The following is a 54399-nucleotide window of genomic DNA, read 5'->3' as shown; positions in this document are numbered from 1 at the left end:
TGGCCTTGCTGACGGGGGCCGTGTACAGGAGCGGGTGCATGCGCGTCTGCACGTCGCGCGCCGCCGCGTCGCCGCTGATAGCCCCGGCCATCAGCAGCCAGAGCACCCCGGCGCCTACCGTGAAAAAGGCAATGGAGGACGGAGCGTTGTGGTAGGTGCCATCGGCGGGGGTGCTGGTTTTGGTCAGCACCACGGGCAGCAGCAGCAGAACGGCCAGAAACAGCCAGGTGGAAGCATGCCTTAGCTGATAGCGAAACTCGTAGCGAAAGATCTTGCCGAGCTTCATGGCTACGCTGGCTGGCTGGGTTGCGCCGCAGCCTGCCCGAAGTGCCCGGCCATGGTGCTGAAATAAACGTCTTCCAGATCGGCCTGCACCAACTCAAATCCGGGGCCGGGAGCTTCCGGACTGTAGACGTGCACCAGAGTGCGGCCGCTGAGCAGTTTGGTGGAGATAACGCGGTGCTCCTGCTCCAGCCGGGGCAGCTCGCTTTTTTCCACCATCCGGCGCCAGATTCGGCCGTTGAGGGCAGCCACGGCTTCCAGCGGCTGAGCTTCGAGCAGAATCCGGCCTTGGTGGATAATGGCCATGTGGGTGCACAGCTCCGCCACATCGGCCACGATGTGGGTAGAGAGGATGACCACGCTGTTCTCGCCCAGCTCGCTCAAGAGGTTCAGAAAGCGCACCCGCTCGGCCGGGTCCAGGCCCGCCGTGGGCTCGTCCACAATCAGCAGCCGGGGGTTGCCCAGCAACGCCACGGCCACGCCAAAGCGCTGCTTCATGCCCCCGGAAAAGCCGCCCAGCTGCTGCCGGCGCACGTCCCAGAGGTTGGTTTGCCGCAGCAGGGCCTCGGTGGTTTCGCGGCGCAGGGCCCGGTTGGTAATACCTTTGAGTACGGCGAAGTAGTCGAGCAGGTCCTCGGCACGGGCTTTCGGATACACCCCAAACTCCTGCGGCAGGTAGCCCAGGGTCTGGCGCACCTCATTTTTCTGGCGCAGTACATCAACAGAACCCAAGTGCACACTACCTTCATCAGGCTCCTGCAGCGTGGCCAGAATACGCATGAGCGTGGATTTGCCCGCCCCGTTTGGGCCCAGCAAGCCGTACATACCGGCCGGAACGCTCAGGCTGATGTTCTGTAGTGCCTGCACGCCGTTGGCGTAGCTCTTGGAAACCTGGCGAATCTGTAATTCCATGAGAGCTAAATAAAAAGTGAAAAGCCGGTGAGCTGCTGCACAAGAACACCGGGCCAAGCTAGGGAATGGGCAAGCCTATCTTGGAGCAAGTCAGGAGGCCTCCAGTCCGATTAGACCCTATTCCCCCTCACAGCCCTAATCTTATCACCAGGCCCTGCAAGGATACCTGTGGGGACTATGAGGGAGGATAACCGTGGGCCAGCCCGATAAAAAGAACTTTGTACTGCAAAGTAACAAGTTGTTTGTTTGCCCTGCAATACCAGGGACCGGGATTTGGTCGATATTTTTAGCTTGCGTTTTCCAGTGCGTCTCCAGGCCTTCCCCAATGAGGCCGGGCAGTTGACTTCCTCCCCTGCTTTAGCGGCGGTGCTTTCCACGGCCGGCCTCATCATCAGCCCAATTATGGCCGTGTAGCAGGCCACTAGAAATGCCGCCCGCACCGTCGCCGAAGGGTTGCGCCAGGAAACCGGGGCCGTGCTTCCTGGCGCACCCCTTGCCGGCTCTATGCGCCGTCCGGGCCAAGGAAAGCTCTTTCTATCCTGCCGGGCACTATCGACCCGCACATTCACGCCAAGGACGGCCGGTTATTCCGCTACGTTGAATGGGATGCCCGTCAGCTCTTCGGTTAGTGCCCACAGCCGGTGGGCGGCAGCGGCATCAACGGAATAGGGCTTTACCACGGCCGACATTCCCGCCTCCAGCGCCAGGGAAGCAATATCCGCATCCTCGCAATACACGCCGCCGATGTGGTTTAACAACGGACTCGTCGCGCACCAAATGGTAGCAGCCGCACCCTGCGGAATGGTTTTCAGCGAGGCAATTACTTCCGGCACCACCTGGCCCTGAGCATCGTAGAAGCCAAACTGCTGCAGTATTTCCAGCGGCGCCTCCCGGGTTAGCTCCGTGCCCCAGATATTGCCGGGGTGCACCGCGTACGCCCGGACGCCAAACGCCCGGGCCCGCTTATCCAGCTCCAGCGTAAAGAGGTTGAGCGCGGTTTTGGAGTGGCCGTACGCCTGCAGCGTTTCGTATTCGCGGTGCGCAAAATTCGGGTCATCAAAGTCGAAGGGCGCAAACTGGTGCCCCTGCGAGGACACATTGATGACCCGGGCCCCCGGCGCTTGCCGGAGCGCGTCCCATAGCCGGGCAGTGAGCTGAAATGGCGCCAGGTAGTTGGTAGCCAGCTGCGACTCAATTCCCCTACTGTTGCGGCGTAGCGGCACGAACATGATGCCGGCGTTATGAATGAGCAGATGCAGCGGGCGCCCCGAAGCCAGAAACGCGGCCGCAAAGGCATCGATGGAGTCCGGTTCCATCAAGTCCAGCTCAGCCAGCTCCACATGGGCTACGCCGGCCAGATTTTCCCGGGCCTTGTCCAGGCTGCGGGCGGGCACGATGACGGTGGCCCCCGCGGCCGCCAGGGTTTTGGTGGTTTCCAGCCCGATGCCGGTGTAGCCGCCCGTGACGATGGCCACTTTGCCGGCCAGGCTTATTCCCTTTATTACCTCGCGGGCCGTGGAGGCCGCCGTGAATCCCGAGCCAAGGGGCGCCTGCAGGGCGCCATTATCATTCGTCTGTTCCATGGTGGTAGTGAATAGTTTGATGCTGAGGGTGTTTTACAATCCGTAAATGCCGCCGGAGACGGATATTTTCTCCCCGGTAATCCAGGCGGCCTCGTCCGAGGCCAGGAACACGGCCACGCGCGCAATATCCTCGGGCTGGCCCGTGCGGCCCAGGGGCGTAGTCGCCACCAGCCGGGTTTCTGCCTCGCTGCCGATAAAGCCGCCGCTGCGCGCCCCTTCTGTGTCCACGATGCCCGGCAGGATCGAGTTAATGCGGATGTTGCGGCCGCTGAATTCCTTCGACAGCGCCGTAGTCAGGGCATCCAGCGCCGCTTTGGTAGCCGAATACACCGACCCCGTGGACAGCGGGGTTCGGCCAGCCTCGGAGCTGATGTTGAGAATGTTGCCGCCGCCCGCGCCGAACAGGGGCAGCGCGCCCTGGATGGCGAGTATAGAACCCAGCACGTTGATATTGAACTGCTGGTGGAACGACGCTTCCGACACCTGCTCAATCGGGGCGTACTGGTAAATGCCCGCGTTGTTGACCAGGATATCCAGGGTGCCGAAAGCGGCCTGTGTTTCGGTAAACAGCCGGCGCACGTCGGCTGCGCTCGACACGTCGGACTGAACGGCAATGGCCTGGCCGCCGCCGGCAGTAATAGCCTGCACCACGCGGCCGGCCCCGTCTTTGTCGGAGGCGTAGTTGATGACCACGCGGGCGCCTTCGGCGGCGAAATACGTTGCTATGGCGGCCCCTATGCCTTTGGAAGCCCCGGTCACTACGGCTACCTTGTTCTTGAGCTTGTTCATGGTTCTGTTCTTTGCTTGGTTAAGCGCCCTCGCCTCATCGGGGGCGGGCTGTTTGTTAAGGCAAAGTTGGGGCGGCCGGCGGGGGTGGAACGAGGACATTTGTCACTAAATTCCGGGCAACCGGGCCATTGCCGCCCGCCGCCGGGAGAGCCACAGGCGGCGGCTGACACCCGGTATCTTCGGCGGATAAGCCGAGCGTGTCCCTGCCCCAAGCGCGGCGCCAAACACCGGCCCGACGCCGCAGGTTTACCGGGTTGAATTGGGAGCTACCGGCTCTGGGTAGCTTCTTTGCTGCTGGCTTAGCCGCCTGCCCCATTAAACGACGTGCATTCCTATGGTTGAACCGTTCCGAAGCTACCTGACGTCCAAAGCCGCTTTTACCACCGCCGAGCTGGAGCAGCTGGAAGCGGCGGCGAAAAGCAGAAAGCTGAAGCGCCGGGAATACCTGCTGCGCCAGGGCGAAATTTGCCGCCACATGGCCTTCGTCGTCAGCGGTGCTTTGCGCCTCTACCGCACCGACGAGGCGGCGCAGGAGCATATCCTGCGCTTTGCCCTGGAGAACTGGTGGATTACGGACGCCGAAAGCTTCCGCAACGAACTGCCGGCCAAAGGAGCCATCGACGCGCTGGAAGACACGCACGTGCTGCTGTGGTCGAAAGAAGACTTTGAACAGCTGAAAAGAGAGGTTCCGGCTTTCAGCGCCCTGGAGGAGCAGTTGGCGGGCCGCCACCTCGAGGCCCAGGTCAACCGGCTTTATACGGCCATCAGCCACACGGCCGAAGAGCGTTACCAGGAGTTCGTGAAGGCCTTTCCCGATTTTTACCAGCGCATCCCCCTGCACATGATTGCTTCTTACCTGGGAGTCTCACGCGAAACCCTCAGCCGCATCCGCAAGCAGCATTGAGGAACTCAGGAGAGCGTAGCCGGCAAAGGCTACGGGATATAAGCTGTTCAATTCAGTGCTCCGGATGCTTGCCCTGGGCCGGAACGCCCCGCTTAGCGACGCCCTGCCGCTGTCAGCGCAGGGAGGCCTCTTGAAGTCAGCTTAATCATTGCTGCAGCAACGGAGAATCCTCTTCCAATACCTGTTTCGGGCACTTATTAGCAACATAGGTCAAGCTTTATACAGTATTTATTTCCGGATCATGTCTCACATATGAGACATGATCCTTACATTTGCTCCCGATGACATCTGGCACGGAGCAAACTATTGTGGAAGCGGCTATTCTCGTCTTTAACGAGGATTACTCGGCCCCCCTGGAAAAAGTGGCCGAGCGGGCGGGCGTTACCCGCCGGACGCTGCACCGCTACTTTGCCGGCCGGGAAGAATTGCTGGCCTGCTGTGCCCGCGACATGCAGCGCAGCTGCCGCCTTGCTCTAACCCAGGCTTTGGCCAGCTCTTCCGACCCTGTGGTTCAGCTCGAACACATTCTCTATGCGGGCATCGACTGCGGGGCCAAGTACGCTTTCTTTACCAAGCTGCACACCCGGCCCGAACACCAGCACGCCCCCGGCCAGGCGGCCGACTGTGCCGAGTACGACGCCTTGCAGGCCCGGTGCCGCGCTGTTGTCACCCGCCTGCAGCAGGAAGGCCAAATCAGCGCCCACCTCTCGGCCGACTGGGTGCTGCTGCTGCTCAGTGGGGTAGTCAAAACCACGATAGAGGCCCGGGCTGCGGGCGCCGCGGGGCCGCACCTGCAGCAGTTTGCCTGGTTCTCTTTCAGCAAAGGCATCGGGCTGTAAGTTTTTTTGCTTTCTCGTGTCTCACAAATGAGACATTAACTTTTTTTCTTACCAGATGGAACAGCAGCTCACCGTGGAAGTAATCATTATTGGCGGCAGCTACGCCGGGTTATCGGCGGCCCTTGCCCTGGGGCGGGCGTTGCGACGGGTACTGGTACTGGATAGCGGCCAGCCGTGTAACCGCCCAACCCCGCACGCGCATAACTTTCTGACCCGGGACGGAACGGCACCCGCCGAGCTGGCCGCCCAGGCCCGGGCCCAGGTGCTGGCCTACCCTACCGTGCAGCTGCTGCCGGAAACTGCCGTAGCGGCCCGCGGCTCCGATGGCGACTTCACCCTGACGACGGACACCGGCCGGGTAGTGCGCGCCGGCAAGCTGCTTTTCGCCACCGGGGTGCGCGACCAGCTGCCGGCCCGGCCCGGGTTTGCCGAGTGCTGGGGCATCTCCGTCATTCACTGCCCCTACTGCCACGGCTACGAGTACCACCATCAGCCCACTGGCACGCTGCTCAACGGTGAAGCCGCCCTGGAACACGCCCGCCTGCTGCGCCAGTGGACCGACCAGCTGACCATCTTCACCGATGGCCCGGCCACGTTCTCGCCCGGGCAGTGGGCCCAGCTGGCCGGCGCGGGCATAGAAGTGGAGGAAACGCCCGTACGGGAGCTGCGCCACCAGGCTGGTCAGCTCACGCACGTAGCCCTGCTGGATGGCCGGCAGGTGCCCCTGGCAGCCCTCTACCTACGGCCGGGCATGGAGCAGCACTGCCTGTTGCCGCGGGACCTGGGCTGCGCCTACACCGAGGCGGGCTATCTGCAGGTAGACGGCATGCAGAAAACCAGTGTGCCGGGCATCTACGCGGCGGGCGATGCTACCATGCCCATGCGGGCGGTAAGTATGGCCGTGGCCGGCGGCACCATGGTCGGGGCCGCCCTCAACGCCGAGCTCCTGCTTTCCTGGTAAGCGCTTATGTTCTTATTAACTCCTCTCGCGTGCCTGCTAACCCAGATGGAAGACGGCCTTGGCTGCCTTTTCCGGCAACTAGTTGGCCTTGACGCGCCCCCTGTTGTTGCGCAGCGGCTTGCCACTGAAGACTCAGCCCGTAGTTTGGGCCCCGCGCCGACCGCAGCGGGGCCACAACGTTACGTGGTGAACTATCAGCTTACCGAGGCAGAGCTGCACGAAGGTCGGGTGGTTGCCTGCTCCGTGGTGCCGTGCGTCCGGCTGTTCGACACCGATGAGCTGACCGTGATTTGGGCCGAGCTGGTGGAGGAGCACGGGCCCTCGCCGTATCGGCTGGGCCTGCAGATTCTGGCCATTGACGCCTACCGGCGGCCTTCTTGGGTTAGCTCACCCGGCTGGTCCGGCGCGTAGCTTTTGGTACCGGGTAGGCAAGGCTAAGCTAGCTGCGGGTGTAGCCTCCTATCCTACAAGCCTGTATCTTAGCGGCTTCTTACCCGCCAGCGGAACGATTTCCCTCCGCCAGCAGTCTATCGGGCCACGCCTTTCCCCTTCTTTCCTGCAACTATGCAAAAACCCTTATACGCCTTGGTGAGCTGCTGGCTTGCCTGCTTTCCCTTCCTGGTATTTGGTCAAACCACGCCGGCTCCTGTCACTACTCGCTCCGTAAGCGAAGTCTTGCGCCCCGATGGCTCCCTGCAGCCAGGCACGTCCGGCTCCTTCGATGCCAAAGGCTACCAGCTCCGCTACGGCCCTCAAGGGCAGCCCAAGTTTCAGAAGGCTGGCGCCGACGAAGAAACCGCGGGCTGGGACCCGCGCTTCAGTGCGCCCAGCCTCAATGGCATTGTGCGCGCCATCACCGTTTCCGGCACCGATGTCTATGTAGGCGGTGATTTTACGGATGCAGGCGGCAACCTGAACGCCGACCATATTGCCCTTTGGGATGGCAGCCGCTGGCTGAACCTGGGCGCCGGGCTCAACGAGACCGTCGAAGCTATTGCCCTGATGGGCACCGACGTGTACGTGGGGGGCGACTTTACCAATGCGGCCGGCGCGGCCAGTAGTTCTCGGGTGGCCAAGTGGGATGGCACCAAGTGGCAGGCGCTGGGCACGGGGGTCTCGGGTGGCGTCAATGCGCTGGCCGTGCGGGGCACCGACCTGTACGTGGGCGGTACCTTCAACTCGGCCGGCGGCCTGACCGAGGCCAAAAACATTGCCCGCTGGGACGGGGCGAGCTGGCATGCGCTGGGTACGGGCTTGCCCAGTGACGTCTTTGCCCTGGCCTTCGTCGGCACGGACCTGTACGTGGGCGGGCGGTTCGAGAATGTGGGCGCCAATGCCAATGCCGACTACCTGGTGCGCTGGGACGGGCAGAAATGGAACCAGGTGGGCAAGCCCCTGAGCTCGTGGGTGTACGCGCTGACCGCGTCGGGAGCTGACCTGTACGTGGGCGGCACCTTCCGCCAGGCCGGCGGCGACTTCCGGGCCAATTATATCGTACGGTGGGACGGCACGGCCTACCAAGCCCTGGGCGATGGCGCCATTGCCCCGGTGCGGGCCATTACCCTGCGCGGCGCGACCCCTGTTCGTGGGCGGAGATTTCCTCAGCTTCAGCCCACCAAAGGCCTACATCATGCAATGGGACGGCACGACCTGGGCTCCGGTGCATGAAGGAACCTCTGGCCCGGTCTACGCGCTGGCTTCACAGGGCACGGACGTGTATGCTGGCGGGGACTTTCGCGGGGCGAGTGGGGGCAGAAACACGAAGAACTTTGCCCGCTGGACGGGCACTGACTGGCGCAGCGTCGGTAATGGATTGAGTGATGATGTCCAATCCATTGCTATTATGGGCAAGGATGTGTATGTGGCGGGAAGCTTTGTGGCGGCCGGTGGGAATCCAGCCGCCAATTGCATCGCCAAATGGGATGGCACCTCGTGGCAGTCACTGGGCAATTATCCCGAAAATTTTGCTGGTAGCAACGATGTGATTCTTACTCTCCTTGTGGTAGGCAAAGACCTGTACGTGGGCGGTGAATTCACGACGCCTGCGGTGGGAATTGCTCGTTGGGATGGCCAGCAATGGCATGCACTGGCTGCCAGTGACGGAACCAAGCTGGGGGGCTATGTCTACACGCTCTATGCTTATGGAACGGATATCTACATGGGGGGGACGTTTTGTGGCTTCTGGTTCTAAATATTACGGCAAAAATATTGTGCGCTGGGATGGCCGGGATTGGCATAGTATCAGTCAGGTATTCCCGGCTATCGACCATCAGCCGAACTCGGATGTGTGGGCGATACTGATGCACAAAGACAAGTTGTATATAGGTGGGACATTTGAAAATTTAGATGGCAAGGCCGGTGCTGATGGGGTAGCGTACTTTGATGGAACGGCTTGGCAAGCTATGGGAAATGGCGTTGATCGAACGGTATATGCGTTAGCTGGCATTGACAGCGATATATATGTGGGAGGGGGGTTTACTAATGCCAGCGGCGTTGCCAACACAGCGGGGCTAGCCAAGTGGAATGGCACGAGCTGGCAAGCGGTAGGATCACCCAGCATAGGGCGAACAGTACGGGAATTTCATGTGGTAGGAAAGCAACTCCTGGTCGTTGGCTCGTTTCAAGGAGGGGCCGGGCAAGCGTACACGAATGGCATCGCCCGCTGGGATGGCAAAGCCTGGCACCCCGTTGCCTATGGCGTGACGGGCGAGGTAAAGACCATTACAAGTACAGCAACCAACCTCTACATAGGCGGTGATTTCACTCAGGCAGCGACGAAGAACGGGACCTTAGCCATGAGAAATTTTGGCATCTTGGACCTGAGCGGCATCCCACTGGCCGTCGAGCCCGATAGTCGTACGCCAAGCACCAGCATGCAACTCTGGCCTAACCCTGCCCAGCACTTGGTGCAGGTAGCGGGCCTTCCTGCCGGGCAGCCCTTGCAGTTCTATGATGCCCTGGGCCGGCTGGCCCTGACCTTGCCTGCCCCACGTGGCAGCGCGCAGGTGCAGTTGCCCCCAAGCCTCAAACCCGGCGTGTACATCGTGCGCTGCGGCGCGGCTACCCGGCGCCTGGTGGTAGAATAAGCCCCGATAACTTCCTTTCGCTTCTTCTTTTCCTTACTGCTTCCCAACAAACACGTATTCCCCACCCTGCGCCCCCTTCGCATGCGAAGCACTGCTACGGGAAGCCGGCTTTGCCAATGTCAGCCTGTTCTACGCCGGCTTCCCGTTTCGGGGATGGGTAGCCTGCAAGCCCTAAGGAGCTTTCTGCCAGCTGACTTTACCTCAGCTTTTACCCCGACACGAGAAAGAGCTTATGCGGGGATGAGCGGTTCTCAATTAGTCCCTTATAGCCCAGCGGCACCGCCGGATTTCGACGCCATACTTCGCGCCTGGGCCCGGAGCCTAGCGCCGGACGAGCCACCTCACGCGCCTGCTCCCTCAGTAGCCGATGCCCCGGTGCGGGTCCCGTGTTCATAAAAAAAGCCCCACCGAGCAGTGGGGCTTTTTCAGTTATCGGCCAGGGCAGACTGTAACTAAAACTTGGCGCCAAAACCGAGCTGAAACTCGCGTATCCGGTACTCGGCGTCGTACGTGTAAGTGCCCCGCAGCTGTCCTTCCATATGGGAGGCTCCCGGAATGAGCACGTTGTAGGGTGTTTCCGATACCGTAGCCGAGAGCAGCAACCGGTCATTGGTAAAGTAAATACCCGGTTGGATGAAGGTGTAGCTATACCCCTGCTCACTCAGGTTGACCATCTGACCCAGGGCAATGCCCGGCAGCAACCGCCCCGACTCGCCGATCCGCACCGGGTAATGGAAGCCAATGTCTACCCGGGCACGGCTCAGCAGCCGGCTGATGTGGTCGCGCCCGTAGGCCGTAATAGTGCCGTTGCTGAACGTTTCGGTGTAGCCCGTGCGGTAGTTAAGATGCTGCATGTCCAGGCCCACCGTAGCGGATAAGGTCAAACGCTTGGCCACTTCTTTGAAGCCTTTCACTTGCAGAAACCCCGAAAAGGTATTGCGCACCGTAATCTTTCGGTCTTCTTCGGGCGAGGGGTACGTCCCTTGCGGCTGGTAGCTTCCACCGTAGGAGGTAGTGCGGAAGGCACTGACTTTACCGCCTCCTTCCAGGTACACTTTCCAGGGAGCAGCATCCTGCGCGGCGGCAGTATGGCTCGCGCTCAGCGTAGCGCCAAGCAGGGCGGCAAGAGTTAGTATACGGGTCATTGCAGAAAGAAATTATGGCAAGCAGACAAGCAAAAAGGAATAGAACGAAGGCAAAGTTGGCTTGCCGGGGCCGATTAACCTAGAAAAGGGGACAAACCGACCAGTTGCCAGCCCATCGGAGGGTGGCTGATTTTGGCTTTGTTGTACCCGGCAGCGCACGTACAGAGAGAAGGGCACACGGTGTTGCAACCCACTGCTCTGCCTGCCCGGCTCCTCCCCGGCCGGACGGCCCGCTGAGCAAAGCATATTCGGCCTTTTAAACAAAGCGCTCCGGCCCCGGGCCGCCTACTTTTGTATGGTCAGGCAGCGCTTTATGCCGAAGTAAGCTGCCTGACAAACCTCGAACCCTACTGCCTTATGGCTTTCAAGCAGTTGAACCGCTACGCGGAAATGGTCGTCGCCTGCCACGGCGACCAGCGCTACGGAGGCGAAATAGCCGCCGAGGATGTTATGCTGGTGGGTGTGCTGGCGGGCGAGCTGAAAGTGGTGCAGGCCAACCATACGTACTGCTGCGGCCCCGGCGACACTTTGCTGCTGCCCCGCAAGCAGCCGGCAACCCTGCTGAAATACCCCAAAGACGGCGCCCCCTACCAGGCCTTGGTGCTGAAGCTGCCCACGACCCTGGTGCGGGCCTATTACACCGAAAAGGCCCTGGCACCCGCTGGACCGGCGTCCCCCGCTTTGCTGGTTTTCTCAAAAAATCCGCTGCTGCAGAGCCTCTTTGCTTCCCTGCTGCCTTACCTGGAGCTGCAGCATCCCTTGCCGGAAAAGCTCCGGGCCGTTAAGGTAGCGGAGGCAATAGAGATACTGCGCAGCCTCAACGAGCACGCGGACGGGGTGCTGGCTGACTTCTCTGAGCCGGGCAAGCTGAACCTGGTGGCGTTTATGGAGGCAAACTACATGTTCAACATGCCCCTGACCCGGTTTAGCTACCTGACCGGCCGCAGCCTGACCACCTTCAAGCGGGACTTTAAAAAAGCCTTTCAGCTGAGCCCCCAGCGCTGGCTCACGCAGAAACGGCTGGCGCTGGCCCACTACCAGCTGGCGGAAAAGGGCAGAAAGCCAGTGGAGCTTTACCTGGAAGTGGGCTTTGAGAACCTAGCGCACTTCTCCTATGCGTTCAAAAAGCAGTTTGGCTACCCCCCGAGCACCCTGGTCGGCCCGGGCACCGGCAACCAACTGCGCTAGGCTACCCCAGAAAAAGGCATCCTGATGGCCGCCGCAGCTACTACCAGGGCGCGGGCAGGGCTTGTCGTGCGCTTCGCAAGCGCCTTGTAAAGCCCCGGCCAACACCTCATCGACAGGGCTGCATCCCTGGCCCGATTGCCCGGCCGGAAGGGTTCCGCCGGTTCGTTTCCCCTATTACACTCACCCACCTCAACCATGAAGTCAGCACTTGTAACCGGCGCCAACAAGGGCATTGGCCTGGAAGTGGCCCGACAGCTCGCCCGGCACGGGTTTTTTGTCTACCTCGGCAGCCGCAACCTGGAAAGCGGCCAGGCCGCCGTTCAACAGCTCAGGGCCACTGGCCTCACAAACCTGGAAGCCATTCAACTGGATGTGACCCGTCCCGGCTCCATCCGGGCGGCCCGGGCAACCATTGGCGCCAAAACGCCGGCGCTGGATGTGCTGGTCAACAACGCCGGCATTTCCGGCGGAGGGTCGCAGTCGGCCCGGCACGCCACGCTGGAGCAATTCCGGGCCGTGTTTGAAACCAACGTGTTCGGGGTGGCCGGCGTCACGCAGGCGTTTCTCGACCTGCTGGAAAAATCCTTGCAGCCGCGCATCGTGAACGTAAGTACGGCCATGGCCTCGCTGACGCTGTACGCCGACTTTGCAAACGAGCAGTTAGCCTACCGGCTGCCGGTGTACCAGGCCTCGAAAGCGGCCCTGAACATGTACACTCTCAATTTGGCCTATGAGCTGCGCGGCACCCCTTTTAAAGTAAACGCGGTGTGCCCGGGCTACACCCAAACCGACTTCACGGACCACCAGGGCACCAGCACCGTGGAGCAGGCCGGCCAGCGCATCGTGAAGTACGCCCTGCTTGGCGCGAACGGCCCTACCGGCCAGTACTTCAGTGAAGAATACTTTCCGGCCCCCGCAACGTGCCCGTGGTGACGGGGTCGGCGCCAGCCCAAGAGTATTTCAGCTTTGGGGCTGGCGCCCCACTGAATGTTATAGTTACTGTCTAAGACCAGCCTGGGCTTGCTGATTCCAGCCGGGACTTCTGAGGCGAGGAGCAAGAAACTCTACCACCAGCACCTTCTACTGCAAGCCCCTGAGCATTCTATAAAACGCTTCGGCGTAAGTGTCGCTGATGGGAATGAGCTGGTCGGCAATCTGAATCCGGTTTTTCTCGATGTGGTCGATTTTGTTTAGCGCCACCAGAAAGGAACGGTGCACGCGGGCAAACTCCTGGGCGGGCAGCAGTTCTTCCAGCCGGGCAAAGCTGAGCAGGGTCATGATCTTCTCGTCCCGGGTGTGTATGCGCAGGTAGTCCTTCATGCCTTCCACGAAGAGAATATCACGGGTGGCAACTTTTTGGATGCGGTGGCCCACCTTCAGGAAAATATACTCCTGCTCTGGCTTCGCTTCCGCTTTCTCCTCCTGCTTTGCCGGTACCGGGCGGGGGCTTTGTTCCTGGTACAGGCGTAACACGGCTCGGTAAAACCGCTCGAACGTGAAGGGCTTCAGCAGGTAATCCTTCACCTCCAGGTCGTAGGCCTTCAGCGCGTACTGGTCGTAGGCGGTGGTGAGGATGATCATGGGTTTGGGACTGAGCATCGGGATAAAGCTGAGCCCGTCCAGGTCCGGCATGTTGATGTCCAGAAACAGCAGGTCGGGTTGGTCAGCCGCCAACTGAGCAGCAGCTTCCAGGGGGCTCATGAAGGTGCCTTTCAGCTCCAGAAACGAGACTTTCCGGATGTATTCTTCCAGTATTTCCTGGGCCAGGTGCTCGTCCTCAATGATGTAGCAGGTGAGCTTGTCTTTCATGTGTCAGGGGAGTGAAAGTAGTTCATTTAGCAAATTACACTCACCATCCCATCATGTCGAATGGATACAAGCCAGTTGAGGCTGGCATCGAACAAATCAATGTCATCGGCTACCGGTTACCAGAGGTCATCGAAGTAGCGGGCCACGTCGGCTGTCTGGAAGGCGTCCACTTCTTCGAATCGGGCCCAATTGATGAAGAGTTCGGTCAGGGGCGCAATACCCAGGGTATTAAGCGTCGGCAGCAAAGCAAAATCCTGCTCGGCATTTGCCTCCTGGTAGTAGGTCTGGCGCGAAGCAAGGGCGCGTTCGAGCTCACCAGCCGTGCCGGATGCTGTCAGCCCAAAATGGTTGGCAAGGCGTGCCTGCAGCGCCTTACTTTCTGCGGGAGGCAGGGAGCGGTATGAAGGAAAAGGGGCAGCGTATTTTTGTTCAAACAAGGTAATTTTAAATCCTTCCATGAGTGTAAAACTGGCTGTCTACGCCTATGCCTTTCAATTCAGCCAAACGCTGGATAGTAAGCGTGACCGTAAAAGTGCCGCCGGTGCTGTGAATGTCCAGCGTATGCTGGCCCGGGTACAACAACGCCAGCCTTTTCCGGACGTTGGGCAGCCCGATACCGCCGGGCTCTTCCAGCGGATGCGCCGGCTTTTTGGCTATCGGGTTCTGCACACAGAAGGTTAGAGCGTCGTCTTTCACCTCCACCCTGACTTGCAGGTCGCCGGGCTCCAGGCGGGCGGGGCTGTGCTTGTAGGCGTTTTCCAGCAGGTGGATGAACAGCAAGGGGGCAATGGAGCAGGCGGCGGTTTCTCCGGCTATTTGCAGGTCCACCACCGGACTGTTCTTGTAGCGCAGCTGCTGCAGGCTCACGTAATCCTGCAGATAGTCCAGTTCCCGGGCCAGCGGCACCGTGGCCGCGTTGGACTCATAAATCATGTAGCGCATCAGCGAAGCCAGGTGCATGACGGCCTCCGGGGCGGCCGGGGCCTGCTTGTACACCAGCGTGTGGATGTTGTTGAGGGTATTGAACAGGAAGTGCGGGTTGATCTGCGACTTCAGATTAACCAATTCGGCTTCCACCGCCTGCTTTTCCAGCTGCTCTTTCCGAATGGTGTTCAGTACCAGGTTCTCGGTGACCCGGGCCAGCCAGCTCAGGAAGAGAAAGATAGGTACCGTAGCAAGCAGGTGCATGAAATAGTACCCGGCATCGAACCGTTTCTGGTGGAAAAGCAGAAATGGCATAGGACCGGTCAGCACAATTCCTGCCACTCGAAGCCAATATTCTTTTCGGTTTTGCTTGCCCGTGTATTGGGTTAACAGGTAGAAATGAAGGTAAAAAACATACAGGCAGGTCGCTATAAACGCGGCAGTGGTGCTGCGCCAGTGTGCATCATGGTCATTATCCAGTTGCAGGCTTACCAACCAGGTAAATAAAAGCCAGACGACCAGGTGAGTCAGCCGGAAGATTCTTTTGACGCGCTCCATCGCACAAAGGTGGGTTTTCCTGCAGTTGTCCGCGCTGCCGTCTCGACCAGTTGCGCAGGCTGATCTACGAGCGGCGGAAAGAAGCCGGCCAGCGCTTTGGCGGAATCAAACCCCAGCTTGGTCGATTACTTCCCCGCATCAGCATATCGGGTTTCACTTTCCGGTCAGGCAATCATTGCTTCGTCCTGAAATAGCGAAGGCAGGCATCGGTAAAGGTGCCTGGCTTTCTTGATTTCAACAAATCAACCGAAGCAACTCCGATACAATGGCAAATCCCCCCTTGGGCCTGAGCATCCGCAACGTCTCCAAACGATATGCGAATGGCGTGCAGGCCTTGCAGAACGTGACGCTGACCATTCCACCGGGTATGTACGGGCTGCTGGGGCCCAACGGGGCCGGCAAATCCACCCTGATGCGCACGCTGGCCACGCTGCAGGAGCCCGACGCCGGGCACATCCTGCTGGGCGACATCGACGTGGTGGGCCAGAAGGAAGCCGTGCGCCAGACCCTGGGCTACCTGCCGCAGGAGTTCGGCGTGTACCCCAAAGCCCGCGCCGAGGACCTGCTCGACTACTTCGCCGTACTCAAAGGCCTCACCCAGCGAGGGGCCCGCCGGCAGGCAGTTGAAGCCCTGCTGCGGCAGACCAACCTCTGGGACGTGCGCCGGCAGCAGCTGGGCGGCTTTTCCGGGGGCATGAAGCAGCGCTTTGGCGTGGCCGTGGCGTTGCTGGGCAACCCCCGGCTGCTGATTGTAGATGAGCCCACGGCGGGCCTGGACCCAGCCGAGCGGGTGCGCTTTCTGAACCTGCTCAGCGAGCTGGGCGAAAACAGCGTGGTTATCCTTTCCACCCACATTGTGGAAGACGTAGCCGAAGTGTGCACCAATATGGCCATCATCCACCAGGGCCGGATTCTGCTCGAAGCTCAGCCGCTGGAAGCCGTGGCCGCTCTCAACGGCCGTATCTGGCGCAAGCTGACCGACAAGCCCGCCCTGCCGGCCCTGGAACAGGAGCACCGGGTGATTTCGGCCAAACTGCTCAGCGGCCGCATTCTGGTGCATGTGTACAGTCCGGAAGCTCCCGGCCCCGGATTTGAGTTAGTGCAGGCCGATCTGGAAGACGTTTATTTCAGTGCCATGACGGGCTGCTTTGGTACGGCCGTTGAGCAGCAGCAAGCGGAGGCAGTAGGGCTATGAAGTTTCAACGGATTTTTGCGCTGGAGTTCAGCTACCAGCTGCGCCGCGGGGCTACCTGGCTCTACTTCGGAGTCCTGTTACTCATCACGTTTCTGGTGGTCATTGCCAACTACGCCTCCGATGCGCGGGACGGGTATATTTTACTGAATGCGCCCATCGTCATGGCGGCCGTCACAGTTATCAGCTGCGTGTTTTGGCTGGTGATAGGCGCCTCCGTGGCGGGCGAGGCGGCGGCCCGCGACGTGCAGACGCGCATGCACTTGCTCACCTACGCGGCCCCCGCCAGCAAAGCCGCCTACCTAGGCGGGCGGTTTCTGGCCGCCTTTGCCCTGAATGCACTCCAATTGCTCTCAATTCCGGTGGGTATGCTGCTGGCCATGCACTTTGCCGGGGTAGAAGCCGAGATACTGGGGCCGTTCCGGGTGGCACCCTACCTGACGACCTTCTTCTTTATCGCGCTGCCAAACGCCTTTTTCGCCACGGCCATGCAGTTTTCGGCGGCGGCGCTTAGCCGCCGGGCCCTGGCCAGCTACCTGGTCGGCGCGGCATTGTTCGCGGCGGCCTACACGATCTGGCCGCTGCTGGAAAAAGGGGGAGCGTGGGGCAATCTGGCCGACCCGATGAGCTTTGGCCCGGTGCTGAGCCATTTGTCCGTTGACTGGAGCCCCCTGGAGAAAAACACGCGGTTTCTGCTGCTGGAGGGCTCCTTTCTGGCCAACCGCCTGCTGTGGCTCGGCCTCTCGCTGGCCCTGCTCGCGTTTACCTACTTCCGGTTTCAGCTGGCACTGCCCGAAACAAGCCGCCAAAAGCAGTCGGGTAATCGGCCAAAGTCAGCGGTGACGCTCCAAGAGAAGCTGTCCTGGGGCAACGGGGAAGCGCTGCCGCCGGCCCGGGGCGTGTACGGGTGGGCCACGCAGCTACGCCAGTTGCGCCTCATCACCTGGAAATCCTTTGTGCACCTGGCTCAAAGCCGGGCCGGGCTGCCCCTGCTGGCTGTGCTGGCCCTGGTGGTGGGCCTGACGGTGCAAGGCAACCTGAAGGGCCGGGGCACGCCCCTGCTGCCCCGCACCGATTTTGTGGCGGAGTATCTGACCTCTTCCCTGGCGCAGCCGGAGCGTTTCTGGATCATCCTGGTGCTGCTCACCATTTTCTACGCCGGCGAGCTGGTGTGGCGGGAGCGGGAAGCCGGCTTGAGCGACATTGCCAACGCGGCGCCGGTGCCGGAATGGGTGCTGCTGCTGAGCCGCTTTCTGGCGCTAAGCCTGGTGCTGGTGGCCTGGCTGGCCTTGCTGATGATGGCCGGAGTGGCGGCGCAGGTGGCCATTGGGGGCGCTGCGCCCGAAATCGGGTTGTACCTGCAAACCCTTTTCGGACTGCAGCTGGTGGATTGCCTACTTTTTGCCCTGCTGGCCCTGCTGGTGCACGTGCTGGTCAATCAGAAATTCCTGGGGCATCTGGTAGCGCTGCTGGCCTACGGGTGCATTGCCTTTGCCTCTACCCTGGGCGTTGAGCACAAGCTGCTCATCTACGGCGCCAGCCCGCCGTGGTCGTACACCGACATGGCCGGTTTCGGCTCGTCTTTGGCGCCCTGGCTGTGGTTTAAGGCGTACTGGGTGGCGTGGGCGCTGCTGCTGACGGTAGTGGCGCGGCTGTTCTGGGTGCGCGGCCGGCAAAACAGCGTGGCCGCGCGGCTGCAGCTGGCCCGACGGCGTCTCACGCCGGCCAACCTCTTGGTTTCGGCCGCGGCCGTAGCCGGCATCCTGCTGTTGGGCGGCTTCATCTTCTACCACACCAACGTGCTGAATGGCTACCTCAGCCCCCCGGCTGCCAAGGCGCAGCGCGCCGACTACGAGCGGCGCTACCGCCGCTACCTGAACATACCCCAGCCTCAGCTGACCGCCGTAAACCTGCAGGTGGAAATCTACCCCCGGCAGCGCGCCGCGACGATACGGGGCACCTACCTGCTGGTCAACCGCAGTCCGGCTTCCATCGACTCGGTGCACCTGGCTACCGGGGCGGGCGTGGAAACCGCCGCCATTCAGCTCGACGGGCCAGCTAAGGAAGTTTTGCTGGATGCGGAGCACGGCTACCGCATTTACCGCCTGGCCCAGCCCCTGCTCCCCGGCGACTCGCTGCGCCTTAGCTTTCGGGTAAAGCACCAAGCGCGGGGCTTTACCAACGATGCCGCCGCCGCGCAGGTGCTGGCCAACGGCACCAGCTTCCGGAACCTGGAGTGGCTGCCGGTCATCGGCTACCAGCCCTACCGGGAGCTGGACGAGGCCGGAGCCCGCAAAGCGCACGGCCTGAGCGCCCGGCCCGCCACCTACTCGCTCTACGATACGGCCGCCCGGCGCTACGCCCCGTTTCCCGAGCAAATCCGCTTTGAGGCCGTAGTGGGCACCGATGCGGGCCAGACAGCAGTAGCGCCAGGCACCCTGCGCCGGACCTGGGCAAAACAAGGCCGGCGCTACTTTCACTACGCTACCGATGCGCCCATTCGCAATGAATACACCTTTTTCTCGGCCGACTACGCGCTGCAGGAAGGGACGTGGCGCAGCCCGTCGGCCGGGCCCAATCAGGAGGTTGACATCCAGATTTTCTATCCGCCGGGCCAGACGGAAAATCCGGCGCGCATGATGAGCAGCGCCCGGGCGTCGCTGGAGTATTACACCCGGCAGTTCGGGCCCTACCCGCACCCGCAGCTCCGCTTTGTAGCCCATGCCAGCTACGCCTTCGGGCACCACGCCGCGCCCATCAACATTACCGCGGAGGAAGGCTTTTTCTTGTTGAATCCCAAGGCTGACGAGCGGGGCTTTGATTTGTTGACGGCCGTGGTGGCGCACGAAGTGGCGCACCAGTGGTGGGGCAATCAGCTCAAGCAAGCCTATGTGGAGGGCGCCGGCCTGATTACCGAGAGCCTGGCCTGGTACTCGGCTATGGGCGTGCTGGAGGACCAGTACGGTCCGGAGCACCTGCAGGCGCTGCTCAGCTTCCTGCGGGAAGAAAACGAGACCCCGCGCACCCGCGCCGCCAAACCGCTGCTGCAAGCCGACGACTTTTACCAGAACTACCGCAAAGGGCCCTTTGCGCTGTACACGCTGAGCCAGTACATCGGCCGCGACCGGGTAAACGGGGCGCTCCAGAACTTGCTGGCCCGGCACCGCCCCGGAACCCTGCCCTTCGCCACTTCGCTGGACCTCTACCGGGAGCTGCAAACGGCCACGCCGGATTCGCTCCACCCCCTGCTGCATGACCTGTTCGAGGCCAACACCTTCTGGGAACTATCAATAGAAACCGCTTCTGCCCAACAACTCAAAAGCGGTAAATGGCAGGTGACGCTCACCCTGCAGGCCAGCAAGCTGGTCGTGGATAGTGCTGGCACCGAGACCAAACTGCCAATGAAGGAGTGGGTGGAAATCGGGGCCTTCGCTCCTGCCGCCGTGGGCAAAGAGAAAGGCAAGCTGCTCTATCGGCAAAAGCACCTGCTGAAATCCGGCCGGCAGACGATTGTGCTGACGGTAACTGACCGGCCGGCTGAAGTCAGTGTTGATCCACGTCAGTTGTTGACTGATTGGAGGGCAGAGCATAACCGCCCAGTGACCCTGCCTTAATACCACCACATCAACTCTATCATTCACCCGCCATATTGCTTTCCATTACTCCCGCCCGCGTGGAAATTTGGTGACGAGATGGTGAAAATGGACTTCAACCACCCCCTGGCCGGCATGGTCATGCACTTCGACGGCAAAGTAGCCGCCGTGCGCGACGCCACCCGCGAGGAGCTGGACCACGGCCACGTGCACGGCGAAGGCGGGCACCATCACTAAGAGTTCATATAGTTTGCGGCAACGGCCCATTTTGCTCCTGCGAAATGGGCCGTTGGTATTGTAGGTTAGTTTACAGTGTTCGGTTACTTGCTACCTGCTTTCTTTGGATAAATTTTACTATCCTTCCATGACTTATTCTCCTCGGTTTGCCCGCTTGGCGTCTTGGACTCTCCTGGCTGCTGTCGTCACGCTGGCGGCCTGTGATGCTAAAAAAGATGAAGAGCCAGCTCCCATCACCGGCCGCTGGAATCTGGTAACCCAGCACAGTATGTACACCGATGCAACCAGCGGGGCAACCTTGCAGGAGCTAAACCAGCCTGGCGCCGCGGGCGACTATCTGAACCTCTCCGCTACGACCCTGAATGAGTACCGGGCCGACATGCTTTCTTTCACGATGGATTACACCCGCGACGGGAATACCCTCACGCTTCAAAGCCCCAGCCCACGCATCAACTACTCCCGCGAGATTATCGAGCTGACGGGCAGCAAGCTGGTGCTGCGCTACAAGCTGCCGGCTATTGTTATGAATCAAGTCGTCACGATCAACGCGACGTACTCGCGTTGATAGAAACAAATCCGGGTTGTTGACGACAGCGTTGTATTGGTGACCAGCTGAGAAATTAGTCCAGCGTGAAAGTCCCTGTTTCTTCAAACAGCGGATCACAGATCAACCTATCTTCTGCTAAACGATAGGTCATAAAATAGTCTACTGAGTAGCCTTCGGCCGTCAGCAGCCTGATTTGCAAGGCGTCAGTAGCAGGAGTATCCAACGAAAACCGCAGGCGTACATCCAATCCTATTGCTCCGACGTTGCTGACGCCGGTTGTGAGTTGATGCCGGATACTCTGTTCCAGCAATTCCAGCAACGGCTGTGACTCCGGCAGATCTTCAGCCGCTCCGGCAACCACTGGAACCAATGTACCATCGGCTTTCTGAACTGCACCGAAAGGATAAAACTCTCCCGCCTCCGTCAGAAAATGCTTGGCTTGTTGCACCACCATGTTTTTAACCGCTTCTATTGCTTGCTCCATATTTGTCATAGGCTAAATGCTGTGTATTTCAGCAATTGCTCCCGCCCGCAGTTCCGGCCAGAACTCCCGGAAATCGGCCTCATAGGTGGGCAGCTCCGCCAGAAACGCGGCCGCGCCAGTAGCCAGCACCTCGGCTTGGGGTACACGGCGGCTTAGGCCCAGCAAGGCATTGCGCAGGCCCTTGGGGTGGGCGTAGCCGGTAAGCCAGTCGCCCTGGCGCATGTACTGGAGCATGTGCTGCAGGCGCGGGGGCAGCTCGGCGCGGCGGGCGTGCAGCAGGGCGTACAGGCGCTGAGCAAACGCGGGCAGCGGCTCGGCGGCATCGTAGTGAAACCCGGCGAAGTCGCGGGCCAGCAGGTGGTCAAAGCCCACGTCGGACACGACGCCGGCCCACTTGCCCAGCCCGGCCACGCGCAGGCGGGCGGTGGTACGGCGCACCACGGGGTGGGCATCGGTAAACGAGTCGATGAAGCGGTGGAGGCGGATGCCGCGCTGTACGGCCGGCGGGTAGGCCAGCACGGCGGCGCGGCCCCGTACGGCCTCGGCGGCGAAGTTGCCGACTACAATATCCTCGTAGTCGGGCGTGGTGGGCGGGCCGGAAAGCAGCAGGTGCGCGAGGAAGTTCATTGGAGGCGGAAGTTCGGGAAAATCCGGGCAACCTGAGGTGCAACCGAACCCGACCGTAGCGCGGGCCGTACTTCTGGCAGGCCCACTTTGGTGGCCCGGCCCGCCTGCGCGGGTTGTTTCTCTGATTTACTGTTCTTCAACCTCCTGCCCCATGGCCGACCAAACACCCGTCACCAACGACCTCACTACCCTCCTGGAAAAAATCAAGGACGTGCGCATTGCCATGCTCACCACCACCGACGAGGACCACTCCCTGCGCAGCCGCCCCATGTTCACGCAGAAGCCCGACGGCTCGGGCGCGCTGCTGTTCCTGACCGACAAGGAATCGGCGAAAGTATACGAAGTGAAAAAGGACAGCCAGGTAAACCTAAGCTTCGCCAACCCCGAAAGCAACGTGTACGTCTCGGTTTCGGGCCGCGCCAACGCGTACCGCGACCAGGCCAAGATTGATGAGCTGTGGAGTGAGCCCATGCGCGCCTGGTTTCCCGGCGGCAAAGACGACCCCAGCATCTATATCCTGAAAGTAGAAATCGACAAAGGCGAGTACTGGGATACGCCCAGCTCTGTGCTGACGCGGGCTTACGCCTACGTGCGGGCCCTGGCCACCGGCGAGCGAAGCAAAGCTGACGACGTGAACGAACACGCTAAAGTGAATGTGCAGTAACCCTGCTAGCATTTTAAGAAAAAGGCCGGAAGCAGTTCCGGCCTTTTTTATGCATTGGGCAACCAGAGGCTAAAAAGCTCCCCTCCTTTTTAAAAGAGAGTAGCCGCAGGTCGGGGCAGGAAAATTTGTTAGAACGATGGTTAGAGCAAGCAAATCCTTCCTTGACTTGTTAACTCTAATCTTGTAGCTCTAGTTTTACCACGCCGCCCTCCGGGCACCCCTCCTTTTGGAAGGAGGGGAACTAGCCTGTAGTTTATAACTCTCCTCCCTTGCCCCTGACCACTATTTCCCTGCTTACCCTCCACCCCAACCAGAAGCGCTGGGGGTTTGCGCAAATGGGCACCGCCCAACGCCCCCTGCAGCGCGTACCCGGGCTGCGGTTTCAGAAGCTGCTCGGCAGCGGGGCCGGGGGCTTTGGGGCGCTGCCCAACCTGTTGCGCTACGGCTTTATGGCGGTTTGGGAGTCGGAAGCGGCGGCGGCGGATTTCTTCACTACTCACCCGCTGTGGCGGGAGTACGAGCAGCGGTGTCAGGAAATCTGGACGGCGCACCTGGCCCCGATCAAGTCGCACGGGCGCTGGGACAAGCAAAACCCGTTTGATTACCCCGATACCACTCAGGCGGTCGATGGCCCCATAGCGGTGCTTACCCGGGCCTCTATTCGCTGGCACAAAACGCCGCGCTTCTGGCGCTACGTGGCGCCTACCAGCGCTACCATTGCCCAGGCGCCCGGCGTGCTGGCCGCTATTGGCCTGGGCGAGCTGCCGGTCGTGCGTCAGGCCACCTTCAGCTTGTGGACCTCGGCCCAGGCCATGCAGGACTACGCTTACCGCAGCGAAAAACACAAGGAAGTAATCAGGCTCACCCGCCAGGAAAACTGGTACGGTGAGGAGCTGTTTGCGCGGTTCCGGGTGCTCAGCAGTAGCGGAACCCTCGACGGCCGGAATCCGGCACAGGAGTAGGCCGGTCAGTGGCCCGGTGCTTTAGGTACTGCTTAGCTGAAAAACGCATTCGAGCAAGGCGAAACAGGGTTCGAGCAACACCAAACACCCTGCGACTAAAGCGAAACACGTCCCGACTAGAGTAAAACACCCTGCGGCCAATCGGAAATACGTCTTGCCTAAAGCGAAACACTCCAAGACCACTCGAAAACACGTCCTGACCAAAGCAAAACACCCTTCGACTAACCTGAAACACCCTACGCCCTGGGTGTAACCCCGCCTTGTCAGGCTCCGGCCTCTCCCCTGAAAAGCGCCCCGGGGATGAAACGGCATTTCCCGGCATTTCCGCTTAATTTCGCCCTTTCACTCGCAGCAGAATCCCATGCCCGGCTATTATCCCCAGGATATTGAGAAGAAGTGGCAAGCCCACTGGAAAGAGCACCACACGTTTAAGGCTGAAAATCAGTCGGACAAGCCCAAGTACTACGTGCTGGACATGTTCCCGTACCCCAGCGGCGCGGGCCTGCACGTCGGCCACCCGCTGGGCTACATTGCCTCCGACATCGTGGCCCGCTACAAGCGCCTGCAGGGCTACAACGTGCTGCACCCCATGGGCTTCGACTCGTTTGGCCTGCCCGCCGAGCAGTATGCTATCCAGACCGGCCAGCACCCGGCCCTGACCACGGAACAGAACATCGACACCTATATCCGGCAGCTCAACTCTCTGGGCTTCAGCTACGACTGGAGCCGGGAGGTGCGCACCTCCGACCCGCAGTACTACAAGTGGACGCAGTGGATTTTTCTCAAGCTGTTCAACTCCTGGTACAACCTCGACACGAACAAAGCCGAACCGCTCAAAACCCTGCTCGACAAGTTCCAGCAAAACGGCAGTGAGGGCATCCGCGCGGCGGGTGATGAGGAAGAGCGTCACGCCTTCACGGCCGGCCAGTGGCAGAGCTTCACTGAGAAGCAGAAGCTGCAGGCCGTGCACCCCTACCGCCTGGCCTATCAGCAGGATACGTACGTGAACTGGTGCCCCGGCCTGGGCACGGTGCTGTCGAATGACGAAGTAAAGGACGGCCTCTCGGAGCGCGGCGGCTTCCCCGTGGAGCGCCGCCTGATGCCCCAGTGGAACCTGCGCATCACCGCCTACGCCGACCGCCTCCTCCAGGGCCTCGACAACCTCGACTGGCCCGACGCCGTGAAGGAGATGCAGCGCAACTGGATTGGCAAAAGCATCGGGGCCGAGGTAACGTTTGCCGTGCAAGGCCACGAGCAGGCCCAGATCAAGGTGTACACCACGCGCGTAGACACCATCTACGGCGCGACCTTTCTGGTGCTGGCGCCCGAGCACGAGCTGGTGAAAGAGCTGACCACGCCGGAGCAGCAGCAGGCCATTCAGGACTACATCGACGCCACCAAGCGCCGCTCGGAGCGCGACCGGATGGCCGATACCAAGACGGTTTCGGGCGCTTTCACCGGCGCCTACGCCCTGAATCCGTTTACGAACGAACCTATTCAGATCTGGATTGCCGATTACGTGCTGGCGGGCTACGGCACCGGCGCCGTAATGGCCGTGCCCAGCGGGGACCAGCGCGACTACGTATTTGCCAAGCACTTCCAGCTGCCTATTGTGCAGGTAGTAGATGCCCAGCAGATTGACGAGCAGGCCGACCCCACCAAGGAAGGCAAGTACCTGCACGGCCTCATCCAGGGCCAGAGCTACAAGCAAGCTACCCAAACCCTGATTCAGGAGCTCGAAGCGCGCGGCATCGGCAAGGGCAAAACCAACTTCCGCATCCGCGACGCCATCTTCGGCCGCCAGCGCTACTGGGGCGAGCCTATCCCGATTTACTACAAGGAGGGCGTGGCCTACGGCGTGGCCGAAGCCGACCTTCCCCTGGTGCTCCCGGAAATCGACGAGTACAAGCCCACCGAAACCGGCGAGCCGCCCCTGGGCCGCGCCAAGGACTGGAAGTACAAAGGCCAGTACGAGTACGAGCTGAGCACCATGCCCGGCTGGGCCGGCTCCAGTTGGTACTACCTGCGCTACATGGACCCGCAGAATACCGGCCGTTTTGTGGGCGAGGAACCCGAGCAGTACTGGCAGCAAGTGGATTTATACATGGGTGGCGCAGAGCATGCTACGGGTCACCTGCTCTACTCCCGCTTCTGGCACCTGTTCCTGAAAGACCTGGGCTTGGTTTCAACTCCTGAGCCCTTCCAGAAGCTCATCAACCAGGGCATGATCTTGGGACGTTCGAACTTTGTATATTTCCTTAATGTGACATGGAATACGTGGCTAGCGGATGGGGAAGATGCTGCAAAAATTCCTATGCCAATTGTTTATATATCTAAACCTATGTTAGAACGTTTTCTCGCTGGGAAACAATCTAACAAAGATGAGGAACTAGTAAATACGGGGATTGATCAGGCAGCAAAGCAGTGGGGAGAGAAGCATAAGCGCACTTTCACAGCTGGCGTTATAAGTTATGAACATTCCTTTGCCGGACATGTCGATGTTAATATTGTTACTGATGATATTCTTGATATAAAAGCTGCAAGAAACTGGCGACCAGATTTTGCAGAGGCAGTCTTTATAAATGAACCAAACGGCAATTACGTGTGTGGAGTCGAAGTCGAGAAGATGTCGAAGTCGAAGTACAACGTGGTAAATCCCGATGTACTAATCGAGAAGTTCGGGGCTGATGCGCTGCGTTTGTACGAAATGTTCCTGGGGCCGCTGGAGCAGTTCAAGCCCTGGAATACCAACGGTATGAGCGGCGTGGCGGGCTTCCTGAAGAAGCTCTGGCGCCTCTACCACCCCCAGGATGGCAACTTCGCCGTAACCGACGAGGCCCCGAAACCCGCCGAGCTGAAGGCCCTGCACAAAGCCATCCGCAAGGTGGAAGAGGATATCGAGAAGTTCTCATTCAACACCACCGTCAGCGCCCTGATGATTACGGTAAACGAGCTGACTTCCCTCGACACACACAAGCGCGCCGTGCTGGAGCCGCTGGTGGTACTGGTGTCGCCCTACGCCCCGCACCTGGCCGAGGAGCTGTGGCAGAAGCTGGGCCACGCGCCCGGCTCCATCAGCTCGGCTTCCTACCCCGAGTTCCGGGAGGAATACCTGGTGGAGGATGTGGTAAACTACCCGGTAGCCATCAACGGCAAGGTGCGCGAGCAGCTGCAGTTCCCGGCCACCGCTACCCCCGCCGAAATCGAAGCCGCCGTGCGCGCCTCCGACTTCCTGGCCCGCTTCGCCGATGGCAAAGAAGCCAAGAAGATTATCGTGGTGCCCGGCCGCATGGTGAACGTGGTGGTATAGTTGCGTTTACCCGAAAAGGAAAAGGCCCGCTGGAAAAATCCGGCGGGCCTTTTTTAGCTAAAGCTAGTTCCCCTCCTTTTTGAAGGAGGGGTGCCCGCAGGGCGGGGTGGTTTAGGCTAGAGCTAGAAGATTAGAGCTAGTAAGCCGTTCAGATGGTTTTCTAGCTTCTAACTCTAGTTTAACCACCCCGACCTGCGGCCACCTCTCCTTCAAAAAGGAGGGGAACTAGCCCCTTAGCTAAACCCTAATATGCGGCGGTGAAGCGCTGGCGGCTGTGCTTGGGCTGCTCTACTTCGTCCAGGATGGCCACGGCCAGGTCTTCGCCCGACAGAATGCTGCGGCCTTCTTCGTTGAACACCGGGCTTTCGAGCCCGAGGCGGTAGTGGCCCGTGCGGCCCGTGCTGATACCGGGGTGCATTTCAATGGCGGGGCTGACGAAGGTCCAGTCGAGGGTATCGTTGTTTTTCAGCTCGTTGAGGTAGTCGCGAGCGGCGGTGGCGCCGGCCTTGTACTCCGCGGGGAACTGGGGGCCGTCTACCAGCTGCTGCCCATCAATGTACAAGCTGCCGGCCCCGCCAATGGCAATCAGGCGTGGCACTCCAGCCTTCTCGGTAGCAGCTTCAATGTCGCGGGCGCCCTGCAGGAAGTCGTGGTAGAGGTTGGGGTTGGCCCAGCCGGCGTTGAAAGAGTTGATAACGACGTCGTGGCCGGCCAGCTGCCGGGCGGTTTCCTCCAGCTTGGTTTACGTCGCCGGTCACTACAGTCAGGTTAGCGTGCCGGGTGGTGAGTCTGGTAGGGTCACGCACCAGGGCCGTTACCTGGTGGCCGCGGTTGAGGGCTTCGGTCAGGAGCTTTGAGCCGACGAACCCGGTGGCTCCGATGAGGGCAATTTTCATAGGTAAAAAGGGTATGGTGAAGAGAAAAAGAAAGATTTATTGCAACCACTGCAGTTACAATTGAAGACAAAAAAATTAGCTGCTAGCCGCAGCTTTGGCCTGAATATCCGTGGTGACCTGGGCCAGCAGCACGCCAGCCAACTGCTGCTCCAGGGCCGCCTGGGCGCGCTGCAGGGTGGCATTGAGTGCTGCCTGAATATGGCGCCCCACGGGGCAGGCCGGGTTTGGCTGGTCGTGCACGCTGAACAGCTGGCCTTCAGCCACCACCTCCACCGCCCGGTACACCTCCAACAGGGAAATAGCCCGCGGAGAGCGGGTCAGAAACGTGCCGCCCGAAGCCGGCCGCACTTCTACCAGCCCGGCCTTTTTCAGCTGCCCCAGAATACGCCGAATCACGACGGGGTTGGTATTGACACTTCCGGCCATGCGCTCCGAGGTCAGCAGCGCGTCGCCGGGCTGCTGCAGAGCCAGCAGGGAAAGCACATGAACGGCCACGGAAAAACGACTACTGATTTGCATAGGGGCAACAGGTGGAGGAAAAAAGCCAGCTCCAAGCGTTGGCAGAGCAAAGATACGCATTGTAACAAAACCAGTTACAGTAAAGCATGAAAAAAAGAGGCGAAGCTGCTACTCCGCCCTGGATTTTTCAGGCCTAAAATCAGGTTGATACCCTTCCGTTTGCTCGGCCTCGGTTAACTCTTCGCGCAGCTTTTTTGGCAAGGAAGCGCGCACCAGCTCATAGGAATGGTCGATAAGCTCGCGCAGCTGGCGGCCGGGGATGCCGGTACCGACCAGCACCGTGTTCCAGTGCTTTTTGTTCATATGGTAGCCGGGCAACACGTAGTCGTGCTGCTCGCGCAACTCTACGGCGCGCTCCGGGTCGCACTTCAGGTTGATGCTGCCGAAGGTGTCGATATCGGTGAGGGCAAACACTTTGCCGCCCACTTTAAATACCAGGGTTGAGGGACCGAACGGAGTTTCTTCGCTCACCCCCGCTTTCAGCAGGCAATAGTCGCGGAAGTCTTCGATGTTCATGCTATTGCCAGAACTGCTTGTTAATTGAATGCCGGCTACCAACATGTGTTGCTGACAGCCGACATCTAACTACCGGAGAAACCACCGATACAGCAACACCAGAAAGCCGACCAGAAACATGGCCATGCTCAGCTTATTGATGAAGTGCATGGTGCGCAGGTTGAAGTTGGTATGGCGCGTGGGGTCGTTCTTGCGGAAAAAATACCCAAAAACGGGACCCAGATTAAACAAGTCTTTACGCATGAGGCAGAGGTTTTAGGACTACTAAGGTAACAACTCCCACCACAGAAAGATTTACCCCGCCCGTAAATTGCGGAACCGCTGCAACTGCCGTCCCGCAGCGGCGTCGTTACGGCCCAACGCTAACCCCCTCCCTGTATGCGCCCTTTCTACGCTCTTCTCGCTGGCCTACTGTTTACCGCCGCTGCCGCTCATGGTCAAAGCCCGGCTTCGGACACGGAAGCGGTTAAACAAACCATCAACCGCTTCTTTGAGGGCATGCGCAAAACCGACAGCACGCTCATTCGCAGCACGCTGGCGCCTACGGTCGTGCTGCAAACCATCAGCAACCGCGGCGGCAAAACGCAGGTGCAGACGGAAAACGTAGCCGCCTTCCTGAAGGCCGTGGGCACGCCGCACCAAGGCGTGTACGATGAGCGCATCAGCTTTGAGCGGGTGCTTATCGACGCGCAGCTGGCCAGCGTCTGGACGCCCTACCAGTTCTACGTCAGCGACAAGTTCAGCCACTGCGGCTACAACTCCTTTCAGCTGGTGAAGCTGGCCGAGGGCTGGCGCATTGCCTACATCATCGACACGCGCCGCAAGGACGGGTGCAAGTAGTATTTCCTTGTTATCCTACGCTCTACGAAGGACCTTCTCACGGTAAAACAAATTTGTTAGCCCGCAGAAGACGCAGAAGTTTCCGCAGAAGGCGCGGAGGTTATTCAGCCGTGAGAAGGATAATAGGATTGCCATACCCTGTGGCCGCCGTCACGATATCCGACACTTCCAACACTGGCTTTGCGTAGCCACGTTGCGACACGTGTAGCATAGCTTGCCCCAGCTCCGCCAGCGTGGATACATACTTCGGCATGAATCGACGCAGCGCCGGATATAGCCAGCCGAAATACTTGTAGTACGACAGCACATGCTGCTGACCCGGTGTGGCACGCAGGAAACCGGGGCGGAACATGTAGGCCTGCCGGAAGCCTAGTGCCCGCAATGCGTTTTCGGTTTCGCCCTTCACGCGGGCCCACATCTGGCGGCTGCGCAGCGTATCGTCGGTACCCGCGCCCGATACGTAGCAGAACGTGAGGTCGGGGCCGTTGTGGGCGAGCAGCGTTTGGGCAAAGTGCAGGGTGAGGTCCTGGGTGAGGCGGCGGTACTCGGGTTCCTTCATGCCCACCGACGACACGCCCAGGCAGAAAAAGCAGGCGTTGTAGCCCGTCAGCTGGTCCTGGATGGGTGCCAGATTATGGAAATCTGTGTGGATGATTTCCCGCAGCTTGGGGTGGATCCGGCCGCTGGCCCCCCGGCTGATGCTGAGCACCTGCTCTACCTGTGGGCTGTTCAGGCATTCCAGCAGCACACCCTCTCCCACCATGCCCGTGGCTCCGGTCAGGATTACGCGTAGTTTCATGGCAGGGCAGACGAACGAGCGAGGCGGATGTTTTTTAACGAGCGGCTTAGGCTGGTAAAGTTCCGCGCCCTACTCGCCATGCAGCGCCGGTACGGGGCGCTGGCTAGTGAGCGTAGCCCCTACGCTGGCCAGCACGATGAAGCCCACCGCCAGCCACTGCCACCCCGACAGCTGCTCGCTCAGCAGCAGCCACCCCGAAACGGCCGCCGCTACCGGCTCCAGGCTCATCAGAATGCTGAAGGTGCGCGTCGGAAGGGACTTGAGGGCCCGCATTTCCAGGGTGAAAGGCAGAATGCTGGAAAATAGCGCCAACCCAGCGCCCTGCAGCAAGAGTTGCGGCGTCAGATGCAATAAGCTGCCGCTCGCTACGGCAAATGGCAGCACAGGCAGCACCGCAAAGAGCATACCCACGGCAACGGCTACCGAACCGGGTAGTACGGCGGCAGTGCGTTGTCCCAGTACGATGTAAATAGCCCAGCAAGCTCCCGCAGCCAGGGCGTAAGCCATGCCGATGAGGTCGATACCCTGACCACTCCACGGCGTGATAAGAGCAATGCCCAGGCCCGCCAAGGCCACCCAAACCGCATCCAACCAGCGCCGGGAGCCGCTTAGGGCCAGAGCCAGCGGGCCGATAAACTCCAACGTTACGGCCAGACCGAGCGGTATGCGCGCCAGTGAGCAGTAGAAGAGGAAATTCATGAGCCCCAACGCCAGGCCGTAGGGCACCACGGCCCGCCACTGCGCAGCCTGCAGCTGCCCCAGCCGCGGCCGTACCACCGCCAGCAGCACCAGGGCCGACAGACCAATGCGGAGGCTCGTGGTACCGGCCGCCCCCAGCAGCGGAAACAAGCCCTTAGCCAAGGCAGCCCCTGCCTGTACACTGATAATGGCAAACAACACGGATGGTACCGCCGGCAAGGAAAACCGAGAAGCGTTAGACATTATCCGAGCTTAAAATTCGTATAGACCGCAGCCTCGTAGGCATTAATCGTATACTCTGATACTGAAATTGAATTATAAGAGAATTGCCCAAGGATACAGCCCATTTTAATCAAATGCATTCTGAGCTCTTTCTCCTCGTTCTACTAGAGACGTGAACTCAGTCACCATATCCCATAAGTCCGCATCCTTCCTGAACAGCCTTTTGCAGAATTGCCATAAAAGCCTCACGTTCTTCAGGTAAGGAAGCTGCTTGAGGCTGTCGTTTTAGCTTCAGCAGCATGCCCGCCACAATTTCACTACCCCAGCGAAACTTGCCGTAGTAATCAAACCACGGTTCAATGATTCCTTCAGCCTGTAGCTGATAGAATAATTCATCCTTTATTCCACCACCATACTGTAAGAAGAGGTCTTTGCTAGATGGATTTTGGCTGTCCTGAATAAAGTAGAAATCCAGCATATCTAACCTCCTAGGACAAAGTAGAAGTACTTGGATCTACCGTTTACACTTCTGCTCTACCCCGCCACCGGCTCCTCCAGCAGTACCGGCTCAATCCAGCGGCCGTCCTCGCGCATGAGGTCAATCAGCTGATCTACGGCCTGGGCTTCGGGCACGGCTTTCTTAATGACTTCCTGGCCACGGTAGAGGGCAATTTTGCCTTTGCCCACGCCCACGTAGCCGTAGTCGGCGTCGGCCATTTCGCCGGGGCCGTTCACGATGCAGCCCATAATGCCGATTTTCACGCCCTTCAGATGGTCGGTGCGCTTGCGGATCATGGCGGTGGTTTCCTGCAGGTCGAACAGGGTGCGGCCGCAGCTCGGGCAACTGATGTACTCGGTCTTGCTCATGCGCGTGCGCGCCGCCTGCAGAATACCAAAGGAAAGCTGGTTGAGCTGATCCAGCGTCGTGAGCCACTCCTGTTTCGGGCGGGCGGGCAGCAGCTCGGTGCTCAGTACTACCCCGTCGCCGAGGCCGTCGAGCAGCAGGCCGCCCACGTCGGTGGCGGCGTAGAGCTGGGTTTGCTCGGGCGTCAGCGCGGGGTACTGGCGGTTGATGATGACCGGATTGGTCACGCCATTATTCATCAGCTCGAAAAACGCCCGGCGGATTTCGGGCATAGCGTGGGCGTTGTCGGTGTAGAGAATAATGACGGCCGTAGCGTCGGCGCGCAGCTGCCCCAGGGAGGCGGGCGTGAGCGAGTCGAGGTGCTGGAACACAAAGTTCAGCTCGGGGTGGCGGGCACCAGGGGCAGCGTATTCAGTATGGGTCAGTACCGGGTAATGGTCGGGGCGCTGACCGGCATCAAGCCAGGCGCTGTAATCCACCACTTCCTTGAGGCCGTTGGGCAGCATAAACGGCACCGGGCGCTGGCCCGAGTACACGTAGTCGGCGCCGAGGTCATTCATCTGAAACTTGTCCAGAAACGCGGAGTACAAATGGCCCACAGCGCGCAGGTCAGCATACTCCACCGCATCCAGGGCCGAGAGGTCCACCATCACCCGGGGCACATTCTGCCCGCCCAGGTTCAGCACCTCGCGCGTAGGGCGGCGGTGGTACTGGAAAGGGTCTATCGGTAATGAGGAATTAGTAATTAGTAATGAAGAATTGGCAAACGCAGGGGCAGGCATGGCAGCAGTGGCCTCGTTTTCAATTACTAATTGCTCATTACTAATTCCTAATTCCTCGCCCAACGGGCGAATCGGCTTGGCTTCGGCCGCGCGGTTCGTGTATCGGTCAATCAGGGCGCGGGCTACGGGGGCTTCGGCTTCGGGAGCTTCGGTGAGCGAAACGCGCACGGTGTCGCCGAGGCCATCTTCGAGCAGGGTGCCGATTCCCACGGCCGACTTGATGCGGCCGTCTTCGGCTTCGCCGGCTTCGGTCACGCCCAGGTGCAGCGGGTAGGGCTGTAGGCCCTCCTCATCGAGCTTCTGCACCAGCAGCCGGTAGGCCTGCACCATTACCTGGGTGTTGGAGGCCTTCATGCTCAGCACCACGTCGTAGTAGTTTTCTTCCTCGCAAAGGCGCAGAAACTCCAGCGCCGACTCTACCATGCCCAGGGGCGTGTCGCCGTAGCGGCTCAGGATGCGGTCCGACAACGAGCCATGGTTGGTGCCGATGCGCATGGCCGTGCCGTACTGCTTGCAGATCTGCACCAGGGGGCGGAACCGCTCCCGGATGCGCTCCACCTCGGCCGCGTAGGAGGCATCGGTGTAGTCGATGACGTCGAACTTCTTTTTATCGGCGTAGTTGCCAGGGTTTACGCGCACTTTCTCCACGATGCGGGCGGCCAGCTCGGCGGCGTTGGGCGTGAAGTGAATATCGGCAATGAGCGGCACGTTGCAGCCCCGCTTGCGCAGCTCCTTCCTGATTTCCAGCAGGTTCTGGGCTTCCTTCACGCTGGGGGCCGTGATGCGCACGTACTCGCAGCCGGCCTCCACCATGCGCAGGGTCTGCTCCACCGAGCCCAGCGTGTCCATGGTGTCCACGGTGGTCATGCTCTGCACCCGAATCGGGTTGAGGCCGCCCATGGGCAGGTCGCCGATTTTCACTTCCCGCGAAAGGCGGCGCTTGTACTCGGTGAGGCTGGGGCAATACGTCTTGTTCATAGAAAGGAAAACCAGCGGCGGAAGGCGAAAGTTGCGGCAGGAAGGTGGTACCGGCGGCAAAGGTACGAGCTAATAGCTACGGTCGATGGCGCCGGCGCCCTGCCAGCCTCGCCTGGTAGACGCTCCAGCGCCGCCGATATTTCGCCGCCACAACTCCGGCGCAGTAGCTACCTTGCCTCCCTGACGTTTCATCCTTTTCCCGCGCTGCCCGCATGACCCTTCCAAACTCTTCGCGCCGTCATTTTTTGAAGCTTACCGGTTTGACGCTGGCCGGCCTGCCGCTAGCCGTTTCCGGGTGCGCGTCCGCCCTCACCGGCAGCCGCAAAGACCCTTCGTATCTGGTGTACGTGGGCACCTACGCCGCTGCCGATGCAGAAAGCGTATTTCTGTATCGCCTGAACCCGGAAACCGGTGCCCTCACCCGGGTGGGCGCCTCCAAAGCCGGCCCCAACCCCACCTACCTAACGCTCGACCCGCAGCAGCGCCTGCTGTACACGGCCAACGAAACCGAGGAATACAACGGCATGAAGAGCGGCTCGGTGCGGGCTTTCGCCGTCGACCGCAAAACCGGCGGCCTCACCCTGCTGAATGAGCAGTCGTCGTTTGGACCAGGGCCGTGCTACATCAGCCTCGACCACACCCGCCGCCTCGCGCTGGTGGCCAACTACGGCGGAGGCAGCGTGTGCGCCCTGCCCGTGCAAGCCAATGGCCAGTTGGGGGCGCCCTCGGCTACTCAGCAGCACACCGGCTCGGGTCCGCACAAAAACCAGAACGTGCCCCACGCCCACTGCTTCCTGCCCGACCCCGCCAACCGCTTTGCCCTGGCCGTGGACCTGGGCATCGACCAGGTGGTGGCGTACCCGCTGGAGCCAGGCACGGGCAAATTCCTCAACACGCCTACCACTGCCTTTGCCACTGCGCCGGGCGCCGGGCCGCGCCACCTCATCTTTCACCCCAATAAGCGCTGGGGCTACCTCATCAATGAGTTGAACTCCACCGTCACGGCCCTGAGCTACGACGCGGCCCAGGGGAAATTCAGCGAGCTGCACACGCTTCCCACGCTCCCGGCCGGCTTTACCGCGTGGAATGCCTGCGCCGATATTCACGTGTCGCCCAACGGCCGGTTTCTCTACGCCTCCAACCGGGGCCACAACAGCATCGTGGTCTACGCCATTGACCCGACCAGCGGAAAGCTCACCTGGGTGCAGCACGCCGATACCCAGGGCAAGATTCCGCGCAACTTTGCCCTCGACCCCAGCGGCCGCGTGGCGCTGGTAGCCAATCAGCAGACCAACAACATCGTCACGTACCGCATCGATGGCCAGACCGGCATGCTCACCGCTACCGGCACGTCAGTGGAAGTATCCGCGCCGGTTTGCCTGCAGGTGGTGCCCGATTTTCTGGCGTAGCCTGCCGCTCAGATGTTTGTGGGGCGGCAGGCAACTTCCGGCGCGCTTTGCTGTCTATCAGCTGATACCAAGGAATTTCAGCTTATGCTCAGACTTTCTTTCCTGATTATGGCGGTTGTGCTGCTGCTCGCCCAACCCGGCCGGGCGCAGCAGGTGGCCGTCATCAAGCTGCCCGAGCTGCAGCGCCGCCTCAGCCTGCCGAATGACACCACCTACGTAGTGAACTTCTGGGCTACCTGGTGCGCGCCCTGCATCAAAGAGCTCCCCTACTTCGACCAGCTGACCGCCACTTACGCCGGGCAGAAGGTGAAGGTGCTGCTGGTGAGCATGGACTACGCCTCGCAGCTCGACAAAAAAGTAAAGCCCTTTGTACTGAAGCGCGGGCTGAAGTCGGAGGTGGTGCTGCTCAACGAAACCAACCCCAACACCTACCTCGCTCAGATAGACCCTACATGGAGCGGTGCCCTGCCCTTTACCCTGCTGCTGAACAATGCCCGGCAGCGGCGCGCCACCTTCGAGCAGGAATTCACAGCTGAAGAGCTGAAAAAGCACCTACAGGCGTTTATAAAATAACTTCCGCCTCAGTTTCGGGCTAGCATCCTCTTTCTCCTTTCCCTCACTTTTTCACGTCTGCGCTTATGAAAAAGCTTCTTCCTTTTCTCGCTGTGGGCCTCGTGCTGGCCCTAAGCAGCTTCATGATGTGGCGTCCGGCAGCAGAGGCCGGCTACCAGGTGGGCGACAAGGCGGCGGACTTCAGGCTGAAGAACGTTGACGGAAAGCTGGTGTCATTGGCCGATAACAAGGCGGCCAAGGGCTATATCGTGGTGTTTACCTGCAACACCTGTCCCTACGCTCAAGCCTACGAAAGCCGCATCTTGGCCCTGCATCAGCAATATGCCAGCCAGGGTTACCCGGTAGTGGCCATCAACCCCAACGACCCCGCCACCGTGCCTGGCGACTCCTTCGCCGAAATGCAGAAGCGAGCCAAAAGCAAGGCCTATGCCTTCCCCTACCTGCAGGATGAAACCCAGCAGGTGGCGCGGCAATACGGCGCCACGCGCACGCCCCACCTCTACGTGCTTACCCGCCAGGGCAATGACTTCGTCGTTAGCTACATCGGCGCCATCGACGACAACTCGGAGGACGCTAAGCTGGTTAAGACCAAGTACCTGGAAAATGCCATGACCGAGTTGCTGGCCGGCAAGCCCGCTACGGTAAGCTCCACCAAAGCCATTGGCTGCACCATCAAATGGAAGAAAGCCTGACGGTTCTGCCGGGAGAAGGTGCTGTAGTTCTGACAAGTTTACCGGAGCAGCTTTTCTTTTCCCGAAGCTGACACCTGATTTCGCTGAAACGGCCGATGGTACCACGTGTATCACCGGCCGGTTTTGTTCAACCGCTTGAAAAGCTACCCTCAGCTGCCGACTTCCAGCACGATTTTGCCGATGTGCGCACTGCTTTCCATTAGCTCATGCGCCGCTACGGCCTCAGCCAGCGGGAAGCGGCGGTAGATGACGGGGCGGAACCGGCCGGCAGCCAGCAGCGGCCAAACGTGCTGCTCCACCGCGGCGGCCAGCGCGGCTTTAAAGTCGGCGGAGCGGGGGCGCAGGGTGCTGCCCGTAATGGTGAGGCGGCGGCGCATCACGTCCAGGGCATTGAACTCGGCTTTGGGGCCCTGCATGGCGTTGATGAACACCAGGCGGCCATCGTCCCTGAGCAGGCGCAGGTTCTTGGGGGTATAGTCGCCGCCAATCATATCCAGCACCACGTCTATGCCCTGGTCTTTCAGCTCGGCTTCAAAATCTTCCGTCTTGTAGTTGAAGCAGCGCGTAGCGCCCAGCTTTTCGCAGGCGCGGCATTTCTCGTCGGAGCCGGCCGTGGCAAACACCGTGGCCCCCAGCGCCGCCGCCAGCTGAATGGCCGTGACGCCGATGCCGCTGCTGCCGCCGTGTACGAGCAGGGTTTCGCCGGGCTGCAGCTGCCCGCGTTGGAACACGTTGTGCCACACGGTAAACACGGTTTCGGGCAGCGTGGCGGCTTCGCCCATCGTCCAGCCGGGGGGCACGGGCAGGCAGTGGCGGGCATCTACCACGGCGTACTCGGCGTAGCCCCCTTCAGCCAGGAGCGCGCACACTGCGTCGCCGGGGTGCCAGCGCCCGGCAGCGGCGCCCACGGCTTCCACGGTGCCCGCAATTTCCAGCCCCGGCACGGTACCGGCCACGTCGCCGCTGCCGGCGTACTTGCCCTGACGCAAAAGCACGTCGGGGCGGTTGATGCCGGCGGCCTGCACGCGCACCAGCACCTGGTGTGGGGCTGGCTGGGGTACACCGGTAGAAATAAGCTGTAATACTTCGGGGCCGCCGGGCTGGGAAATGATGATTTGGTGCATAACGAACGGGGAAGTCAGGGCTGTAAAGTTGCGTCGTCGGTTGACAGCATACGGTGCCTACGCCAGCGGGCAGCGGCAGTTTCGTCGGTTTCTGTATGGAATGCTTGTCCGCCCGGCAGCCGGCTGCGTACTTGCAGGGCGCTACGGCGCCACCCGACTTATGAAAAACCGCCCCATCTGGATTACCCTGCTTGGCAATATGACCAAGGCGACCGGACTGGCCGCCTGGCAAACCGGCCGCCTGTTTCGCAAAGCCGCCGCCGCTGCCCTCGACTCGGTGCAGGAGGTGCTGCGGGCCGAAGTAAAAAAGGCAACATCCGGCTGGTACAGGATTTCCTGACCGATAAGGCCCTGCCCGCCGCCCGGGCCCTGCTACTCGAACGGATGGCCGCCCGCTTGCTGGTACGCATCGGGCTGCGCGGGGTGCTGGCTTCCAACGTGGTCGGCTGGATTCTGCCGTTTGTGGTGGAGCAGCTGATCAAGGTGGCGCACCGTTCTGGCGTGCTCGATAAGCTGAAAGCCCACCCCACCGTAGCCGACTCGCTCACCCGCCTGGACGAGCTGAAGAAAGCCGCCTGGAAAACGCTGGTGCCCGATGCCGGCAGCGGCGCCGAGCTGCTGCCCGACGATGCCGAACTGCCCCGGCAGCTGACTGCAAAGCCGTAACGCTTACTTAAACTCGACCATAGCCCGCCGATTCCCGTATGCGGGCCCTACACGTCTGGTTTCACCAGCCCCGGCGTCCCTACCGTATGCAACCCGCGCTGTCGTTTCCTTACCTGAACATTTACCTGCACACCACTGTCTGCCCGATTATTGAGCTTCAATGGCTCAGCTTCGCCAACAGCACCGGTTTCCGGCAAAGCGTTTCGCAGGGCCTTCAGCTAGCTCTGGAGCACCGCGTGCAGGGCTGGATTGCCGACGACCGGCTGCTGGGCCCCGTACGGCCTAAGGACCTAGATTGGGTACACCGCACGGTACTGCTGCCGCTCAGCCGGATGGGCCTCCGGCGGTTTGCCTTGCTGGCCTCCGACGATCCGCTCAACCGGCTGACCATCGACCGGATGTACGAGCAGGCCGAAACGGATATTGCCTTCGAGCTGCGTCGCTTTGATGATATTGAGGAAGCCCGCCGCTGGATATGCGAGTAATTTTATTTCAATAGTATATCCCTCAATAATAGCTATATACAACACACATTCTAAAGTATTAAACTAAGTAGAGCCAACAGCTTTTTTTCTTCATGCCGAAAACTTATTCGACCTGATTGCGGCAGTTACCGTACAGACGGGCTGACCATCACACCACGTACTTCTTATGAAACTGTCCTTCAAATCCCTGCTTCTTTTCGCCGCATTTGCTGCCTTCGCCACTACTTCGTGCTCGGAGAGCCAGCAGGAAAATGCGGAAGCCACCACCGAAAACGCCGCCAATGAAGCGGGTGCCGCCACCGAGCAAGCCGCCAACGATGTTCAGGAAGATATGGCCCGGGAGCCCGGCGACACGGCCGTAGTGCAGAACAAAGAGGCTGATAAGCTCGTGGAAGAAGTTCCCGCAACGCCGCAGAACTAGTTTTTGCCTTGTATGCCATTAAACGTGCCCGTTCCGGTAGTTGCCGGAGCGGGCACGTTTGTTTTTAGATGAGTTTGTAACCAGAACTTAGTTAAGCAGGGTTTTTACTGATTTGAGGGTTACTCCAGGCGTACTTCTTTGTTCTATTTTTGTTGATGCTGGAATTAAAACCTTTTAGCGCAACGGACGCTCCGCGGGTAGCCCTGCTGCGAAACCACCCCGTTATCCTGGCCAACGGCTTTGACGGCACCCCTGACCCGTACACCGTAGCCGCCGCCGAGGCATTTATTGCATCGCAGGCGCCCAAGCAGCCGGCCGAAAACCTGGCCATCTGGCTGGCTGGGGAACTGGTAGGCAGCATTGGCCTGTGGCAAAAAGAGGACGTATTCCGGCTCAGCGCCGGGCTGGGGTACTGGGTAGGCGCCCCGTACTGGGGCAAGGGCGTAGCCACCGAAGCTATTGGCTTATTTATCACGTATGCATTTGCAACCTTTAATATAGTGCGCTTGGAGGCCGGCGTGTTTGCCTTCAACCAGCCGTCGATGCGGGCTTTGGAGAAAAACGGTTTCTACCTGGAGAGCATCCGTCGGCAGGCCGTGGTTAAGCACGGGCAGATACAGGACGACTACGTCTGGGTCAAGCTAAAGCACCCCGATCAGTCGGCGCCTTACCCGACTCCTGGGTAAACTCCGGAGTACCTTACTCCAAAAACCCGATTTCTCAGATCGACAAGGCTGGCTGCACTTGCAGGCCCTCCGTCTTCTCCCTCACACCCCCCTCCACGGTGGTACTACTGTTGCTTGTTTGTCCTGACGAAAAGCGTATGTTTGGGGTGTATGTTATGCCTGTATGTGTATGGAGGTACATAGGGAACTTGCTGAAATCCGCCGGCAAATGCGGCAGCTCTTTTTAGCCCGGACCGACCTGATGACTCTGGAGCAATGTCGCCTGGAGTGGCAGCGCATCCTGCAACAGCTGCAGCAGCGCCCCCTGGAACCGGCCCTGGCCGCCCGCATTGCCGACAGCCTCAAGCAGCTGGCCGAGCTGGGCCGGGCCGACTCGCCTTTCTGGACGGCCACGGCCCGGCGTCAGAAGATGGAAAACGCGCTTATTCAGGCGGTGCAGGGACTGTAGTAGCTCCAGCCGCAGCGCGTAAGGTGGGCGTATCTGGGTCCGGCTGGCGGGTAAGGCGCATCCGGCAGTTGCTGCAGCTGCCGGTGAAGAAGTAACTGAGACCTGCTACGCTGGCCAGTGGCCGAAGAGGCTGGAGCGGCGGTGGAGCGGGGGTAACCTATCAAACTCATGAGACAGCTGCTTGTACTTGCCATTTGCTTATGCGCTGCCCCGGTTTGGGCGCAGGGCAGCATCACGCCCAAAGCCGCGCAGCTACCGCAGCCGACAAGTGTTGAGTCAGTCTTAAAAGCCAGTACTAATCCTCGCCTCACCCAACTTGCCCTCCATGCCATCCTGTATCCGGCGCTACGGGATACGCTTTCCAACTATCCCATGCCACACCTGCAGCCCGGCGACCTGGTAATTATTCGTGATGAGGCTGGCCAGTGGCTCAAAGTGGTGCGGGCTGGCCGGGACGCCACCCGCTACGCCCCCGATATTGTGCCTTACTACCTGCGAAAATCTAGCCTGCGCGGCGCTAAGAGGGTGTTTGGGAATTCACTCGGTTGTAGCACGTCGTAACGTCATGGTCAGATTGGCGAGCAGTATCCAGGCCGCATGGCTGGCCGGGGTGCGCTCGTAATCCACGACGATGCGCCGAAAGCAGTTGAGCCAGGCGAAGGTGCGCTCCACGACCCAGCGCTGGGCCACGGGCACGAAGCCCCGGTCGGCACTGGGCGGGCGGCTGGCCACTTGGTGCTGCCAGCCCAAGGCCCGGACCTGCTGCGCAAAACGACCGTGGTAGGCCCGGTCGGTGAGCACGGTGCGCAGCCGGCTGGCCCAGGCCGGGCGCAGCTGCTCGCGCCGGGGCAAGAGCGGGTGGGCCGCCCGGCTGTCGTGTCCGCTGGCCGCGTGCACGACCACCTGCCAGATGCGGCCGCCCGTGTCGCACAGGACCTGGCGCTTGCGGCCGTTCACCCGTTTGTGCGCGTCGAGGCCGCGCTGCTGGTTCAGGCGCGGGGCCAGTTTGACGCTTTGCGCGTCGACTAGGGCCAGCGACGGGGTGGGCAAGCGCTGACTCGCCAGCCGGTCGGCGCGGTTGCCGGCCTCGTTAAGCCGTTGCAGCGTGCCGGTGGCTTGCCAGCGGGCGAAATAGTAGTACACCGCCGACCAGGGCGGGAAACACGCCGGCAGGCTGCGCCACTGGCAGCCCGTGCGGCACACGTAGCGCAACGCGTCAACGACTTGGCGCAAACACAAGCGGCGCTTGCGTTGCAGGGGCAGCAGCGGCGCAATAACTTGCCACTGCGAGTCAGTAAGGGGTTGATAGCACTCACCCATAAAGCGAAAAGGAGCCTAGGAACTCCCCACGCAACTTACTGGCTCGTTTCTTTTGGCCCGAACCTAATTCCCAAACACGCTCTAAGACATTCGTCATCCTTTAGGCTTGTCCCCTCTCAGAAGCCGCAGCCGGCACGGGTGTGGCCGTGGCGCGCCTACGGGGTATCTTTGCGTACCCCGCCGCTATAGAACTTCCCAAGCCATGCCTAATCGGATAGTCTACCTACTTTTCTCCCTACTGCTCCTGGCCAGCCCGGCCGTTGCCCAATCTACCCTGGCCAAGCCGGCAGCCGCCACGCTGCTGGACCAGGAAAATGGCTTTCGCGCTTACCACTTCGGCGAGACGTACGCCCGGTACCCGAAGTTGCGCGTGTTCTTCGATGATGGCCCCACTATCACCTACATCGCCCCCCAGGAAGATTTGCACTACGCCGGCGTGCCGCTCACCGAAGTCCTCTACACCTTCACCCCGGATGGCCTGGACCGGATCAGCTTTACTACCCGGGGCCAGCGCCACAGCGACCAGCTCAAGCAGCAGCTTATTGTCCGCTACGGCCCCGGCCAGCCAGGAACCAGCTACGTGAATAGCTATGAGTGGCGAGGCCAGCACGTGGTGCTCAGCTTCAGCGCCGCCACCAAAGAGAACCCCGACGCCCAGGTGCTGCTGTTGCGCCTGCCGTAGTACAACCTGACAGAAGCCCCAGCCGCTGCCGCCACGGGTGCTCCTAGCTATCCCCTCGTTCTATGTCCGTTACTTCTACCGCTAACACCATTTCCCTGCTCGACAATCGGTTCCGCCTCCGCTTTGTCCTGGTGCTGCTGTGGCTCAGTGGCGGCGTAGCCCTGGTCTCGTTTGCCCTCAATGGCTGGCAGTTCCTGCTCAACTACCGGTTATCCCACGGCACGAATACCCTGACGCCGCTGCAAAAGAACGGTTTGGCGCTTGTATGGACAGAGGTGCTTCAGGTTTTCGTCGGCTTTTTAACCATGCTGGCGTCTGCGCTATGGTCGCACCGGGCCTACGCCAATATCTACCGGTTGCGCCAGTTCCGGCCCCAGTTCGGCGCGTGGTATATCGGCTGGTTATGGGTGATTCCCCTTTTCAGTTTGTTCCGCCCCTTCCAGGTGATGGAGGACATTTTCTCTTCCCTGGTGCGCAACGCTCCTTCCAGTGGCGGCAGCCTGCCTAGGGCCTGGTACCGGCTGTTGGCCTGGTGGTGGATGCTTCATTTAATACCGCTGGTGGGCTCACGCGCCCTGCAGGCACTCTATCCCAGCCAAACACTGGACCCCGACCGGGCACTGCAGCAAAACGGCTTTGTTATCTTGCTCATGGCCCTTACTGCGGTGGATACGGTTCTGGCGCTGCGGCTCTTCCGCCGGCTGGGTGCCCTGGAGCGGGAAGTCGCTCAGCAGGTTGGTGTGGCCCGGTAAGACACCGGCTGCTTCGTGGCAGATGCCGCTGCAGAAAGCTGTAGTATCTAACAGTTAAATACTTACTTTTATAGATTGTTTTCGCCCGTCTATGAAACTACCCTTACTCCTCTTGCTTCTTAGCCCGGTGGCCTGCCTGGCGCAGTACCGCCCCATCCATACTCCTACTCCCCCCCGGCCGGCGTATACCCCGGCTCCCCCTCGACCCGGCCCTACCCCTTCCCAGGTGCAGCAGCGCACCCAGCAGACGCACCAGAGGTCAGAGAGCATGCGCCTGCAGCAGTTTTCGCAAGCACAAAGCTTGAATAACTATGTGCAGCAGTTGCGGCGCAATGCGAACCAGCAAGAAATCCTGGTGCACCGGCGCGTGATGTATCGCCAGTGGAGCCAAGAAGAACTGGTGAAAGACCAGGCGTCTCGCCAGCAGGAAGAGCAGAAAGGAAACGCACAAATTGCGGCCTTCATCGAGCAGCAGCAGCGCAAGCGGCTGGAGCAGCCCGCACAAGATGCGCAGCAGGCCAGCGAGCAGCAGCAGGAAGAGGCCAAGCAACTCAGCCTATTCAAGGTAAAAATCTACCAGGAGCTATTTCTTCCAGGGCAAATCGATGCCGCGCTCCAGTCGCAGACGCTGTCGCCCAAGTCGCGGGAGCAGGTGCAAAGCATCAGCAAGGATTTGTTGGATAACACCTGGTGGAGCAAGCAGGACGCTGGTCAGCTACCGGGCTTACTGGCTACGCACAGCAACACGCTGGCTACGCTCACGGGCGAATTGCTGGAGTTTGATATTGCCTCTCCCCCCGCTGCGCCAAGCCCGCTCTCGCTGAGCAGCCTAAACGAGATGCTGGCCAAGAACAGCTTTGACCAGCTTGCGGCGGGAAAAATCATCCAGTCGGCCGCGCAGGCCGATAAAATCACGGCCGGTCAGCGACTCGCCAAAGCCGTCATGGATTTCAAGCGCGTGACCAGCAACGACGCCGCGAATCAAGCGCTGCACAGCGACCCGAAGAAGCTGCGCTCTTCTGTAAAAGAAAGCCTACGCATCGTCAATGCGGAAATGGTGCGCTATGATGCGCTGATCAACAATTTGGAGCGCGTCTACGAAGCGAAGAAGGCTGTCCTGCACGCCACCACCAACTACGTCAAGATGAACGATAAGAGCAGCCAGGAAGGCTAGTTAAATCGGCTGACTGCATCTACCCCATAGGCGCAAGCCTTGGCTCCTGCATGCTCATTTGCCTTCCTGTATGGTGCTCACACTTTTTCTGTCGGAAAACACCCCAATAGCCCTTTCTGGTTTACTCCTGCTGGTTCCTGTGGTGTTGGTGCTTTTTGTCCCCATTTTGAAACTATCACGGCCGGAATCATCCGTGAGTGCGAAGCTGGTAGCACTGGGGCTGGCCTTGCTCCCCGCTTGGCTTGGCAGCGGACTCAGCGACGAACTCGGGGCGATGGTAGGCTTACTCACGTATTCGCCCCTGGTAGCCGTTTTTGTGAATTTGGTGCGTAGTGCTTCGAGGAGTTAAGCTACTTTGCCCCGTATGTACTCCGCTCTTCGCCGCCCCATCCAGGCCTCCAACCTGTAGTTTCTGACGCTGTTGCTCTGCAACGTGGCCGCCAGCGTGCAAATGCTCAGCCGCTTTCTCACTACCTGGACGCCTCCAGCCTCAGATAGGAAGGTATGGCTCTTCTTCGCCGTTCTTGCCACCCTCCTGCTGCTTTTAACGGGCCTGCTCGTCCGAGTGGGCCTGGGCATCCGTGCGGGCAAGCGCTGGGCCTTCCTGCTGTTCGGAGCCTACGCGCTCTGGACCGGCTACTGGCAGGCGCATGGCTTGGTGCTGCGCATTCGGGAGCTTGACCCCTGGCTTATCCTAAACTTTATCATTCTCTACCTGCTAGGCAAAACGGCCTACCTACTCTACCAGCACGAGCGGTGGCGGGCGCACTTGCAGCATAAAAGCGCCCAGGGTAGCTAAGAGTGTGTTTGGGAATTTAGATTTTAGTCATGCTGAGCCTGCCGAAGTAGGGCGCAAATGGTCTTCTCAGAAATTCCAACACGCTCTAAAGCGTTTGGAACGGCCCTGGAATCTTCTGCTCCCATTCGGCCGCTTCCTCCTGAGTCAGCGGGCCACTGAATCCAGGGTCCCTCTCCTGCTTACGGGTGTAGCGCTGTCGATCAATCAGAAAGTACACGTCGCCGCTAGCAGGCAGCGTTTTGCCGCTGTACTCGTTTCTCCCGACATAATAACTGCAGTGCCCCTTGGCCAGAATGTACCGTTCGTTCCACTTGACGGCGTCGCAGCCCCCGGGAATGACAGGCAAGGTACCGTATTGATACAAACCTGTGCCGCCGACAACGTGCATCAGGGCGAAGTCTGAGTCTATAGTAATCTGAGGTTCGCAACTGGCTAAGCTCAAAGCCAACAGTATGGCGAATTGCATCTTACGCATAGTAGTCAGAGGTTTTCAGGTGTGGAAGGTGTGGAAATAATAGTACACCGCTGTCCACTTGGGAAACAGGCTGGGCAAGCACCGCCATTGACAGCCTGTGCGGCACACGTAGCGCAGGGCCGCAAACACAAGCGCCGTTTGCGTTGCACCGGCAGCAGCCACTTGATACCTTGCCACTGAACATCCGTGAGCGGTTGGTAGCTCTCGACCATAACCAGTTGCTATGTACTACGACATATATGGTCTCTCGGCAGGGCGTGACGAGGACACCGTGGAACGCTTTCTGGCCCATTTTTGCGACCGCACCTGCATTGAGCCATTGGTAAATAAATCGCTGTACGTCTGGCAGAATGATAAATACAACACACCGGAGGTGTTTCGGCCGCTGCATTCCATCGCTGAACTAATTGCGTACGCGGTAGCAAATCCGAATCACCTCTTCAACTTTTACAACCACAAGGGGTTGCGAGACGACGTGTTCAGTACCATCATCCAATTCACCAATGACGGGAAGGTCGTGTTCGGCATCTCCGTTTGGTACGATACGGACGAAGGAAGCGACACTTATGAGGATGCGTACCTAGTGGAAGCAGAAATCAGACAGGTGACCGGAGCGTACAAAAGCTGCATCACAGTGGAATACCCGCCTGCTAGGGATGAAGAAGAGTTTGACGAAGACGTTGCTATGTGGAAAGATATGCACGATAGTTTCGAAAGAGACAACCCAGACTTGGTTATCCGTTGATGCCTTTATCAAAATCCCTAACACGCTCTTAGAAGCGCGTTACCTTTGCTTAGCTTATTCTTACTCTCCCTATCATGGCAACGGAACTACTCAACGGCTTCGGCAAAGTTTACCTGACCATTGACTACGACCAGGCCAACCACTGGGTCTACAACAACTGGATCGGCTACCAGACCTACACGGGCATCATTTCGGGTGCCGATGCCTGTTTGCTCCCCCTGCAGCAGCAGGCCTGCGCCTACCTGCTCAACGATAACCGCCAGGTGCTGGGCCCCTGGGACCACGCCGTGGAGTGGATTGTCACCGACTGGGGCGTGCGGGCCGCCGCGCAGGGCCTCACTCATTTTGCCCACGTGGTCAGTCCCGACTCGCTGGCCGCGCAGTCGGCCAAGGCCATGCTGCTGGGCCTGGAGGGCCGCCTGCACCTGCGCATGTTCAGCGACATGGACCAGGCGCAGGCCTGGCTGCGCGAGGCCCAGCAGCAGGTAGTTAATCAATAGCGCTGTTTTACTCCAGGCCCGGTAACTGCGTTATCTTTACCTAGAACCGCCGGCAGCCGGTTACGGGAAGCGGCTGCTGAGCTCATGACCCGCTGCTGCTATGGAAGTCACGCGCCAGTTACTGACGGCCTTTATTACCAAAAAGGGCTTGGCCCGCATCCAGCTTACCTTCTGCTGGGAAGGCCACCGCCTGCGCCTGCCTTCGGGCGAGCGATGCACGCCCAAGCAGTGGGACAAGCGCCGCCAGTATGTGAAGGGCAATCCCGGCTCCCCGGCCGAGGCCATTAACGCCACGCTCACCCGCTGGCAGCAGGCCGGCACCCAGACCCACGAGCAGGCCCGGCGCCAGGACCAGGCGCTTGACCCGGCGCAGATGGAGGCAGCCATCCGCCAGCGCTACCAGCAGCTGCTCGAGGCCGAAACCGACGTGGCGGAGCTGCCGGAAGTAGCGCAGGCCCCGCCCGGCTTCCTGGACTACATGGCCCAGTGGATTGAGCATCAGGCCAGCAAAGTATCCGTGCGCACCGGCCGCTCCCTGACGCGTGACTCGGTGCAGGCGCTGCGCCGCACCCGCGCCGTGTTCGAGGAGTTTGCGGCGGCCACCGGCACGCCGCTGGCGCTGGAGCAGCTGGACCGCTCGTTCTACCACGCCTTCAGCCAGTGGCTGCTGCTCGATCAAAAGAAGGACGTCAACACGCTGAGCACGCACGTGAAGCGGCTGAAAAACTTTCTGGGCTGGTGCGAGGAGCAGGACTTGCCCGTCAGCGGCAAGTACCGTCGCTTCGAAGCCCCGGACGTGTACCGGGGGGTGGACGCACTCACCCAGGCCGAACTGCTGCGTCTGGCGGCCATTGATTTTCAGCAGCCCGCAGTGCAAGCCTACCTGGCCAGTCAGTTCGAGCCCGCCGTGCGCACGCACCAGGGCGGCCGGCCCGTTGTCACCCAGGAAGAGTTCATGACACGCGCTGAGCACGCCCGCGACAAGGTGCTGCAGTGCGCCTACCTGGGCCTGCGCCTGGGCGACGCGGACCGCATGAGTCCAGACTGGATTCAGGGTGAGCTGGTAAAGCTGCACGCTGGCAAAACCGACAAGCCCTGTTTGATTCCGTTTTTTGACGACGACGTGTTTCGGCCCGTAGCCCTGATAGAAAAGTATGCCGGCAGCGGGCTGCCTACGTGCCTGCCGGTGGTCTTCGAGCTGCACCGCTACTTTCCCCTTGTGCAGCACCTTTCGGGCATCACGCGCCTGAAGCTGGGCACGCGCACGGGCCGCAAGACGTTTGCCACCCTTAAGATTTACCAGGGCATGCCCAAGACGCAGGTCATGCTGGCCACGGGTCATACCACGGAGAAAAGCTTTAACCGCTACTTGGGCATCGACGAGCAGGAGCTGCTGAGCAACTACCGCAAAACGGCGCGGCGCGTAGCCTAAAAGTAGTGGCAGATTTAGTGGCAAACTGGTGCTTAATGCTGCTTACCCCTGCTTAACACTGCAAGGGCAAACGCGCTTCATGCCTATTTAAAGGCATTTCTGTTAGTCACCGCTAAGCGCTAAAACAAAAAAAGCCGCCCCACCCGGAACGGCTTTTTCGAAATCGAAACCGAAGAAAATTCCCACCCAACTTCGGTTCGATTCTGGCGCTGGACTCTAGTGCCGGAACAAAAGTTCACGATACTTTACCAGGGGCCAGTCCTCATCGGCCACCATCAGCTCCAGCTTATCCACGGAGCGGCGAATGGTGTCGAAATGTGATTTGACGGTGTCGCAATAGGCAATGGCCCGCTCGCGCGTGTCGTCTATTTTGTTGGCCACTTTACGGGCATCAACCATCTGCTCTACCTGAGTTTTGATGTTGTTGATGTGACGCGAAATAGCTTTTATGGTATCTACAGTTACTTGAGAGTCTTCTTCGTCGAGGCCCAGCTCACGCAGGCCGCGCACGTTGTTCACCAGCTTGGTCTGGTATGCAACCGCCGTGGGGATGATATGGTTCACGGCCAGGTCGCCCATTACCCGACTTTCGATCTGGATTTTCTTCATGTAATCCTCCAGCAGAATCTCGTGGCGGGCGTGCAGCTCCACGTGCGAGAAGATGCCGTGCCGCTCAAACAGCGCCGAGGCCTCTTCGGTTACCAGCGCATCCAGGGCGTGGGGCGTGGTGGGAATGTTAGCCAGACCACGGCGGGCGGCTTCCTCTTTCCACTCGTCGGAGTAGCCGTTGCCCTCGAAGCGGATGTCCTTGGAGCTGATAACGTACTCGCGCAGCACGTCCACAATAGCCACTTCCTTTTTCTTGCCCTGCTCAATCAGCGCATCCACTTTCGTTTTGAAGTCGATGAGCTGCTCGGCGACAATGGCGTTGAGCACCGTCATGGCCGAGGAGCAGTTGGCCGATGAGCCCACGGCGCGCAGCTCAAACTTGTTGCCGGTGAAGGCAAACGGCGAGGTGCGGTTACGGTCTGTGTTGTCGAGCAGGATAGCCGGAATCTTGTCGATGCCCAGCTTGAGGTAGATGTTGTCGCCTTTGTCCAGGGGCACTTTGGCCGTGCGCTCCAGCTCATCCAGCACCGAGTCCAGCATCGAGCCCACGAATACCGACATGATGGCCGGTGGGGCCTCATTGGCACCCAGGCGGTGGTCGTTGGAAGCCGAGGCAATGGAGGCGCGCAGCAGGTCGCCGTAGGTATGCACCGCCTTGATGGTGGTGATGAAGAAGGCCAGGAACTGCAGGTTTTCCTTGGGCTTACGACCCGGGGCAAGCAGGTTGATGCCCGTATCGGTGCTCATTGCCCAGTTGTTGTGCTTGCCCGAGCCGTTTACGCCCGCGAAAGGCTTCTCGTGCAGCAAAACCTTGAAGTTATGCTTGTCGGCCACCTTGTCCATCAGGTCCATCAGGAGCTGGTTGTGGTCGATGGCAAGGTTGGCGTCTTCGAAGGTAGGCGCGCACTCAAACTGGTGCGGGGCTACTTCGTTGTGGCGGGTGCGCAGCGGAATACCCAGCTTGTTGGCCTCTTCTTCGTAGTCCAGCATGAAGGCGTGTACCCGGGGCGGAATCGAGCCGAAGTAGTGGTCCTCCAGCTGCTGGCCTTTAGCGGGCGAGTGGCCAAATACGGTGCGGCCGGTCATCACCAGGTCGGGGCGGGCCGTGTGCAGGGCTTTATCAACCAGGAAGTACTCCTGCTCGATGCCCAGTGTGGTGTTTACGCGCTGTACGTCTTTGTCGAAGTACTGACAAACGTCTACGGCGGCCTTTTCCAAGGCAGCCAGGGACTTCAGCAGCGGGGCTTTGTAGTCCAGTGCTTCGCCGGTGTAGGCTACGAAGATGGTTGGGATGCACAGCGTTTTAGCACCGGCCGTTTCCAGAATGAAAGCGGGCGACGTGGGGTCCCAGGCGGTGTAGCCACGCGCTTCGAAGGTGTTGCGGATACCGCCGTTCGGGAACGAGGAAGCATCCGGCTCCTGCTGCACCAGCGCCGAGCCCTTGAAATTTTCTACGGGGCGGCCGTCCGAGTTCAGGTCAAAAAACGAGTCGTGCTTTTCGGCGGTGGCGCCGGTCAGTGGCTGAAACCAGTGGGTGTAGTGGGTAGCTCCTTTGGCCATGGCCCAGGTTTTCATGGCCGAGGCCACGGCGTCGGCCACGGAACGCTCCACCGGCGCGCCCTGCTTGATAGCCGATTGCAGCTTCTTGAAATATTCCCCGGGCATGGTAGCCCGCATGGCATCGAGGTTAAACACGTTCTTGCCGAACGAGTCTGAGCGACGCTCACCGGAAGAAATCACCTCGACCGTTTTGCGCTGGTCGACTAGCTCAAGAGCTTTAAATCGGAGAATGGCCATATAGGATTTATGTGGAGACTATGAAACTACAAGGGCAAATGTAGAAGAACGGCATCCATGTTTCCAAATGCACCCTGCGTTTTTCGGGGTCATTTTCTTGAAAAAGGTAGCTTTTTTTCACCTACCCCCTTTAAAACTTATACCAACCTCGGTTTTTGCGCTGAAAAACACTAGCCTTTGTCCTGCGTTGACTAATACAGCACAAGGTTTGGCGAACAGAGCACCAATTATCTGCCGCCCACGCAACCGCACACTTGCTGGTGTTACTTTTGGGCGTGAATAACCGCTTTGCGTTTCAGCCGCGCTACTTTTTGTTCTGGCTGCTCTTTTTTGTGGCAGCCAAGCTGCTGTTTCTGGGCTACCACCACCAGCTGATTGCCCCCTTGCCCCTGGCCGAGGTGGCGCAGATTGTTGTTTTCGGGCTGCGGCTGGATGCATCGGCGGCGGCCTACCTGTGTTTGCCGGCTTTTCTGCTGTTTCTGGCCGACTGCCTGGCCGGACCACGCTTCCCGCTGGAGCGGCTGCTGCGTTTTGTTACGGCGGTTGCGGTGCTGGTCGTATCCGTGCTCACCGTGGCTGACCTGGAGCTGTATCAGGCCTGGGGCTTCCGGCTTGATGCTACCCCGCTGCAATACCTGAACACGCCCACGGAAATGGCCGCCTCAGCCGGCTCGGCCCCGTGGGGGCTGCTGCTGGCACTCTGGGGCTTGCTGCTGGCCAGCAGCTGGGGCCTGTATACCGGGCTGATAGGCCGGCTTCCGGCGGCTCCGTCCGGCTTCGGGCGCGGAAGGGCTGCTTTGGTAAGCCTCCTATATATAGCCCTGGTAGTGGTGCCGCTGCGGGGCGGGGTGCAGCAGATTCCCGTCAACCAGAGCGACGTATATTTCTCCACGGTGCCGTTTGCCAACCACGCCGCCGTGAATACGGCCTGGAACGTGGTAAACTCCCTGCTGCAGCAGAGCAGCACCGTGAATCAGTACCAGTACATGCCCGACAGCACCGCCCGCCGGCTGGTGCAGGAGCTTTACGCCGCGCCGGCTCGCCCGGCGCCGGCCTCGCTGCTGCGTACGGCGCGGCCCAACGTGCTCTTTATTATTCTGGAAAGCTTCACCAGCAAATGGGTAGGCAGCCTGGGCGGGCAGCCCGGCACCACGCCCACGCTGGACAGCCTGGCGCGTACGGGCGTACTGTTCTCCAACATCTACGCGGCCGGCGACCGGAGCCAGAAAGGGCTGGTGGCCCTGCTGAGCGGCTACCCCAATCAGCCCACTACCAGCATCATCAAGTACCCGCGAAAAACCGAGCGGCTGCCTCACCTGGCTCGCTCCCTGGCGCCAGCGGGCTACAGCTCCCGTTATTATTATGGGGGGCGAGCTAGCCTTTGCCAACATGAAAAGCTACCTCGTAGCGGCCGGCTACAACCAGATTACCGAGCGCAGCGACTTCCGGGCCAGGGAGCAGAACTCCAAATGGGGCGCCCACGACCACGTGCTGTTTCGGCGGGTGCTGGATGACCTGGGCCGGCAGCGGCAGCCGTTTTTCGTCACGGCCTTCACGCTCAGCAGCCACGAGCCGTTTGATGTGCCCATGCGTACCCGCTTCCCGGGCAGCGACGAGGCGACGCTCTTCCGCAACTCCGTGTATTATACCGACCACACCCTGGGCCAGTTCTTGCGGGCGGCCCGCCAGCAGCCGTGGTGGAGCAATACGCTGGTAGTGCTGGTAGCTGACCACGGCCACCCGCAGCCGGGCGGCACGCCCAACTACGCCCCAGCTAAATTCCGGATTCCGCTGCTGCTCACCGGCGGCGCGCTCCGGCCCGAAGCCCGGGGCCGCGTTGTCCGTACCATTGGCTCCCAGACGGATGTAGCCGCCACGCTGCTGGCGCAGCTGCAGCTGCCCGCCACGGCGTATGCGTTCAGCCGCAACGTGCTGGCCGCCGATTCAGCTTCGGCCTTTGCCTTCTACTGCTTCACGGATGGCTTTGGGCTGATAACGCCGCGTGGGCCGGTTACCTTCGACAACGCCGCCCGGCAACCGATTACCCGCAGCCCGCGGGTACCCGCCCGGCAAGTGCAGCAGGGCCAGGCCTACCAGCAGGTTTCTTTCGAGGACTTTCTGCGTAAGTAAGCACCCTATCAACCAGCCCCTGATGGACCAGCCGGACCTCCTGTTTGTGTACAATGCCAAGGCCGGCCCGCTGAATGGCCTGCTCGACACCCTGCACAAAACCCTGTCGCCGGCTACCTACGCCTGCTCCCTGTGTGCCCTCACCTACGGCGCTACGAGCATGAAGCCGGAGTGGCGGCAGTTTCTACAAGAATTGCCCGCCACGGCCACCTTTCTGCACCGCGACGAGCTTCATCGGCTTTACCCCAAGCTGGCCACGCACCCGCTCCCAGCCGTGTTCCGGCGCGACGCTTCTGGCCCGTGGCAGGTATTTCTGACGCCTCAGGAACTCCGGCAGCCAGATCTGGCGGATTTGATAGACTTGGTGCGGCACCGGCTGACGGCCCGCCGGAACGCGGGCTAAGTAGCAGCCCTGCCGGAACGGCGCCAACTTCCCTAAGCAAGGTATCCGCAACAACCGGCAAGTAGCCGTATCTTTGCGGCCTTGCTTATGGAAACCAGAAAAGTTGCCTTTTATACGCTGGGCTGCAAGCTCAACTTCTCCGAAACGTCGGCCATTGGGCGGCAGTTTGAGGAGCACGGCTTCGTGAAAACCAGCTTCGAGGACGCAGCTGATATCTACGTCATCAACACCTGCTCCGTCACCGACCACGCCGACCGCAAGTGCCGCAAGGTGGTGAAGGAGGCGCTGAAGCATAATCCCGAAGCGTTTGTGGCTATTGTGGGCTGCTACGCTCAGCTCAAGCCCCGGGAAATTGCCGAAATTCCGGGTGTGCACGCCGTGCTGGGCGCGGCCGAGAAGTTTCAGCTGGTGGAAACACTGGCGGGCTTTCAGAAGCCGGCGGTCGGGCAGCCGGGCCAGGTTTTCGCCTCGCCCATTGCTGCCGCCACCGAGTTTCACGCGGCCCACTCCTACGGCGACCGGACACGCACCTTCCTGAAAGTGCAGGACGGCTGCGACTATTCCTGCTCGTTCTGCACCATTCCCCTGGCCCGGGGAAAAAGCCGCTCCAGCTCGGTGCAGAGCGTGGTGGAGCGCGTGCAGGCCCTGGCTGCCACCGGCGTAAAGGAAATCGTGCTGACGGGCGTAAACCTCGGCGACTTCGGTCTGCAGGGTCCGGAGCGGGAACGGCGGGAGAACTTCTACGACCTGGTGCAGGCCCTGGACGAGGTGGAAGGCATTGAGCGGTTTCGCATCAGCTCCTGCGAGCCCAACCTGCTGTCCGATGAGATTATCCGGTTTGTGGCCCGCTCGAAGCGGTTTATGCCCCATTTTCACATTCCGCTGCAGTCAGGCTCCAACAAGATTCTGGGCCTTATGCGCAGGCGCTACCGCCGCGAGCTGTACCAGGAACGGGTTGCCCTGATCAAGGAGGTGATGCCGCACGCCTGCATCGGCGTCGACGTAATCGTGGGCTTCCCCGGCGAAACCGAGGCGGACTTCCTGGAAACCTACCAGTTTCTCAGCGAGCTGGACGTGAGCTACCTGCACGTGTTTCCGTACTCGGAGCGCGAAAACACGCTGGCGCCTACCCTACCCGGCCGCGTGCAGGACCGCCTCCGCCACGACCGAACCACCCAGCTGCGCAGCCTTTCGGAAAAGAAAAAGCGCTTTTTCTACGAGCAGCACACGGGCCAGCAGGCGCAGGTGCTCTTCGAAGATGACGTAACCAACGGTCAGATGGAAGGCTTCACCCCCAACTACATCCGCGTCACGGCCCGGTACGACCCGTTGCTGGTAGGGGAATTGAAGCGCCTGCGCCTGACC

Annotated in this window: 61 protein-coding genes and 1 pseudogene (2 of these 62 only partly in view); 38 read left to right on the top strand and 24 right to left on the bottom strand. The window is 60.3% G+C overall.

Going from position 1 to position 54399, the window contains the following annotated elements; translation table 11 throughout:
* The 4 genes from LRS06_RS20020 to LRS06_RS20005 form a co-directional block, all read right to left on the bottom strand.
* Positions 1-286 carry the 5' portion of an ABC transporter permease gene (locus tag LRS06_RS20020; RefSeq protein WP_257873136.1) on the bottom strand. It extends 3320 nt beyond the left edge of the window, so the window shows 286 of its 3606 coding nt (coding positions 1-286); it begins with the start codon at positions 284-286; the stop codon falls past the left edge of the window.
* 2 nt (positions 287-288) lie between these two features.
* A complete protein-coding gene (locus LRS06_RS20015; RefSeq protein ID WP_257873135.1) occupies positions 289-1194 on the bottom strand; it encodes an ABC transporter ATP-binding protein in 906 nt (301 codons plus the stop codon).
* A 584-nt stretch (positions 1195-1778) separates the two neighbouring features.
* On the bottom strand, positions 1779-2777 hold the full coding sequence (locus tag LRS06_RS20010; RefSeq protein ID WP_257873134.1) for an SDR family NAD(P)-dependent oxidoreductase: 999 nt from the start codon (positions 2775-2777) through the stop codon (positions 1779-1781).
* A 33-nt stretch (positions 2778-2810) separates the two neighbouring features.
* The gene (locus LRS06_RS20005) at positions 2811-3566 is read right to left on the bottom strand and encodes an SDR family NAD(P)-dependent oxidoreductase (RefSeq protein WP_257873133.1); all 756 of its coding nucleotides are present in this window, start codon (positions 3564-3566) and stop codon (positions 2811-2813) included.
* A 334-nt stretch (positions 3567-3900) separates the two neighbouring features.
* Here LRS06_RS20005 and LRS06_RS20000 point away from each other — a divergent pair, with 334 nt between their 5' ends.
* The 7 genes from LRS06_RS20000 (at position 3901) to LRS06_RS19970 (ending at position 9356) form a co-directional block, all read left to right on the top strand.
* Complete coding sequence (locus LRS06_RS20000) at positions 3901-4470, top strand: Crp/Fnr family transcriptional regulator (protein ID WP_257873132.1); 570 nt, start codon at positions 3901-3903, stop codon at positions 4468-4470.
* Between the two features lie 281 nt (positions 4471-4751).
* On the top strand, positions 4752-5309 hold the full coding sequence (locus tag LRS06_RS19995; protein WP_257873131.1) for a TetR/AcrR family transcriptional regulator: 558 nt from the start codon (positions 4752-4754) through the stop codon (positions 5307-5309).
* Positions 5310-5364: 55 nt separating this feature from the next.
* A complete protein-coding gene (locus LRS06_RS19990) occupies positions 5365-6270 on the top strand; it encodes an NAD(P)/FAD-dependent oxidoreductase (RefSeq protein WP_257873130.1) in 906 nt (301 codons plus the stop codon).
* Between the two features lie 186 nt (positions 6271-6456).
* Positions 6457-6681 (top strand): hypothetical protein, encoded by a 225-nt coding sequence (locus LRS06_RS19985; protein WP_257873129.1) that lies wholly within the window; start codon positions 6457-6459, stop codon positions 6679-6681.
* Positions 6682-6834: 153 nt separating this feature from the next.
* Positions 6835-7938: a hypothetical protein gene (locus tag LRS06_RS19980; protein WP_257873128.1), complete on the top strand. Its 1104-nt coding sequence runs from the start codon at positions 6835-6837 to the stop codon at positions 7936-7938.
* On the top strand, positions 7901-8461 hold the full coding sequence (locus LRS06_RS19975) for a hypothetical protein (RefSeq protein ID WP_257873127.1): 561 nt from the start codon (positions 7901-7903) through the stop codon (positions 8459-8461). The genes LRS06_RS19980 and LRS06_RS19975 overlap by 38 nt, the downstream gene beginning before the upstream one ends.
* Before the next feature lie 604 nt (positions 8462-9065).
* Positions 9066-9356, top strand: a complete 291-nt coding sequence (locus LRS06_RS19970) for a T9SS type A sorting domain-containing protein (protein ID WP_257873126.1) — start codon at positions 9066-9068, stop codon at positions 9354-9356.
* Positions 9357-9808: 452 nt separating this feature from the next.
* Here LRS06_RS19970 and LRS06_RS19965 read toward each other — a convergent pair whose 3' ends face one another.
* Complete coding sequence (locus tag LRS06_RS19965) at positions 9809-10501, bottom strand: hypothetical protein (RefSeq protein WP_257873125.1); 693 nt, start codon at positions 10499-10501, stop codon at positions 9809-9811.
* A gap of 357 nt (positions 10502-10858) precedes the next feature.
* Here LRS06_RS19965 and LRS06_RS19960 point away from each other — a divergent pair, with 357 nt between their 5' ends.
* Together LRS06_RS19960 and LRS06_RS19955 are read left to right on the top strand one after the other, a co-directional pair.
* Positions 10859-11689 (top strand): AraC family transcriptional regulator, encoded by an 831-nt coding sequence (locus tag LRS06_RS19960; RefSeq protein WP_257873124.1) that lies wholly within the window; start codon positions 10859-10861, stop codon positions 11687-11689.
* Positions 11690-11884: 195 nt separating this feature from the next.
* Positions 11885-12622 carry an SDR family oxidoreductase gene (locus LRS06_RS19955; protein WP_257873123.1) on the top strand — a complete coding sequence of 246 codons (738 nt, stop codon included), beginning with the start codon at positions 11885-11887 and terminating at the stop codon, positions 12620-12622.
* Positions 12623-12769: 147 nt separating this feature from the next.
* Here LRS06_RS19955 and LRS06_RS19950 read toward each other — a convergent pair whose 3' ends face one another.
* The 3 genes from LRS06_RS19950 to LRS06_RS19940 form a co-directional block, all read right to left on the bottom strand.
* The gene (locus tag LRS06_RS19950; RefSeq protein WP_257873122.1) at positions 12770-13498 is read right to left on the bottom strand and encodes a LytTR family DNA-binding domain-containing protein; all 729 of its coding nucleotides are present in this window, start codon (positions 13496-13498) and stop codon (positions 12770-12772) included.
* Positions 13499-13614: 116 nt separating this feature from the next.
* Entirely contained in the window at positions 13615-13956 is a 342-nt protein-coding gene (locus tag LRS06_RS19945; protein ID WP_257873121.1) for a hypothetical protein, read from the bottom strand.
* Complete coding sequence (locus LRS06_RS19940) at positions 13943-14737, bottom strand: sensor histidine kinase (protein WP_257873120.1); 795 nt, start codon at positions 14735-14737, stop codon at positions 13943-13945. The genes LRS06_RS19945 and LRS06_RS19940 overlap by 14 nt, the downstream gene beginning before the upstream one ends.
* A gap of 508 nt (positions 14738-15245) precedes the next feature.
* On the opposite strand from LRS06_RS19940, the gene LRS06_RS19935 reads away from it, so the two are divergent.
* From LRS06_RS19935 to LRS06_RS19920, 4 genes and pseudogenes are all read left to right on the top strand, one after another.
* Positions 15246-16175, top strand: a complete 930-nt coding sequence (locus LRS06_RS19935) for an ABC transporter ATP-binding protein (protein ID WP_374679436.1) — start codon at positions 15246-15248, stop codon at positions 16173-16175.
* Complete coding sequence (locus tag LRS06_RS19930; RefSeq protein WP_257873119.1) at positions 16172-19786, top strand: M1 family aminopeptidase; 3615 nt, start codon at positions 16172-16174, stop codon at positions 19784-19786. The genes LRS06_RS19935 and LRS06_RS19930 overlap by 4 nt, the downstream gene beginning before the upstream one ends.
* Positions 19787-19858: 72 nt before the next feature.
* Positions 19859-20002 (top strand): annotated as a pseudogene (locus tag LRS06_RS19925) (peptidylprolyl isomerase); the annotation flags it as partial.
* 127 nt (positions 20003-20129) lie between these two features.
* Positions 20130-20567, top strand: a complete 438-nt coding sequence (locus LRS06_RS19920; protein ID WP_257873118.1) for a hypothetical protein — start codon at positions 20130-20132, stop codon at positions 20565-20567.
* A 55-nt stretch (positions 20568-20622) separates the two neighbouring features.
* On the opposite strand, the gene LRS06_RS19915 is transcribed toward LRS06_RS19920, so the two are convergent.
* Together LRS06_RS19915 and LRS06_RS19910 are read right to left on the bottom strand one after the other, a co-directional pair.
* Complete coding sequence (locus LRS06_RS19915; protein ID WP_257873117.1) at positions 20623-21033, bottom strand: hypothetical protein; 411 nt, start codon at positions 21031-21033, stop codon at positions 20623-20625.
* Positions 21034-21045: 12 nt separating this feature from the next.
* Positions 21046-21660, bottom strand: a complete 615-nt coding sequence (locus LRS06_RS19910; RefSeq protein WP_257873116.1) for an ACP phosphodiesterase — start codon at positions 21658-21660, stop codon at positions 21046-21048.
* A 151-nt stretch (positions 21661-21811) separates the two neighbouring features.
* On the opposite strand from LRS06_RS19910, the gene LRS06_RS19905 reads away from it, so the two are divergent.
* From LRS06_RS19905 to LRS06_RS19895, 3 genes are all read left to right on the top strand, one after another.
* A complete protein-coding gene (locus tag LRS06_RS19905; RefSeq protein ID WP_257873115.1) occupies positions 21812-22324 on the top strand; it encodes a pyridoxamine 5'-phosphate oxidase family protein in 513 nt (170 codons plus the stop codon).
* A 269-nt stretch (positions 22325-22593) separates the two neighbouring features.
* On the top strand, positions 22594-23286 hold the full coding sequence (locus LRS06_RS19900; RefSeq protein WP_257873114.1) for a spheroidene monooxygenase: 693 nt from the start codon (positions 22594-22596) through the stop codon (positions 23284-23286).
* Between the two features lie 361 nt (positions 23287-23647).
* On the top strand, positions 23648-26596 hold the full coding sequence (locus LRS06_RS19895; protein ID WP_257873113.1) for a leucine--tRNA ligase: 2949 nt from the start codon (positions 23648-23650) through the stop codon (positions 26594-26596).
* 244 nt (positions 26597-26840) lie between these two features.
* On the opposite strand, the gene LRS06_RS19890 is transcribed toward LRS06_RS19895, so the two are convergent.
* From LRS06_RS19890 to LRS06_RS19870, 5 genes are all read right to left on the bottom strand, one after another.
* Positions 26841-27290, bottom strand: a complete 450-nt coding sequence (locus LRS06_RS19890) for an NAD(P)-dependent oxidoreductase (RefSeq protein WP_257873432.1) — start codon at positions 27288-27290, stop codon at positions 26841-26843.
* Positions 27217-27492, bottom strand: a complete 276-nt coding sequence (locus LRS06_RS19885; RefSeq protein WP_257873112.1) for an NAD(P)-dependent oxidoreductase — start codon at positions 27490-27492, stop codon at positions 27217-27219. The genes LRS06_RS19890 and LRS06_RS19885 overlap by 74 nt, the downstream gene beginning before the upstream one ends.
* Before the next feature lie 75 nt (positions 27493-27567).
* Positions 27568-28011, bottom strand: coding sequence for an Rrf2 family transcriptional regulator (locus tag LRS06_RS19880; RefSeq protein WP_196955105.1), 444 nt, complete (start codon positions 28009-28011; stop codon positions 27568-27570).
* A 108-nt stretch (positions 28012-28119) separates the two neighbouring features.
* The gene (locus tag LRS06_RS19875; RefSeq protein WP_257873111.1) at positions 28120-28527 is read right to left on the bottom strand and encodes an MmcQ/YjbR family DNA-binding protein; all 408 of its coding nucleotides are present in this window, start codon (positions 28525-28527) and stop codon (positions 28120-28122) included.
* A 69-nt stretch (positions 28528-28596) separates the two neighbouring features.
* On the bottom strand, positions 28597-28770 hold the full coding sequence (locus tag LRS06_RS19870) for a DUF6728 family protein (RefSeq protein ID WP_196955103.1): 174 nt from the start codon (positions 28768-28770) through the stop codon (positions 28597-28599).
* Between the two features lie 135 nt (positions 28771-28905).
* On the opposite strand from LRS06_RS19870, the gene LRS06_RS19865 reads away from it, so the two are divergent.
* Positions 28906-29367: a nuclear transport factor 2 family protein gene (locus tag LRS06_RS19865; RefSeq protein WP_257873110.1), complete on the top strand. Its 462-nt coding sequence runs from the start codon at positions 28906-28908 to the stop codon at positions 29365-29367.
* A 100-nt stretch (positions 29368-29467) separates the two neighbouring features.
* Here LRS06_RS19865 and LRS06_RS19860 read toward each other — a convergent pair whose 3' ends face one another.
* The 4 genes from LRS06_RS19860 to ispG all read right to left on the bottom strand — a co-directional run bounded on the left by LRS06_RS19860 (position 29468) and on the right by ispG (position 33712).
* Positions 29468-30166, bottom strand: coding sequence for an epimerase (locus tag LRS06_RS19860; protein WP_257873109.1), 699 nt, complete (start codon positions 30164-30166; stop codon positions 29468-29470).
* Between the two features lie 69 nt (positions 30167-30235).
* On the bottom strand, positions 30236-31108 hold the full coding sequence (locus LRS06_RS19855) for a DMT family transporter (protein WP_257873108.1): 873 nt from the start codon (positions 31106-31108) through the stop codon (positions 30236-30238).
* 157 nt (positions 31109-31265) lie between these two features.
* Positions 31266-31565: a hypothetical protein gene (locus LRS06_RS19850; RefSeq protein ID WP_257873107.1), complete on the bottom strand. Its 300-nt coding sequence runs from the start codon at positions 31563-31565 to the stop codon at positions 31266-31268.
* 56 nt (positions 31566-31621) lie between these two features.
* Positions 31622-33712: a (E)-4-hydroxy-3-methylbut-2-enyl-diphosphate synthase gene (gene ispG, locus LRS06_RS19845; RefSeq protein ID WP_257873106.1), complete on the bottom strand. Its 2091-nt coding sequence runs from the start codon at positions 33710-33712 to the stop codon at positions 31622-31624.
* 212 nt (positions 33713-33924) lie between these two features.
* Between ispG and LRS06_RS19840 the strand changes: the two genes are divergently transcribed.
* The 3 genes from LRS06_RS19840 to LRS06_RS19830 all read left to right on the top strand — a co-directional run bounded on the left by LRS06_RS19840 (position 33925) and on the right by LRS06_RS19830 (position 36386).
* Complete coding sequence (locus LRS06_RS19840) at positions 33925-35121, top strand: lactonase family protein (protein ID WP_257873105.1); 1197 nt, start codon at positions 33925-33927, stop codon at positions 35119-35121.
* An 84-nt stretch (positions 35122-35205) separates the two neighbouring features.
* The gene (locus LRS06_RS19835) at positions 35206-35694 is read left to right on the top strand and encodes a TlpA family protein disulfide reductase (protein ID WP_257873104.1); all 489 of its coding nucleotides are present in this window, start codon (positions 35206-35208) and stop codon (positions 35692-35694) included.
* Between the two features lie 65 nt (positions 35695-35759).
* The gene (locus LRS06_RS19830; RefSeq protein WP_257873103.1) at positions 35760-36386 is read left to right on the top strand and encodes a thioredoxin family protein; all 627 of its coding nucleotides are present in this window, start codon (positions 35760-35762) and stop codon (positions 36384-36386) included.
* 149 nt (positions 36387-36535) lie between these two features.
* Here the strand turns inward: LRS06_RS19830 and LRS06_RS19825 are convergent, their stop codons facing one another.
* Positions 36536-37510, bottom strand: a complete 975-nt coding sequence (locus tag LRS06_RS19825) for an NAD(P)H-quinone oxidoreductase (protein WP_257873102.1) — start codon at positions 37508-37510, stop codon at positions 36536-36538.
* 160 nt (positions 37511-37670) lie between these two features.
* Between LRS06_RS19825 and LRS06_RS19820 the strand changes: the two genes are divergently transcribed.
* The 7 genes from LRS06_RS19820 (at position 37671) to LRS06_RS19790 (ending at position 40777) form a co-directional block, all read left to right on the top strand.
* A complete protein-coding gene (locus LRS06_RS19820) occupies positions 37671-37850 on the top strand; it encodes a hypothetical protein (protein WP_257873101.1) in 180 nt (59 codons plus the stop codon).
* Positions 37851-37894: 44 nt separating this feature from the next.
* A complete protein-coding gene (locus tag LRS06_RS19815; RefSeq protein WP_257873100.1) occupies positions 37895-38176 on the top strand; it encodes a hypothetical protein in 282 nt (93 codons plus the stop codon).
* A gap of 38 nt (positions 38177-38214) precedes the next feature.
* Positions 38215-38661 carry a hypothetical protein gene (locus tag LRS06_RS19810; RefSeq protein ID WP_257873099.1) on the top strand — a complete coding sequence of 149 codons (447 nt, stop codon included), beginning with the start codon at positions 38215-38217 and terminating at the stop codon, positions 38659-38661.
* 166 nt (positions 38662-38827) lie between these two features.
* Positions 38828-39082 (top strand): hypothetical protein, encoded by a 255-nt coding sequence (locus LRS06_RS19805; protein WP_257873098.1) that lies wholly within the window; start codon positions 38828-38830, stop codon positions 39080-39082.
* A 155-nt stretch (positions 39083-39237) separates the two neighbouring features.
* On the top strand, positions 39238-39768 hold the full coding sequence (locus LRS06_RS19800; protein ID WP_257873097.1) for a GNAT family N-acetyltransferase: 531 nt from the start codon (positions 39238-39240) through the stop codon (positions 39766-39768).
* Between the two features lie 208 nt (positions 39769-39976).
* Positions 39977-40216: a hypothetical protein gene (locus tag LRS06_RS19795; RefSeq protein ID WP_257873096.1), complete on the top strand. Its 240-nt coding sequence runs from the start codon at positions 39977-39979 to the stop codon at positions 40214-40216.
* Between the two features lie 168 nt (positions 40217-40384).
* Positions 40385-40777: a hypothetical protein gene (locus tag LRS06_RS19790; RefSeq protein ID WP_257873095.1), complete on the top strand. Its 393-nt coding sequence runs from the start codon at positions 40385-40387 to the stop codon at positions 40775-40777.
* On the opposite strand, the gene LRS06_RS19785 is transcribed toward LRS06_RS19790, so the two are convergent.
* Positions 40754-41536 (bottom strand): IS5 family transposase, encoded by a 783-nt coding sequence (locus LRS06_RS19785; RefSeq protein ID WP_257869898.1) that lies wholly within the window; start codon positions 41534-41536, stop codon positions 40754-40756. The two genes, LRS06_RS19790 and LRS06_RS19785, sit on opposite strands and share 24 nt — an antisense overlap.
* A gap of 202 nt (positions 41537-41738) precedes the next feature.
* On the opposite strand from LRS06_RS19785, the gene LRS06_RS19780 reads away from it, so the two are divergent.
* From LRS06_RS19780 to LRS06_RS19765, 4 genes are all read left to right on the top strand, one after another.
* Complete coding sequence (locus tag LRS06_RS19780) at positions 41739-42218, top strand: hypothetical protein (RefSeq protein WP_257873094.1); 480 nt, start codon at positions 41739-41741, stop codon at positions 42216-42218.
* A gap of 62 nt (positions 42219-42280) precedes the next feature.
* Entirely contained in the window at positions 42281-42970 is a 690-nt protein-coding gene (locus LRS06_RS19775) for a DUF4328 domain-containing protein (RefSeq protein WP_257873093.1), read from the top strand.
* A gap of 226 nt (positions 42971-43196) precedes the next feature.
* A complete protein-coding gene (locus tag LRS06_RS19770) occupies positions 43197-44144 on the top strand; it encodes a hypothetical protein (RefSeq protein ID WP_257873092.1) in 948 nt (315 codons plus the stop codon).
* A 451-nt stretch (positions 44145-44595) separates the two neighbouring features.
* Positions 44596-44943 carry a hypothetical protein gene (locus tag LRS06_RS19765; RefSeq protein WP_257873091.1) on the top strand — a complete coding sequence of 116 codons (348 nt, stop codon included), beginning with the start codon at positions 44596-44598 and terminating at the stop codon, positions 44941-44943.
* An 85-nt stretch (positions 44944-45028) separates the two neighbouring features.
* Here LRS06_RS19765 and LRS06_RS19760 read toward each other — a convergent pair whose 3' ends face one another.
* Positions 45029-45418 carry a hypothetical protein gene (locus tag LRS06_RS19760; RefSeq protein WP_257873090.1) on the bottom strand — a complete coding sequence of 130 codons (390 nt, stop codon included), beginning with the start codon at positions 45416-45418 and terminating at the stop codon, positions 45029-45031.
* A gap of 15 nt (positions 45419-45433) precedes the next feature.
* A complete protein-coding gene (locus LRS06_RS19755) occupies positions 45434-45547 on the bottom strand; it encodes a transposase (RefSeq protein ID WP_374679450.1) in 114 nt (37 codons plus the stop codon).
* A 94-nt stretch (positions 45548-45641) separates the two neighbouring features.
* Here LRS06_RS19755 and LRS06_RS19750 point away from each other — a divergent pair, with 94 nt between their 5' ends.
* The 3 genes from LRS06_RS19750 (at position 45642) to LRS06_RS19740 (ending at position 48095) form a co-directional block, all read left to right on the top strand.
* Positions 45642-46163, top strand: coding sequence for a hypothetical protein (locus LRS06_RS19750; RefSeq protein WP_257873089.1), 522 nt, complete (start codon positions 45642-45644; stop codon positions 46161-46163).
* A gap of 74 nt (positions 46164-46237) precedes the next feature.
* Positions 46238-46663 (top strand): STAS/SEC14 domain-containing protein, encoded by a 426-nt coding sequence (locus LRS06_RS19745; protein WP_257873088.1) that lies wholly within the window; start codon positions 46238-46240, stop codon positions 46661-46663.
* Positions 46664-46763: 100 nt separating this feature from the next.
* A complete protein-coding gene (locus tag LRS06_RS19740) occupies positions 46764-48095 on the top strand; it encodes a site-specific integrase (protein ID WP_257873087.1) in 1332 nt (443 codons plus the stop codon).
* Positions 48096-48311: 216 nt separating this feature from the next.
* Here the strand turns inward: LRS06_RS19740 and LRS06_RS19735 are convergent, their stop codons facing one another.
* Positions 48312-50501 (bottom strand): glutamine synthetase III, encoded by a 2190-nt coding sequence (locus LRS06_RS19735; RefSeq protein ID WP_257873086.1) that lies wholly within the window; start codon positions 50499-50501, stop codon positions 48312-48314.
* Positions 50502-50776: 275 nt separating this feature from the next.
* Here LRS06_RS19735 and LRS06_RS19730 point away from each other — a divergent pair, with 275 nt between their 5' ends.
* The 4 genes from LRS06_RS19730 to mtaB form a co-directional block, all read left to right on the top strand.
* Positions 50777-52015 carry an LTA synthase family protein gene (locus LRS06_RS19730; RefSeq protein WP_257873085.1) on the top strand — a complete coding sequence of 413 codons (1239 nt, stop codon included), beginning with the start codon at positions 50777-50779 and terminating at the stop codon, positions 52013-52015.
* On the top strand, positions 51927-52631 hold the full coding sequence (locus tag LRS06_RS19725; RefSeq protein WP_374679449.1) for an LTA synthase family protein: 705 nt from the start codon (positions 51927-51929) through the stop codon (positions 52629-52631). Before LRS06_RS19730 ends, LRS06_RS19725 begins: the two co-directional genes overlap by 89 nt.
* 22 nt (positions 52632-52653) lie before the next feature.
* On the top strand, positions 52654-53034 hold the full coding sequence (locus tag LRS06_RS19720) for a hypothetical protein (RefSeq protein WP_257873084.1): 381 nt from the start codon (positions 52654-52656) through the stop codon (positions 53032-53034).
* 87 nt (positions 53035-53121) lie between these two features.
* Positions 53122-54399 carry the 5' portion of a tRNA (N(6)-L-threonylcarbamoyladenosine(37)-C(2))-methylthiotransferase MtaB gene (gene mtaB, locus LRS06_RS19715; RefSeq protein ID WP_257873083.1) on the top strand. 63 nt of this gene lie beyond the right edge of the window, so 1278 of the gene's 1341 nt are visible here — the first part of the coding sequence; it begins with the start codon at positions 53122-53124; its stop codon lies off the right edge, out of view.

Origin of the sequence: Hymenobacter sp. J193 (assembly GCF_024700075.1) — a bacterium.
Taxonomy (GTDB): domain Bacteria; phylum Bacteroidota; class Bacteroidia; order Cytophagales; family Hymenobacteraceae; genus Hymenobacter.
The sequence above is the reverse complement of the archived record's forward strand: the minus strand, read 5'-3'. Positions and strand labels throughout refer to the sequence as shown.

What these genes read in the sequence shown, in the direction of transcription:
- LRS06_RS20015 (WP_257873135.1), bottom strand. Translation starts at nt 1,194, where the DNA reads ATGGAATTACAGATTCGCCAGGTTTCCAAGAGCTACGCCAACGGCGTG.
- LRS06_RS20010 (WP_257873134.1), bottom strand. Translation starts at nt 2,777, where the DNA reads ATGGAACAGACGAATGATAATGGCGCCCTGCAGGCGCCCCTTGGCTCG.
- LRS06_RS20005 (WP_257873133.1), bottom strand. Translation starts at nt 3,566, where the DNA reads ATGAACAAGCTCAAGAACAAGGTAGCCGTAGTGACCGGGGCTTCCAAA.
- LRS06_RS20000 (WP_257873132.1), top strand. Translation starts at nt 3,901, where the DNA reads ATGGTTGAACCGTTCCGAAGCTACCTGACGTCCAAAGCCGCTTTTACC.
- LRS06_RS19995 (WP_257873131.1), top strand. Translation starts at nt 4,752, where the DNA reads ATGACATCTGGCACGGAGCAAACTATTGTGGAAGCGGCTATTCTCGTC.
- LRS06_RS19990 (WP_257873130.1), top strand. Translation starts at nt 5,365, where the DNA reads ATGGAACAGCAGCTCACCGTGGAAGTAATCATTATTGGCGGCAGCTAC.
- LRS06_RS19980 (WP_257873128.1), top strand. Translation starts at nt 6,835, where the DNA reads ATGCAAAAACCCTTATACGCCTTGGTGAGCTGCTGGCTTGCCTGCTTT.
- LRS06_RS19975 (WP_257873127.1), top strand. Translation starts at nt 7,901, where the DNA reads ATGCAATGGGACGGCACGACCTGGGCTCCGGTGCATGAAGGAACCTCT.
- LRS06_RS19970 (WP_257873126.1), top strand. Translation starts at nt 9,066, where the DNA reads ATGAGAAATTTTGGCATCTTGGACCTGAGCGGCATCCCACTGGCCGTC.
- LRS06_RS19965 (WP_257873125.1), bottom strand. Translation starts at nt 10,501, where the DNA reads ATGACCCGTATACTAACTCTTGCCGCCCTGCTTGGCGCTACGCTGAGC.
- LRS06_RS19960 (WP_257873124.1), top strand. Translation starts at nt 10,859, where the DNA reads ATGGCTTTCAAGCAGTTGAACCGCTACGCGGAAATGGTCGTCGCCTGC.
- LRS06_RS19955 (WP_257873123.1), top strand. Translation starts at nt 11,885, where the DNA reads ATGAAGTCAGCACTTGTAACCGGCGCCAACAAGGGCATTGGCCTGGAA.
- LRS06_RS19950 (WP_257873122.1), bottom strand. Translation starts at nt 13,498, where the DNA reads ATGAAAGACAAGCTCACCTGCTACATCATTGAGGACGAGCACCTGGCC.
- LRS06_RS19945 (WP_257873121.1), bottom strand. Translation starts at nt 13,956, where the DNA reads ATGGAAGGATTTAAAATTACCTTGTTTGAACAAAAATACGCTGCCCCT.
- LRS06_RS19940 (WP_257873120.1), bottom strand. Translation starts at nt 14,737, where the DNA reads ATGCCATTTCTGCTTTTCCACCAGAAACGGTTCGATGCCGGGTACTAT.
- LRS06_RS19935 (WP_374679436.1), top strand. Translation starts at nt 15,246, where the DNA reads ATGGCAAATCCCCCCTTGGGCCTGAGCATCCGCAACGTCTCCAAACGA.
- LRS06_RS19930 (WP_257873119.1), top strand. Translation starts at nt 16,172, where the DNA reads ATGAAGTTTCAACGGATTTTTGCGCTGGAGTTCAGCTACCAGCTGCGC.
- LRS06_RS19920 (WP_257873118.1), top strand. Translation starts at nt 20,130, where the DNA reads ATGACTTATTCTCCTCGGTTTGCCCGCTTGGCGTCTTGGACTCTCCTG.
- LRS06_RS19915 (WP_257873117.1), bottom strand. Translation starts at nt 21,033, where the DNA reads ATGGAGCAAGCAATAGAAGCGGTTAAAAACATGGTGGTGCAACAAGCC.
- LRS06_RS19910 (WP_257873116.1), bottom strand. Translation starts at nt 21,660, where the DNA reads ATGAACTTCCTCGCGCACCTGCTGCTTTCCGGCCCGCCCACCACGCCC.
- LRS06_RS19905 (WP_257873115.1), top strand. Translation starts at nt 21,812, where the DNA reads ATGGCCGACCAAACACCCGTCACCAACGACCTCACTACCCTCCTGGAA.
- LRS06_RS19895 (WP_257873113.1), top strand. Translation starts at nt 23,648, where the DNA reads ATGCCCGGCTATTATCCCCAGGATATTGAGAAGAAGTGGCAAGCCCAC.
- LRS06_RS19885 (WP_257873112.1), bottom strand. Translation starts at nt 27,492, where the DNA reads ATGAAAATTGCCCTCATCGGAGCCACCGGGTTCGTCGGCTCAAAGCTC.
- LRS06_RS19880 (WP_196955105.1), bottom strand. Translation starts at nt 28,011, where the DNA reads ATGCAAATCAGTAGTCGTTTTTCCGTGGCCGTTCATGTGCTTTCCCTG.
- LRS06_RS19875 (WP_257873111.1), bottom strand. Translation starts at nt 28,527, where the DNA reads ATGAACATCGAAGACTTCCGCGACTATTGCCTGCTGAAAGCGGGGGTG.
- LRS06_RS19870 (WP_196955103.1), bottom strand. Translation starts at nt 28,770, where the DNA reads ATGCGTAAAGACTTGTTTAATCTGGGTCCCGTTTTTGGGTATTTTTTC.
- LRS06_RS19865 (WP_257873110.1), top strand. Translation starts at nt 28,906, where the DNA reads ATGCGCCCTTTCTACGCTCTTCTCGCTGGCCTACTGTTTACCGCCGCT.
- LRS06_RS19860 (WP_257873109.1), bottom strand. Translation starts at nt 30,166, where the DNA reads ATGAAACTACGCGTAATCCTGACCGGAGCCACGGGCATGGTGGGAGAG.
- LRS06_RS19855 (WP_257873108.1), bottom strand. Translation starts at nt 31,108, where the DNA reads ATGTCTAACGCTTCTCGGTTTTCCTTGCCGGCGGTACCATCCGTGTTG.
- LRS06_RS19850 (WP_257873107.1), bottom strand. Translation starts at nt 31,565, where the DNA reads ATGCTGGATTTCTACTTTATTCAGGACAGCCAAAATCCATCTAGCAAA.
- ispG (WP_257873106.1), bottom strand. Translation starts at nt 33,712, where the DNA reads ATGAACAAGACGTATTGCCCCAGCCTCACCGAGTACAAGCGCCGCCTT.
- LRS06_RS19840 (WP_257873105.1), top strand. Translation starts at nt 33,925, where the DNA reads ATGACCCTTCCAAACTCTTCGCGCCGTCATTTTTTGAAGCTTACCGGT.
- LRS06_RS19835 (WP_257873104.1), top strand. Translation starts at nt 35,206, where the DNA reads ATGCTCAGACTTTCTTTCCTGATTATGGCGGTTGTGCTGCTGCTCGCC.
- LRS06_RS19830 (WP_257873103.1), top strand. Translation starts at nt 35,760, where the DNA reads ATGAAAAAGCTTCTTCCTTTTCTCGCTGTGGGCCTCGTGCTGGCCCTA.
- LRS06_RS19825 (WP_257873102.1), bottom strand. Translation starts at nt 37,510, where the DNA reads ATGCACCAAATCATCATTTCCCAGCCCGGCGGCCCCGAAGTATTACAG.
- LRS06_RS19820 (WP_257873101.1), top strand. Translation starts at nt 37,671, where the DNA reads ATGAAAAACCGCCCCATCTGGATTACCCTGCTTGGCAATATGACCAAG.
- LRS06_RS19815 (WP_257873100.1), top strand. Translation starts at nt 37,895, where the DNA reads ATGGCCGCCCGCTTGCTGGTACGCATCGGGCTGCGCGGGGTGCTGGCT.
- LRS06_RS19810 (WP_257873099.1), top strand. Translation starts at nt 38,215, where the DNA reads ATGCGGGCCCTACACGTCTGGTTTCACCAGCCCCGGCGTCCCTACCGT.
- LRS06_RS19805 (WP_257873098.1), top strand. Translation starts at nt 38,828, where the DNA reads ATGAAACTGTCCTTCAAATCCCTGCTTCTTTTCGCCGCATTTGCTGCC.
- LRS06_RS19800 (WP_257873097.1), top strand. Translation starts at nt 39,238, where the DNA reads ATGCTGGAATTAAAACCTTTTAGCGCAACGGACGCTCCGCGGGTAGCC.
- LRS06_RS19795 (WP_257873096.1), top strand. Translation starts at nt 39,977, where the DNA reads ATGCGGCAGCTCTTTTTAGCCCGGACCGACCTGATGACTCTGGAGCAA.
- LRS06_RS19790 (WP_257873095.1), top strand. Translation starts at nt 40,385, where the DNA reads ATGAGACAGCTGCTTGTACTTGCCATTTGCTTATGCGCTGCCCCGGTT.
- LRS06_RS19785 (WP_257869898.1), bottom strand. Translation starts at nt 41,536, where the DNA reads ATGGGTGAGTGCTATCAACCCCTTACTGACTCGCAGTGGCAAGTTATT.
- LRS06_RS19780 (WP_257873094.1), top strand. Translation starts at nt 41,739, where the DNA reads ATGCCTAATCGGATAGTCTACCTACTTTTCTCCCTACTGCTCCTGGCC.
- LRS06_RS19775 (WP_257873093.1), top strand. Translation starts at nt 42,281, where the DNA reads ATGTCCGTTACTTCTACCGCTAACACCATTTCCCTGCTCGACAATCGG.
- LRS06_RS19765 (WP_257873091.1), top strand. Translation starts at nt 44,596, where the DNA reads ATGCTCAGCCGCTTTCTCACTACCTGGACGCCTCCAGCCTCAGATAGG.
- LRS06_RS19760 (WP_257873090.1), bottom strand. Translation starts at nt 45,418, where the DNA reads ATGCGTAAGATGCAATTCGCCATACTGTTGGCTTTGAGCTTAGCCAGT.
- LRS06_RS19750 (WP_257873089.1), top strand. Translation starts at nt 45,642, where the DNA reads ATGTACTACGACATATATGGTCTCTCGGCAGGGCGTGACGAGGACACC.
- LRS06_RS19745 (WP_257873088.1), top strand. Translation starts at nt 46,238, where the DNA reads ATGGCAACGGAACTACTCAACGGCTTCGGCAAAGTTTACCTGACCATT.
- LRS06_RS19740 (WP_257873087.1), top strand. Translation starts at nt 46,764, where the DNA reads ATGGAAGTCACGCGCCAGTTACTGACGGCCTTTATTACCAAAAAGGGC.
- LRS06_RS19735 (WP_257873086.1), bottom strand. Translation starts at nt 50,501, where the DNA reads ATGGCCATTCTCCGATTTAAAGCTCTTGAGCTAGTCGACCAGCGCAAA.
- LRS06_RS19720 (WP_257873084.1), top strand. Translation starts at nt 52,654, where the DNA reads ATGGACCAGCCGGACCTCCTGTTTGTGTACAATGCCAAGGCCGGCCCG.